The sequence below is a fragment of the Arthrobacter sp. NPDC057009 genome (genome assembly GCF_042673905.1).
In the GTDB taxonomy this organism is placed as follows: domain Bacteria; phylum Actinomycetota; class Actinomycetes; order Actinomycetales; family Micrococcaceae; genus Arthrobacter.
Genome location: NZ_JBHUSB010000011.1, coordinates 76,419 through 129,660 on the forward strand (window position 1 = coordinate 76,419; position 53,242 = coordinate 129,660).

Genomic DNA, 53,242 nt, shown 5'->3' on the forward strand with positions numbered 1-53,242 from the left:
GACACGAGAGGTCCGCGGGCCCGCCGGCACCCAGCAACACCGCATTAGAGCCCCACACCCAAGCAAAGCCCCCCGAGTTTTTGTACAGATACCGCGACTTTAAGCGCCCCAAAGCCCCTAATAAGTGGACAAAAACTCCACAGCCAAGCCCCATCCACAGCTCGGGCCACACACAGCAAGACTCAAATTGTTAGCCAGACACTGTTAGCCAGACGAAGACGTCTGCCATGAACCAAGAAAGTCTGCCATGAACATCACCAAGAAAAGCCGCCCAGCGGCAACCCGCCCGGAAGACCAGCGCCTCTCCATCGGCAGCACTTTCGCCTACGGGTTCCAGCACGTCCTCACCATGTACGGCGGCATCATCGCCCCGCCCCTCATCATCGGCGCCGCGGCCGGCATGTCATCGCAGGACATCGGCCTGCTCATCGCTGCCTGCCTCTTCGTAGGCGGCCTGGCCACGATCCTCCAGACCGTCGGTATCCGCTTCTTCGGCTCCCAGCTCCCGCTCGTCCAGGGCGTCTCCTTTGCCGGCGTCTCCACCATGGTGGCGATTGTCCACGGCGGTGGCGGCATTCAGGCTGTCTTCGGTTCCGTGATCGCGGCCTCCCTGATCGGCCTGCTGATCACACCCCTGTTCTCCAAGATCATCAAGTTCTTCCCGCCGGTCGTCACGGGCACGGTGATCACCACCATCGGCCTCACACTGATGCCCGTGGCCGCCAACTGGGCCATGGGCGGCAACAAGTCGGCCCCCAACTACGGCAGCATGGCCAACATCGGCCTTGCCGCCGCCACCATGGCCATCGTGCTGCTGCTCAGCAAGGTGGGCAACGCCGCCATTTCCCGGCTGTCCATCCTCCTGGCGATGGTGCTGGGAACCGGCATTGCGTTCGTCTTCGGGATGGCCGACTTCTCCAAGGTGGGCCAGGGTGAAATCGTAGCCTTCCCCACGCCGTTCGCCTTCGGTCCCCCGACGTTCGAGATCGCGGCCATCATCTCCATGCTGATCGTCATCCTGGTGACGCTCACCGAAACGTCGGCGGACATCATCGCCGTGGGCGAGATCGTGGGCACCAAGGTCGATTCCAAGCGGATCGGCGACGGCCTCCGGGCCGACATGCTCTCCAGCGCCATCTCCCCGCTCTTCAACTCCTTCACGCAGAGCGCCTTTGCCCAGAACGTGGGCCTCGTGGCCATCACCGGCGTCAAGAGCCGGTTCGTCGTGAGCGCCGGCGGCCTCATCCTGGTCATCCTCGGCCTCCTTCCGATCCTTGGCCGGGTGGTCGCGGCGGTGCCGACGCCTGTCCTGGGCGGTGCCGGCGTCGTACTCTTTGGAACCGTTGCCGCCAGCGGCATCAGGACCCTCTCCAAGGTGGAGTACCGCAACAACATGAACCTGATCATCGTCGCCGCGTCCATCGGCTTCGGCATGATCCCGATTGCCGCACCGGCCTTCTACGACCAGTTCCCGTCCTGGTTCAGCACCATCTTCCACTCCGGCATCAGCTCGGCGGCGGTCATGGCCATCCTGCTGAACCTGCTCTTCAACCACCTCAAGGCCGGCAACTCGGACAACCAGTCGGTCTTCGTGGCAGGCACGGAGCGGGTGGTCCAGGAACAGGACATCAAGTGCCTGATGGACGGCGACCGCTTCGAAGGCGGGAAGCTGATCGACTGCGACGGCAAGGAAGTCCCCATCCAGGCGTCCTCAACGTCTGAGCACTAGCGACCCATAGGCGCGAACGTACACTTGTGGCCCCATTTCTGCAGAGAATTGGGGCCACAAGTGTACGTTCGCGCTCGGGCGGGTCCGCGGGATGAAAGAACGACGGCGGGAGGCCAGCTTGGGGAAGGGCGTCAGTTTTGGTTGAGCTCGTCAGAGATGGCCTGGGCCGCCTGGCGGAGGAGCGGGACCGCGCGCTCGGCGAAGGAGTCGTCCACGCGGGAGACCGGCCCGGAGACGGAGATGGCGGTGGGCGTCGGAGCGTTGGGCACGGCCATGGCGAAGCAGCGCACGCCGAGCTCCTGCTCCTCCTCGTCGATCGAGTAGCCGCGTTCCCGGATCCGGTTCAGGTCCGCGATCAGGGAATCGAAGTCGCCGATGCTCTTGGCCGTGGGCGTGGGCATGCCGGTGCGGGTCACGATGCCGCGCACCACCTCGTCGTCCAGCTGCGCCAGGATCGCCTTGCCGACGCCGGTGTCGTGGGTGTGGGCGCGGCGGCCCACCTCGGTGAACATGCGCATGGAGTGCAGCGACGGCACCTGGGCCACGTAGATGACCATGTCCGAGTCCAGCACGGCCATGTTGGACGTCTCCCCCAGCCGGTCCACGAGGGACTTCAGCTGCGGCCGCGCCAGGGCACCGAGCTGCTTGTTGGCACCTTCGCCGAGCCGGATCAGCCGCGGGCCGAGGGCATAGCGGCGGTTGGGCAGCTGCCGGATGTAGCCCAGCGCCACAAGCGTGCGCAGCAGCCGGTGGATCGTCGGCAGGGGCAGGTCCGTGGAGGAGGAGAGCTCGCTGAGCGTCACGTCGCCGCCGGCGTCCGTGATCAGTTCCAAAAGTTCAAAGACGCGCTCAACGGACTGCACGCCTCCGGTGGCCTTCTCAGCCATGTAGCACTCTCCTGTTGCCTCGAATACGACAACTCTTATCCGCATCGTGAAAAAAGTTGCTTAGACAGCCAAAGATACAGCAAGGCCCCGGGCGCCGTCGATGGAAGTAACCAGGGGCTTGAATTTCCACAAAGAGAATAATAATATCCATAATACGAAAACATTCAGCAGACTGGCCCGCCCCAGCGGCAGGCCCAACCAGGAGGACATTCAATGGCGAACCCGAGCCCCGGAAACTCAATCACCCTGCGCGTGGAGGCGCCGTCGAGCTTCACGGCCACCAGCGAGCTCGCGGCCGCCGTCGGTGCCGCAGGAGCTGCCATCACCGCGCTGGACGTCACCGAGTCCCACCACGAGACGCTCGTAGTTGACGTCACCTGCAACACCACGGACCAGGACCACGCGGACCGCGTGAAGGATGCGCTCAACGCGCTCGACGGCGTCTCCGTGCGCAACGTTTCCGACCGCACCTTCCTGATGCACCTCGGCGGCAAACTCGAGGTGGTCCCGAAGGTCGCGCTGCGCAACCGCGACGATCTCTCCCGCGCTTACACCCCCGGCGTCGCCCGCGTCTGCCTCGCCATCGCCGAAAACCCCGACGCCGCCCGGAACCTCACCGTCAAGCGCAACACCATCGCCGTGGTCACCGACGGTTCCGCCGTCCTCGGCCTCGGCAACATCGGCCCCGCGGCTGCACTGCCGGTCATGGAGGGCAAGGCCGCGCTGTTCAAGCAGTTCGCCAACGTCGACGCCTGGCCGGTGTGCCTGGACACCCAGGACACCGAGGAAATCATTCGGATCGTCAAGGCCATGGCCCCGGTCTACGGCGGCGTGAACCTCGAGGACATCGCCGCCCCGCGCTGCTTCGAGATTGAGAACCGGCTCCGCGAGGAACTGGACATCCCGGTCTTCCACGACGACCAGCACGGCACCGCGATCGTCACACTGGCAGCCCTGGTCAACGCACTGCGCGTCGTCGGCAAGAAGCTCGCCGACGTCCGGATCGTGGTTTCCGGTGTCGGCGCCGCGGGTTCGGCAATCATCCAGCTCCTCAAGGCCCAGGGCGCGCAGCACATCATCGCCGCCGGCCGTTCCGGCGCCATCCACTCGGGCGAGAAGTACGACGACGAGCACCGCACCTGGATCGCGGCCAACACCAACGAAGAAGGCTTCTCCGGCACGCTGCACGAGGCCCTCAAGGGGGCCGACGTCTTCATCGGCGTCAGCGCCCCGCACGTGATCGGCGAGGAGCAGGTTGCCTCCATGGCCAAGGACGCGATCGTCTTCGCCATGGCCAACCCGACGCCGGAGATCGACCCGGCAGTCGCCTCCAAGCACGCCGCGGTGGTGGCCACCGGCCGCAGCGACTTCCCGAACCAGATCAACAACGTCCTGGCCTTCCCGGGCTTCTTCCGGGGCCTGCTGGACGCCGGGGCATCGGACATCACTCCGGAGATGCTGGTGGCCGCCGCCGAGGCAATCGCCAACCGGGTTGCTGACGACGAACTGAATGCGAGCTACATTATCCCCAGCGTCTTCGATCCCCACGTGGCCGCCGACGTTGCCAGTGCGGTAGCGCACGCCGCACACGCGGCCGCCGGTGTTCGGACCGCGCACGCAGCACCCACGGAAGCAGCGCCCGCGGACGCGGCTCTCGCCAACGCCTGAATCAGCCCTGGAAAGGACCCACAATGGCTATCACAGTCACAGACCCCCGGCCGATCGAGCGTGCTGAGGAGATTCTGACCCCGAAGGCCCTCGCGTTCGTGGAGGAGCTGCACAAGCGCTTCGCCGGCCGCCGCGGCGAGCTGCTCGAGGCCCGCAAGGCCAAGCGTGAGCAGGTGGCCCGGACCGGCAGCCTGGATTTCCTGCCGGAGACCAAGGACGTGCGCGACGGCGACTGGAAGGTCGCGCCGGCACCGGCGGCCCTGCAGGACCGCCGGGTTGAGATGACCGGGCCGGCCTCGCCGGCCAAGATGGCCATCAACGCCCTGAACTCCGGCGCCAAGGTGTGGCTCGCCGACCTCGAGGACGCCAGCACCCCCACCTGGGGCAACGTCATCGACGCCATCCTCAACCTCCGCGACGCCGCCACCGGGACGCTGAGCTACACCTCGCCCGAAGGCAAGGAATACCGGCTCCGCACCGACGCCCCGCTGGCCGTCGTGGTGGCACGCCCCCGCGGCTGGCACATGGAGGAGCGGCACCTGCTGCTCGACGGCGAACCCGCCGTCGGCGCGCTGGTGGACTTCGGCCTGCACTTCTTCCACATCGCCAAGCAGCTGGTCCTCAACGGCCACGGTCCGTACTACTACCTGCCGAAGATGGAGAGCCACCTCGAGGCCCGCCTGTGGAACGACGTGTTCGTCTTCGCCCAGGACTTCCTCGGCCTCGGCCAGGGCACCATCCGCGCCACGGTCCTGATCGAAACCATCCCGGCTGCGTTCGAGATGGACGAGATCCTCTATGAGCTGCGGGACCACGCCTCGGGCCTGAACGCCGGCCGCTGGGACTACCTGTTCAGCATCATCAAGTACTTCCGCGACGCCGGTTCCAGCTTCGTACTGCCGGACCGGGCCACCGTGGCCATGACGGCACCGTTCATGCGGGCCTACACCGAACTGCTGGTCAAGACCTGCCACCACCGCGGTGCGTTCGCGATGGGCGGCATGGCTGCCGTCATCCCCAACCGCCGCGAACCCGAGGTCACCGCGCAGGCCTTTGAAAAGGTCCGTGCGGACAAGACCCGCGAGGCGAACGACGGCTTCGACGGCTCGTGGGTGGCCCACCCGGACCTCGTGCCCGTCTGCCGGGAGGTGTTCGACTCCGTCCTCGGGGACAAGCCCAACCAGCTGGACAAGCAGCGTCCCGAGGTCTCGGTCACGGCCGGCCAGCTGCTGGACATCGCCTCCGCCGAAGGCCAGGTCACGGAAGCCGGCCTGCGCCTGAACCTCTACGTCGCGGTGGCCTACACCGCCGTCTGGATCTCCGGCAACGGCGCGGTGGCCATCCACAACCTGATGGAGGACGCCGCGACGGCGGAAATCTCCCGTTCGCAGGTCTGGCAGCAGATCCGCAACGAGGTGGTCCTCGCCGACACCGGCAACAAGGTCACCCGCGAACTGGTCACCCGGATCCTCGCCGAGGAAACCGAGAAGCTGCGCGGCGAGGTGGGCGAGGAAGCGTTCGCCCGCTACTACCAGCCCGCCAGCGCCCTGATCGGTGACATCTGCCTCTCCGAGGACTACACCGACTTCCTCACCACCCCCGCCTACGAACTGGTGGGCTGAGGCATGGCGGTACCCGAAACCTCGCTGACCACGGCGGATCTGGCCCGGATCGACGGGCAGCTGGCGGACACCGACCGGCTGCTCGAGCAGAACTACCCGGGCGACGACGGCTCCCGCCAGCCGGTGCACACGGTATACGTCCCCGCTGACCGGTTCACGCCGTCGCTCGCCGCCGACTGGGGAAACCAGGCGCTGGCGACGGCGGCCGCCCACGGCGGGCTGGCCCGGCTCGGTTCGCTGCTGGGCCAGGACGCCGACCTCGCCGAGGCAGTCGCCTCCCGGGTGGAGACGAAGCTGGGCACCGAGCCGATCGAGGACCTCCGGCTCGACTTCGAGGACGGGTTCGGGGACCGGGGCGACGACGCCGAGGACGCCGCCGCCGTTGCCGCGGCATCCGCGGTGGCCGCCGCAGTTTCGGCCGGCTCCGCGCCGCCGTTCATCGGCATCCGGTTCAAGTGCTTCGAGGCGCCCACCCGCGCCCGCGGGCTGCGCACCCTCGACCTGTTCGTCTCCGGCCTCGCCGCGGCGGGCGAACTGCCCGCGGGCCTGGTCCTGACCCTGCCCAAGGTCACCACCGTGGCGCAGGTCCAGGCCATGGACTACGCCGTCTCCCGGCTCGAGGAAATCCATTCGCTCCCCGCCGGCCGGCTCCGGTTCGAGGTGCAGGTGGAAACCCCGCAGCTCATCCTCGGCCCGGAGGGGACCTCCCCGGTGGCGCAGCTGCCGCACGCGGTCCCCGGCCGGATCAGCGGGCTGCACTACGGCACCTACGACTACTCCGCTTCCCTGCAGATTTCGGCGGAATACCAGTCGATGGAGCACCCCGTGGCGGATTTCGCCAAGGAGGTCATGCAGCTCGCTGTGGCCGGCACCGGCATCCGGCTCTCGGACGGGTCCACCAACATCATTCCCGTGGGCGACAACGTCGAAAATGCCTGGCAGCTGCACGGCCGCCTGGTGCGCCGTTCCCTGGAGCGGGGTTTCTACCAGGGCTGGGACCTGCACCCGGCCCAGCTGCCCAGTCGCTTCGCGGCCACGTATGCCTTCTACCGCCAGGGCCTTCCGGCCGCGGCCGGGCGGCTGCGGAACTACGTGGAGCAGACGGGAGGCGGCGTCATGGATGAGCCGGCCACCGCCCGCGCACTCGCAGCGTTCGTCCTGCGCGGCGTGCAGTGCGGAGCGGTCGGTGCCGAGGAAGTGCAGGCGCTTGCCGGCGTCGGACTCCCCCAGCTCACGTCGCTGGCCCACCCCCGCCTCACCACAACTTCAAAGTAAGGATCCAGACATGGGCAAGTACTACTACCCCGAAGGCGGCCTGCCGCCGCAGACCCACCTCACCACCGAGCGCGCCATCGTCACGGAGGCCTACACGGTCATCCCGAAGGGCGTGCTGACCGACATCGTGACGAGCAACCTCCCCGGCTTCTCCAACACCCGCTCCTGGATCATTGCGCGCCCGATCTCCGGCTTCGCCACCACGTTCTCCCAGCTGATCGTCGAGATCGGCCCGGGCGGCGGGGCACCCCGGGCCGAATTCGAGGAAGGCGTCGAGGGCGTCATCTTCGTCACCAAGGGCACGGTCAACCTGACCCTCGACGGCGAACTGCACCAGCTTGAAGAGGGCGGCTACGCCTACCTCGCCGCCGGGGCCCAGTGGGGGCTGGAGAACGTTTCGGAGGACATCGTGTCCTTCCACTGGATCCGCAAGGCCTATGAACGCCTTGAAGGGTACGAGGCCAAGTCCTTCGTCACCAACGAGAAGGACGTGGAACCGACTTCGATGCCGGACACCAACGACGTCTGGAAGACCACCCGCTTCACCGATTCCAGCGACCTGGCCCACGACATGCAGGTGAACATCGTGACGTTCCAGCCCGGCGGCGTGATCCCGTTCCCGGAGACCCACGTGATGGAGCACGGCCTGTACGTCCTGGAGGGCAAGGCCATGTACCTGCTCAACAACGACTGGGTGGAGGTGGAGGCCGGCGACTTCATGTGGCTCCGCGCCTTCTGCCCGCAGGCCTGCTACGCCGGCGGCCCGGGTGAATTCCGCTACCTGCTCTACAAGGACATGAACCGCCAGGTCCGCCTGACCTAGCCGCCTCTGCCACCGAGATCGCCGGAAGCCTGCCCGCACGCTGGAAGCTTCCGGCGATTTCGTGCGTTTCCGGCGACTTCGCCTATTCAGCCCTACCCCTTGCGCCACAACCGGGCGCGCGGAAGCATGAAGGCATGCTGACGATCGGAACGACTGTCCTTGGCGTCAACGACGTCGCCCGCGCCACCGCCTTCTGGTGCGACGCCCTCGGCTACGTCCCCCGGGAAGACGGCGACGAAACCTGGGTGGTGCTCATCCCGCAGAAGGGCGACGGCGCCCGGCTCGCCCTCATGCTCAGCGAAACCGCCGTGCAGCCCCACCCGCGCCTCCACCTGGACCTCTACGCCGATGACCAGGCAGCCGAGGTGGAACGCCTCGTTGAGCTCGGGGCATCCCGCGTGGACTGGGACTCCTATCCGGACGATCCGGACTTCATCGTGCTGGAAGACCCAGACGGCAACCGCTTCTGCGTGGTGGATGCGGCCGCCTGATGCCCCTTACTGACACTCGGCAGGAACCCTGACGCTCGGCTTGCACGCCCCGAAAGGACGCACGATGGAATTTTCGCCCCGTACCGCCATCGTCACCGGCAGCGATTCAGGGATCGGCCGGGCAACCGCGGTGGCGCTGGCCAGGGCCGGCCTTGACGTCGGCATCACCTGGCATTCGGACCAGGACGGTGCCGAGCGGACGGCCGAGGAGGTCCGGGCGGCTGGCCGGAACGCGGTGGTCCGGCAGCTCGACACCACCGACCTCCTAACCTGCGCGGATGTCATCGATAGCCTGGCCGAGGACCTGGGCGGCGTTGACGTGTTCGTCAACAACTCAGGCACAGGCGACGGCACCAATTTCCTCCAGCTGAACTATGAGACCTGGGCTAAAACGCTGGACACCAACCTCAACGGCGCCTTCCTTTGCATCCAGGCGGCGGCCCGCCGGATGGTCGACGCCGGGCGGGGCGGCCGCATAATCGCCGTGACCAGCGTCCACGAGAGGCAGCCCCGCGTGGGTTCGTCCGCCTACGACGCGTCCAAGCACGGACTGGGCGGGCTCATCAAGACCATTGCACTGGAGCTGGGAAGCCACGGCATCACCGCCAACTCCGTGGCCCCCGGAGAAATCGCGACGCCGATGACCGGCCAGACGGACGAGGATCCGCACCAGGTGGACCGGCCGGGTGTTCCGCTGGGCCGGCCGGGCGATGCGCGCGAGGTGGCCGCCGTCATCGCCTTCCTCGCGTCCCCGGCATCGAGCTACGTCACCGGGGCGTCGTGGGCCGTCGACGGCGGCATGCTCCAGATGGGGCCGCAGGCCGGCTCCCACATCACCGGCCACGAGTGGCGCGAGCAGTAGGAAGAGCCGGAACGGAAGGCGGCCGGCGGGAGAGTGCTCCCGCCGGCCGCTTTCCCGGACCTCGCTGCTGAAGCCCGGCGTCTGGTAGCCCGTCAGGGCTTGAGAACAACCTTGATGCAGCCGTCCTCCTTCTTCTGGAATTTTTCGTAGAGCTCCGGCGCCTCGGCCAGCCCCGCGGTGTGGGTGACCAGATCCATCACGCCCAGCGGGTCGGCGTCGTCCTCCACGATGGGAAGCAGTTCGTCAGTCCACCGGCGGACGTTGCACTGGCCCATGCGCAGCTGGATCTGCTTGTCGAACATGGTGAGCAGCGGCATGGGGCTGGCCGTGCCGCCGTAGACACCGCTCAGGGAAACCGTGCCGCCGCGCCGGACTGAATCGATGGCCGCGTGGACCACGGCCAGCCTGTCCACGCCGGCGGTTTCCATGGCTTTCTGGGCCACCTTGTCGGGGAGGAGTCCGAGTGCCTGGTGCGCGAATCCCGCCACCGGCGAGCCGTGTGCCTCCATGCCGACGGCGTCGACCACCGCATCCGGGCCCCTGCCGCCGGTCATCTCCCGCAGTTCGTCCGCGATGCCCTTGGAATAGTCCAAAACCTCGACGCCGTGGCGCGCCGCCATCTCGCGGCGTTCCGGCACGGGATCCACAGCGATGACGCGCTGGCCGAAATAGTTGCCGATCCGCGACGTGAACTGCCCCACCGGGCCGAGCCCGAAGACCGCCAGCGTCCCGCCGGCCGGGGCATCAGCGTACTTCACTGCCTGCCAGGCGGTGGGAAGGATGTCCGAGAGGAACAGGTAGCGCTCGTCCGGCAGCTCCTGTCCCACCTTGACGGGGCCATAGTCAGCAAACGGCACCCGCAGGTACTCCGCCTGCCCGCCGGGGACAGACCCGTACAGCTCCGAGTACCCGAAAATCGCACAGCCGGAGTTCTTTTCCCGGACCTGGCTGGTTTCACACTGTGACTGCAGGCCCTGGGAACACATGTAGCAGTGGCCGCAGGAAATGTTGAAGGGAACGACGACGCGGTCCCCCTTTTTGAGGTTGGTGACGGCGCTGCCCACCTCCTCCACGATGCCCATGGGCTCATGCCCCAGCACGTCGTCCTTGTGCATATAGGGGCCAAGCACCTCGTACAAGTGGAGGTCCGAGCCGCAGATCGCAGACGACGTGATCCGCACGATCGCATCCGTGGGCTCCTGGATGACGGGATCCGGTACTTCCTTCACGCTCACCGAGCGCTTGCCTTGCCAAGTCAGAGCCTTCAATGGAATGCCTTCCTGTCGCTGCACGTCGCGTCCATTCGACCGTAACGTGCCCTGGTCCGGATGTGAAGATCAGTATGCTTATCAATCCTAGCGGGCCGCAAAGGCGAAAAGTAAGCACACTTGCTTTTCTCTTGTCTCCGGCCCGGAACGCTCCTAGCGTAGGAACTGACCGTGCCCCTGAAGAAAGGCAACATCATGTCGCTGTACCAGCCCGAACCGGTGGAAATCTCCACGCGCATGCGCCCCGGCGAATGGACGGAGGCGAGCCTCGAGGAGCTGGTGACCACGTACCGCGCAAAGATCCTCGCCATGGGCGCGTCGGTGTCGGATGTGGTCACCGAAGTTGTCAGGAACGACGACGGCTCCGTCGCGGTGGCGGTGTCGTGGAACAAGGGGTCCTACGCCGATGAGCCCGAGGGTGGCGGGTTCACAAACACCGAGACCAGGGCTGACACGGCCGGCGCCTGACCGGCCCCCCGGGGAACGTTTTCCTGCAGGCGAACCCAGGCCGGGGAACCTAGCCGGCGAGCAGCTTTCCAATCGCGCTGCCGCCCAGGTTCTCCAGCAGTTCCCGGGGCCCCGCATACACCTCAGCCGCCCCCACTGCCAGCAACTCGGCTTCGCTGGTGCCCCCGCAGGTGAGCGCAATGGTGGGCATGCCGAGGGCGTTGGCGGCCATGACATCCCACACCGCATCCCCGACGTAGACAGCTTCCGACGCCTCAACCCCCACAGCTTTCAGCGCGGCCACAAGGATGTCCGGCTCGGGCTTGCTGTTTTCGGCGTCGTTGGCGCTGGTCGCAGCGTGAATGAAGGAATCCGCGGACAACGCCGTCCGGAGCGCCGTGAGGTCCTGCTGCCTGGCGGACGAGGCCAGCGCCACCGCCAGCCCGCTCTCGCTGCACTGCACAACCAGGTCGCGGGCCCCGTCGAGGGGCCGCAGCGACGGCCAGTATGTGCCGAAAACCCCCGAATGGGCGGACAGGACAGCCTCATCCACCTCATCCTTGTTCCGGGAGTCCGGCAGCAGCGTGTCCACCAGGCGCGCCCCGCCCATCCCCACGCAGCGGTGGATCCGGGCCATGGGCACGTCGTAGCCGGACTGGCGGAACGCGTGCCACCAGGCGAGGGTGTGGATGTAGGCGGAGTCGATCAGCGTCCCATCAACATCGAACAGGACACCCTTCCGGCGGCCGGCTCCTCCCACGCGCATCAGTGCTCGGCCAGCATCGGGGCGGGCACGCGCTGCGGCATCGCCTTGCCTTGCGGGGACACTTTGCCCGGCGGGGACACTTTGCCTTGCGGGGCAGCGTTGCCCTGCAGTGAGACCTTACGCTGCGACGGGGGAGCCAGCGGTGAGCTATGACCGGCGCTGACCGCAGACTTCAATGCCTGCCGGGAGGGCTTCATGTGGCGCTTTTGGGCCGGCCGCTTGACGGCATCCTTACAGAGGTCCCGGATCAGGCCGGTTCCGGCGATCTCCCGCGCCTGCGCAATTCCCGCAACCGCTGCACGCTTCGTCGGGAAGGTGACAGACACCGCCATCAGCGCCCCCGTCCCGTCCAGCAGCCGGATCCTGTATCCGCCGTCGGGAGCATCCACCAACTCGAAATATCCAGACATTTAGGCCTTCCTCCTTCTTCACCGTTCGGTGAGGTGTTAGTAAGTATACTTACCTAACGTCAAAGGTGAGAGACGTCACCCGGTACGGGCCTTTGCGGGGAGTGGTTTGTCGCTTCGGCGGGGCTTGCGCTGGTTCAGCTCCAGCGCGCTGGTGACCAGCGCGAAGTGGCTGAAGGCCTGCGGGGTGTTCCCCAGATGCCGCCCGCTCTGGACGCCCCATTCCTCGCTCAAGAGGCCGACGTCGTTGCGCAGGGACAGCAGCCGCTCGAAGAGTTCCGTGGCCTCCCTGCGCCTGCCGGCACCCAGCAGTGCTTCCACAAGCCAGAAGGAACAGGCGAGGAAGACGCCTTCACCCCCCGGCAGGCCGTCGTCGCTCACCTGCGGGCGGTACCGGAGCACGAAACCGTCCTCCGTCAGCTCACGCTGGATGGCCTCGATAGTGCCCATCACCCGGGGATGGTCGGGCGGCAGGAACCCGACCCGGGGAATGAGGAGCAGGCTGGCATCGAGTTCGGGCCGCCCGTAGCTCTGCGTAAAGGTGTTACGGGCGGGGTCGAAACCGTTCTCCATGACCTGGGCATGGATGGTGTCGCGGAGCGCCTCCCAGCGGTCAGCGGGGCCGGGAAGCCCTGAATCCCGGACCCCCTTGACCATCCGGTCCGCCGCGACCCATGCCATCACCTTGGAATGGGTGAAATGGCGCCGCGGGCCGCGCATTTCCCACAGTCCGTTGTCCGGCTGGTCCCAGGCGCCCTCGAGGTATTCCATCAGCGCCACCTGGACGTCCCAGGCCTCGTCGGTGTGCTTCAGCAGGGAGTTGCGGGTCAGGGCAAGGCAGTCCAGCACCTCGCCCCACACATCCAGCTGCAGCTGCCCCGCGGCCGCGTTGCCCACCCGGACCGGCGCTGATTTCTCGTAACCGGACAGCCAGGGCAGTTCCTGCTCGGGAAGCCTGCGTTCGCCGTGGATTCCGTACATGATCTGCAGGTCAGCCGGATCCCCTGCCACGGCCCGCAGCAGCCAGTCGCGCCATGCGGCCGCCTCTGAGGTGTAGCCGGCGGCCAGCAGCGCCTGCAGCGTCAGGGTGGCGTCCCGCAACCAGCAGAAGCGGTAGTCCCAGTTGCGCGGCCCGCCCAGCTGTTCGGGCAACGACGTGGTCACCGCTGCCACGATCCCTCCGGTGGGCGCGTAGGTTAATGCCTTGAGCGTGATCAGCGAGCGCTGCACGGCGTCCTTGTACGGTCCGGCCACCTTGCACTTATCGGTCCATTCGTGCCAGAACCGTTCGGTGGAGTCCAGGACTTCCTCGGCGTCCACGGACCGCGGCCGGCGGACATGGCTCGGCGCCCACGTCAGCACGAACGGCACCCGCTCGCCGGCCTTGACAGTGAAGTTGCTGACCGTGTGCATGCGTTCGCCGCGCAGCGGGGCGGTGGTCACCAAATAGGCGGAATCCGGTCCGGCGATGGCATGCAGGCCCTGGCTGTCCCTGCGCACCCAGGGGATGATGTGGCCGTAGTCGAAGCGCAGGGCCAGCTCGCACCGCATTCGGACGTGCCCGCGCAGGCCCACCACGATCCGCACGATGTCTGCCACCTCATCGCGCGGCGGCATGAAGTCGATGACCCGGACGGCGCCGTCGTCGGTTTCCCATTCGGTTTCCAGGATGAGCGTGTGCCGGCGGTAGCGGCGCCGGGCGCATTCTCCTCCCCCGGCAGGGGCCAGGAGCCAGCGGCCGGATTCGGGGGTGTCCAGGATCGCATTGAAGCACGCCGGCGAATCGAAGCGCGGCAGGCACAGCCAGTCAATCGAACCTTCCGTGCTGACCAGGGCGCCGGTGTGCAGGTCCCCGACCATCGCATAATCCTCGATGCGTACCATGCCCTTACAGTGCCACAGGCGGCCCCGCCGCACGAGGGGTAGCCGGGTGTAGCCTGAAGCTAGGCGGAGCGGCCGCCGGAGCCCTGTCCAAATAAGCTTGCCCAGCCCTTCCGGAATCGCCGGTTCGGCGGGCGGAAGTGGAGCATTGCGTGGATAGTCGCCTGAACGAGACTGACGTGGTGGGCCGCGTCCAGGAGATGCTGCTGGACACCCAGGATGTGCAGGACTTCCTCGAGGAGCTTGCACGGTTCTCCGCGGACAATATGTCGGGACCGCGAGGCCGGATCTATTGTGGCATCACCCTTCTGCGGCACCGCTCGGCGGCCACGGTAGCCAGCAGCGGCAAGCACGCCCAGGCATTGGACGAACTCCAGTACCGGTTTGGCGACGGTCCCTGCCTTCGCTCCTGCCGGGAAGGTGTCGTTGTCCACGTTCCGGACTTCGAGCTGGACACGGAATTTCCGGACTACAACGAAACCGTGCTGAAGAACGGCATACGTGCGGTTCTGGCGGTGCCTTTCGAGCTGCCCGGCGCCGACGCCCGGGCGGGACTGAACCTGTACTCAGAGAAGCCAAACGTCTTTGACGCCGCCGCCGTGGACCGGGCAGTCAACTATGTGCGGCAGGCCTCCAAGGGTCTCCGGCTCGCGGTTATGCTGGCACAGCGCAACGAGAACGCCGCCAACCTGAGACGGGCCATGGAATCACGGACCATCATTGACACGGCCGTGGGCATCATCATTGCGCAGAACCGCTGCACCCAGGAGGACGCCATCAACCTCATCAAGTCGGCGTCCAGCACGCGCAACCTGAAGCTGCGCGACGTCGCTGCGGCCATCGTGGAGTCCGCCGGCGGCGGCAACGTCACAACCCACTTCGAGTGAGTCCGCCACATGAGGACCCACATCGGCACGTCCGGCTGGAGCTATGACCACTGGGAAAATGTGCTGTACCCGCCCGGGCTTCCCACCCGCGACCGGCTGCAGCACTATGTAGCAAGGTTCAGCACCGTGGAGCTGAACGCCAGCTTCTACCGCTGGCCGCGGGACACCACCTTTGCCGGCTGGCGGACCAGGCTGCCGGCCGGTTTTGCGCTCTCCGTCAAAGCCCCGCGCGGGCTCACCCACGGCAAGAAGCTGTATGCCCCCGAAGTCTGGATCGAACGGATCTCGCGGTGCTGGCATGAGCTGGGCGACAAGCGGGCGGTGCTGCTGGTCCAGTTGCCTCCGGACATGGCGCGCGATGACGCCCGCCTGGACTATTTCCTTGCCGCCATGCCGGACTGGATCCGCGTGGCCGTGGAGTTCCGGCATCCGAGCTGGGAGCAGCCGGAGGTGTATGGCCTGCTTGAACGGCACCAGGCTGCATACACGGTCATGAGCGGCGCCAACCTGCCCTGCAACCTGGAGGCCACCGCACCGTTCGTCTACGTCAGGCTGCACGGGCCCGACCACCGGCACCTGTACGGCGGCTCCTACTCAGACGAGGACCTGGGCTGGTGGGCGGACCGGATCCGTGAGTGGCGCAGCTCCGGACGGGAAGTCTTCGCGTATTTCAACAACGACGGCGGCGGCAACGCCGTGCGGAATGCAGCCACGCTGCGCAGCATGCTGGAAGACTCCGGGTAACAGAGTGCGGCCGGGCAGCCCACGCGCCGCCGGCCTGTGGCAGAGTGAAGGCATGGACATGCGGTCACAGGAATCACCTCTGTCAGAAGCGAGGTTGTCAGGGACGCGGGTCTTCCGCCTGGCCCACTGGCTCTCGGACTCGATCAATACGTCGCGCCTGAAGCTGGCCCGGCGCTGGAAGTTCGAACCCAAGACCATCGCCTACCAGGGGTACGGCTCCACCGAGTGGGTCCGCGTCCTGGGCCGGGTAGTGCTGGCCAGCAAGCCCGTGCCCGGAAGCAGCGCAGACCACGCCGCCCGGAACGGCACCCAGAATGTGCGCGGCTGGCGCGCGTTCACCAGTGTTCCCATTCCCCGTTCAGAGGTGGAGATCGAGATCGCCGGGACCGTCACGAAGGTGAAGGCCGACCGTGGCGGACTTGTGGACATCGACATTCCGGTGTCCCTCTCCCCCGGCTGGCACACGGCCATACTCCGCTCCGCGGGCACCGAACCGGCGGAAGCCAGCATCTTTGTGATCTCCCCCGACACCAAGTTCGGCATCGTCTCCGACATCGACGACACGGTTATGGTGACGGCACTGCCCCGGCCCTTCCTGGCCCTCTGGAACACCTTTGTGCTGAGCGAGCGGGCCAGGATGGCCACCCCGGGCATGGCAGTGCTGCTGGACCGGCTGACCGTTGAACACCCCGACGCGCCCGTCATCTACCTCTCGACCGGCCCCTGGAACGCAGCGCCCACGCTCGCACGGTTCCTGACCCGGAACATGTATCCGGCCGGCCCGCTGCTGCTGACGGACTGGGGACTGACCCAGGACCGCTGGTTCCGCAGCGGACAGGAACACAAGCGCCGCAACCTGGAGCGGCTGGCGGCGGAGTTTCCGCACATGCGCTGGCTCCTGATCGGCGACAACGGCCAGCACGACGAGCAGATCTACTCACAGTTCACCCAGCACAACGCGGACAAGGTGGCGGCCATCGCTATCCGGCAGCTGTCAGTGAGTGAGGCAGTCTTCGCCGGCGGCCACTCCGAGGACGGGGACCACAGCGCCTCGACGGTGCCCTGGATCTACTCCCCTGACGGGGCGGGCATAGCCCGGCAGCTCAGGGAGCTCGAACTGCTTTAGGCGACCAAGCTGCTTAGGTGACAGGCCGCCTTAGGTGACAGGCCCGCCGTCGGGCATTCCGCCGTCGGACATCCCTATGTCTGTCAGCATGCCATCAGTTACGGCGCCCTCCGGCGCGGCCGCCGCAGCCGCGACGGCGGCATCCGCCGAGGCGGCCAGCTTCCGTTCCTCCTGGAGTTCCTGGAACCAGTAGAAGGAGGCTTTCGGCGTGCGCTCCTGCGTCTCGAAGTCCACGTGGACCAGGCCGAACGGCTGCTTGTAGCCGCCCGACCATTCGAAGTTGTCCATCAGGGACCAGACGTAATAGCCGCGCAGGTCGATCTTCTCCGCCTCGCCGCCGGGGGCCGTGGCGCGGAGGGCGGTGCCGAGGTGGTCGGACAGGTAGCGGAGCCGCCGCTCGTCGGGGATGAAGGTCCGGTTGGTGGACTTGTCGCGGACCTTGACGTCCTCGAAGCTCGCCCCGCCCTCCGTGATGATCACCGGCGGAAGGTTCGGGTACCGTTCAGCCATTTCCTTGAGCGCCACGGCCATGTACTCCGGCTTCACGGGCCAGCCGTAGGCGGTGGTTTCGGTGTCCGGCCACGGTTCAATATGCAGCGGCGCACCGGGCGTGGCGTCCTTGAGGTCATCCCCCATCGCCTCCGCCATGGCCGCCGGCACCGGGCTGTCGCCGCCGCCGGCAGCCACTCGGGTGGGCATGTAGTAGTTCATGCCGTAGAAATCCAGCGGCTGGGAGATGACGGCCATGTCCTCATCCGGGTGGTCGAAGGAGGAGAAGAACTTCCCGAGGCGGATCAGGTCCGGGTATTTCCCGGTAAGCACCGGGTCCGCGTAAAGCCGGTTCTGCGCCACATCCATGGCACCGGCACTGATCCAGTCGAGGGGGTTGCCGGAGTTGGGCACCACGGGCGAGTACACGTTGGTCATGCCGATTTCGCCCGGCACCTTGGCCGCGCGCAGGGCCTGCAGGGCAAGGCCATGGCCCAGCAGCTGGTGGTGCACGGTGGGCAGGCCGTTGGCGAAGTCGGCCTTCCCCGGGGAGTGCAGGCCCAGGGCGTAGCCGTTCGTGGTCACGGTGGCGGGCTCATTGATAGTCACCCAGCGGGCCACCCGGTCCCCGTACGCGGCCGCGGCGATGGCGGCGAACTCCCCCAGCCGGTAGGCGGTGTCCCGGTTAAGCCAGCCGCCGTCCTCATCGAGGGCCAGCGGCGTGTCCCAGTGGTAGAGCGTAACCATCGGGGAAATCCCGTTGGCCAGCAGCTCGTCCAGCAGCCGGTCGTAGAAGTCCAGGCCGGCCCGGTTCACCGGTCCCCGGCCGTCGGGCTGGATCCGCGGCCACGCCAGTGAGAACCGGTAGGAATCGATGCCGAGTTCCTTCATAAGGGCCACGTCCTGCGGCATGCGGTGGTAGTGGTCGCACGCCACGGCGGGGCTGTGGCCGTCCACGATCGTCCCGGGCTTGGCGGCAAAGACGTCCCAGCCGGCGGGTCCGCGGCCGTCCTCATCGAGCGCCCCCTCAATCTGGAACGCGGCCGTAGCCACCCCGAGGGTGAAACCGGTCGGGACCATGGCGGCCAATTCTTTGGCGGAAGGATGCATCGCTGGACCTCTGTGACGTTGTGAACGGCTGGTAACCGAAACTTCAGATTGCCGGAGTCTACCGCTCAGGGCGCCGCGCTGCCCGGATTAATCACAGAAATCACATTCCCGGCCGGGTCCTTGAACCACGCGATATCCGGCCCCATCCCGCGGGCGATTCCCTTCGCGTCCGTGGGCAGGTCGGCATCGTCGTAGATCTTGGTCCGGACGCCGGCCGCGTTGAGCTCGTCAACGGCCGCCTCGACGTCGTCCACCACGAGGTTCAGCACGGTGAAGGTGGCGGGCTCATGGTTGTCCTTGGGATAAACGAAAATCCTGTGGCCTTCCGGCATGAACAGCTCCAGCGTGCCCATCGCGCCGTCGGATACCGCCAGGCCCAGTGTCTGCCCGTAGAACTCCCTCGCCCGTGCCACGTCATCGACGCTGAAGCTGGAAAACGAACCCCTGGGCACAAACATGGCCTTCTCCTTCAGCAGCTCAGGTCCTTGCGCCGCCGTACTCCTGCACCTTCCGGGACTGCGGTATCTCCCAGAATGGCACAGGCCGGGCTCGCTGACGAGGGGCCGGGAAGGGGAGCCGGGCGTCGCGGCGCCTGCCCGCCGGGCACCATCCTCCGCCAGGTGTTGACCGCCGCTGGTAGGGTCTGCAACATGGATGAAAAATTGGGGAAGTTCATCGATGATTTCGCGCAGCTGGTTCAGATCGCGCAGTCCGGACAGCACCGGGTGAAGGCCGGAAGGCAGCTGGTGACAACGATCACGGACCATCTGGAGGTGCCGGCCGAATCGCTCGCGGTGGTGGTGGAGGAGGTGCCCGCGCACCGGTTCGTGGACGCGGACATCCTGATGGCCGAACTCGCCGCTGAGGATGATCAGTTCCGGCTTGTGGGCATCGGCGGCGGAGACCAGCGCCATCACCAGTCGCTGAGCGACATGCTGCAGCAGTCCCAGTTTTTCCCGCAGTTTCCGTTGTCCCAGCCCGACTACATCAACCTCGCTGTGGGCCCGGACGAGCAGCGGCAGGCCGTGGCGCTGGGCCTGTGGCTGTTCAGGCACGAAGGCCGCCCGGTTGCTGTCCTCCAGCGGGACGCGGCGCCGCGGTACGGGCGGCAAACGGCGTGCCTCGAGGTCCTGGCTTCCGACGCGAAGAACACCGCGGACTTCCTGGCTGAGTTCCGCCGGCGGATGCAGCGCGGCAGCGTGCTGAAAGGCCAGGTCATCTCCCTGGTCATGGGCGAGTACGGGCCCAGCACCGGCGGAGTCACCTTCCATGCCCGGCCGGGGCTCACCGCCTCCGACGTCATCCTTCCCCAGGGGCTGCTCCGGAAAGTGGCCGATCACGCCCTGGGCATCGCCGCGCACCGGGAGTCGCTGAACGAGTACGGCCAGCACCTCAAGCGCGGCATCCTGCTGTACGGCCGGCCGGGCACCGGCAAGACCCACACCGTGCGGTACCTGCTGAGCCAGAGTGCCGGCATCACGGCGATCCTGCTGTCCGGGGGGTCACTGGCCAGGATCTCCGAGGCTGCCGCCATGGCCCGGGCACTGCAGCCGTCGATCGTTGTGCTTGAGGACTGCGACCTGATTGCCGAGGACCGGAGCTTCGGGCACGGGCCGCAGCCGCTGCTGTTCGAGGTGCTCGACGCCATGGACGGCCTGGACCATGACGCCGACGTCGCGTTCATCCTCACCACCAACCGGGTGGACATGCTCGAGCGGGCCCTCGCCCAGCGGCCCGGCCGTGTGGATCTGGCCGTGGACATTCCGCTGCCGGCGCTGGACGAACGCATCGGGCTGGTGACCCTGTATGCACGCGGCATTCCGTTCAGCCCTGGTGCCGTCCGGGACGCGGCCGCCCGCACCGAGGGAACGACGGCCTCCTTCGCGCGTGAACTGGTCCGCCGGGCCGTTGTGCGTGCCGCCTTGGACGGTTCAGCTGTGTCGGACAGCTACCTGCTCGGGGCGGTGGAAGAACTGATGGCCGACGGCGAGACCCTCACCAGGAGCCTGCTGGGCAGCGGCCCCGCCGGCGGCGGGGACGGGCTGGGCGGCCCGGGCCTGCCCGGGGCCGGGTTTGGCGGGCACGGTTTTCCCGGACCGGGATTCCCCGGACCCGGTCCCTTCGGACCGGGGTCCACAGGCTTCGCCGGACCGGGTTAATCAATCCACCAGTGGCGGCGGGCCGAAGAGGAATTCGTTGGCGTGGGACACGGCCTTGCGGAAGGCATCGTTCCGCAGGGCCACCAGGTTGGCGGAGCCGCCCGCGCCCGGCTCCAGGAACTGGGTGAGGCCCGGGCGAAGCACCCAGATATCCCCCGACGGCGGCAGATAGAACACCCCGAAGGAGCGGTGCTGCTGGTCGTCGTCCGACCAGACGGGCACCACGGCCAGGGCGGCACCGGTGGCGGGGTTGATCCACTGCGCGCGGGGCATCGGCTCCTCGTGGGCCTCGGGATCCAGGAACGGCGCTGTTCCCTTGCCCCAGCGCTGTTCGAAGCGCTCATGGAAGGCCGGGATCAGGTGGGAGTCATAGCGGCGCCAATCGCTCATGGCTGTGGTTCTCCTCTGGCATACGGATCGGGTTCAGGCCCACGGCCCGCTCTCCCACCGGACTGGTGTGACGCGCAGCGGCGGCTCCCGGTGGCGGACCACGTGGACGGGAATGTCCTGTGCTTTGCTGGCGGATGGTTGGGCGCCGGCAGGTTCACGTGCAGCGGCGGCAAGGACCTCCCGGTCGTAGGCCGCACGGCGTTTCGGGTCCCGGAGCACGGCGAAGGCCTGCATGACGAGCTGCAGTTCGGCCGGCACCCCTTCACCGCTGGCAACATCCGGATGGTGGCGGCGCATTTGGGTGCGGTAGGCGCGGGCGATTTCCTGCTGCGACGCCGCCTTCGGAATCTGCAGCACCGCATAGTAGTCCGGTGAGGGGCTGGTCATGACTGAAGCCTGGCAGTTGGAAGGAATTTTTGTTGACGGGCGCGGCTGGGCGGCCTGGCGGAATCCGGCTGGAAACCGCAGGCCGCCCCTGCCTGCACGGCGGCCGGCTACGTTTCGATCTGGTGCAGCTGGCCCTTGCTTTCGATCTCGATCTTCCGTGGCTTTGCCTGCTCGGCAACCGGAATCCGTAGCGTCAGGACGCCAAGGTCGTAGCTGGCCTTGATGTTGTCTGCGTCCAGGGTGTCACCGAGAATGAGCTGGCGGCTGAAGACGCCGCGCGGCCGCTCGGACACCACCAGTTCGACGTTGGGCTGGGTGGCGTCACGGCGTTCGGCCCGGACAGTCAGGACGTTCCTTTCAACGTTCAGATCCACGGCGTCCGGTGAAACTCCGGGCAGGTCAAAGGCCACCACAAACTCCCCGTCTTCCTGCCACGCGTCCATCGGCATGGCTGCCGGACGGGCTGCTGTTCCGAAGACCTGCTGTGTGAGCCGGTCCAGCTCACGGAACGGGTCAGTACGGATTAGCATCATTTCCCACTCCCTTCAGCATGTAGGTTGGCTATCCACCGTGTTTATCTATGGTGGTGGATATAGATTTTTTATAGCACCAGTGCCAAACTGGTGCAAGAGGAAAATCAGGAAATCTGGATGGGGAACCATATGGGCAACCGGGACAGCGCCGGGCGCGGGCTTTACGCGATTTCCGTGGTGGCGGAGCTGGTGGGAACGGGCCAGCAGAACATCCGGCTCTATGAGCGCCGCGGACTGCTGACCCCGGAAAGGACGGAGGGCGGCACGCGCCAGTACAGCGAAGCCGACCTGGCGGTCCTCCGGCGCATCGCCGAGCTCCTGGACGAGGGGCTCAACCTCGCTGGCGTGGCGAAGGTGCTCGAACTGGAAATGGACAATGCCCGGCTGCGGCGGCAGCTCAAGCGCGCCCGCGCCCGCGGGACTGAAGCCGGCACCGGCAGTGGAGCTGGCACCGACGACGGCGACCGGCCAGCAGGGCCTGCCAGCCAGGACAGCGAAGCCTGAGGGCTATAGCCGCCCGCCGGCCAGCAGGAAGGAATCTTCGAGCAGTTCGGCGAGCTGGCCGCCGTCGACCCTGGAAAGCCGGACCAGGACCAGCAGGGGTGACCGCTCATGGTGCGGCGTCCAGAAGTAGGTGTCCGGATCCGTTCCGGCGAGAGCCTCGCGCTCTGCTGTCTTGACCGTAAGCACGCCCGGTTCCCAGATCCGGGCCATCAGGGTCCTGGCGAACCAGGCCGGCTGGTTCCAGCTGGCGCGCTCGGTCACGCCCGGCAGGGCAAGGCACAACCTGCGGACATCGGCTTCAGTGGCCATGCCTAGTCCTGGGTGTCCGCCTTCGACAGCTCCCCCGTAACCTCTTCCCCGGGTATCCGGGCGGTGCGCCAGGTGTCCACTGCGATCACCGCGCCGAGGACCACCAGCGAGAGGGCAACGGATGCCACGGAGTCGCTCACCCAGTGGTAGCCGAGGTACAGCCGGCTGATCGCGGACAGGACGATGCCGATAATGGCGCAGGCAAAGGCTATGACCGCGGCCTTGGGCTTCCGGTGGCGGGAAAAGACCAGGAACGTGGTGACCAGCAGGAAGTCCGAGGCGCCCAGCACGTGACCGGACGGAAAAGAAAAAGTGTGGTCGGCACCGAACAGCATCTGGTCCACGGGAGGGCGTTCCCGCCCCACGGTCCTGCCGACTAGCTGGGCCAGCCCCACGCCTGTCAGCATTGCCGACGCCAGCAGAATGGGCCGCCAGGCATGCTTGGCCAGGATGCCCCACGCCACCGTGACCACAAGGACGATGATGGGCAGCGCCACGGGGCCGAAGATGACGGCGAGGACAATCATGACGACGGTCAGGACCTCCGAGCGCGTGGTCAGGAGCCAGCGCTGCGCCGCATCGTCGGCGCTGGCCAGGCCGTCACGTTCCAGGACGCCGGACAGCGTCACAAAGAATACGGCGGCCCCCACCACAGCGAGCACGATCGCCGTCACGTAGAGCGCTTTTCTCGCGCCGGGTTCCATGTAGCGTTCTTCCACCACGAACTTGTCGTGGAAAACCCGCCACCGTCCCTGTTTGCTCACTGATTCATCTGCCACCTGAAAGACCGCCTGTGCGCTGAGGGAAAGTGTCTAGAACTGAAGGTTATCCCTGTTCGGCGCCGGGCGGCAGGAACCCGGACCCCTTACGGATGTCCTCCCCCGCTGTTACGGTAAAACTTCCAGCCCACGAGGTCTCAGGAGACGACATGAGCACTGAAGGAACCGGCCAGGAAGACCAGAACAGCGGAACGTCACCGCAGACGCAGGGGGACGGCGTTCCGGATTCCGGCACCGGCGTCGCGGTGGGTGCGGGTGAGCCGAACACGTTCGAACCGGAGGAGGGCAGGAATGGCGCCCCAGGCGGCACGCAGACCGGCACACCCACCGATGACCAGATCGCCACGGCGGAGGAGACTCCGGACGTCGAGGAAACTCCCGTCGACACCACTGAGCCCAGTTAGGCGCAAAACCGATAGACCCGTTCCGGTAGCCCTGTCCTGAATGACGGACGCGGTGGATAATTGGTCACACATTCAAGTGGCAACGGGGCTACGGAGGCTGCCGTGAGGATCATCGGACTGCTTGTGGTCATCTGGCTCATCATCGGCGTTTTTGCCGCATTCCAGCGCGGCTACTTCGGCGGTTCCCCGGACTCCTGCACGGAGGCCGGAACCGTGGCGATCACCATCGCCGCCGGACCGCTGAACTACATGGGCGCCAACCCCAAGCTGACCTGCGAAGTGCCCCAGCCTTCCAAGTAGCAAAGGCCCTCCTGCCGCTTCGCCTAACGGCGCATTGCCTGATTCACGCGCGCGTCCAGCTCGTCCAGGACGGCGTCCAGGACAGCGCGAACGTACACTTGGGGCCCCTGGAAAGCGCTTCCCAAGGGCCACAAGTGTACGTTCGCGCTCAGCCCGGGCTCGGCGCTCAGTCCTCCGTGGGCGTCGTCCGGTTGGAGTGGTAGGTCCGCCAGCTGTGTTCGGGCGCGTAGCCGAGGAGACGCTTGGCCTTGTCGATGGACAGCAGGGTTTCGTGCTCGCCCAGTTCCTTCGTCACCTTCACCCGGGGGAACACCTCCGCTGCAAGGCTGGCACTGGAGCGGCTCATGACCGTGTCGTCGTTGGCGATGATGAAGGCCTCGAAGCCCGGCGTGCGGTATTCGAGGGCACGCGCCACAGCCTGAGCGCCGTCGCGGGCATCGATGTAGCCCCAGAGATTCCACTTTCGCAGCGCGGCGTCCGAGTCGAAGGACGGGAACTCCTCGTAGTCCTCCGGGTCCATGACATTGGAGAAGCGGAGGCCGGTGATGCTCAGCTCCTGGTCCCAGCGCGTCATCTGGATGGCCATCTGCTCCTCAAGATGCTTCACCAGCGAGTAGGTGCTCTCCGGGCGCGCGGGATATTCCTCATCCACCGGGATATAGGGAGGATCGACGTCGAACGGCAGTCCCAGCACCGTCTCACTGGAGGCGTACACGATTTTCTTGATGCCGGCCCTGCGGGCCGCCTGGAACACGTTGTACGTGGACAGCATATTGTTTTCGAACGTGGCGGCGTCCGGCACCAGGCCGGGAGCCGGGATGGCACCCAGATGGACGACGGCGTCGAAGCCCTGGTGCCGGTCGTCCAGGCCGAGGATGACATCCACCACCTGCCCGTAGTTGCGCAGATCCACGGCGGCAAAATGTGGGCTCCGGCTGCCTGTGCGGTCCAGATTGAGGACCGAGTGCCCGTCCGCCACCAGCCTGCGGACCACGTTCTGCCCGAGCTTTCCGCTGCCTCCCGTTACGGCAATTCTCATTGCGGCATTTCCTCCCGTTGGTTTGCCGGCCCTCGCCCGGGCGGCAGTGTTCCATTGGTCCTGGCTGCTTCCGCTGCCGGGCACCTTCCCTCAGCCTAGGGCCCGGGCCGCAACAGCGGTCATATTGCGTGCACGAACTGGTGTATATTTTCTCGGTACGGTTTAGCAGAAGGCCGTTGGATTGTTGTTCGATCCGGCACCTTGCTCGCTGCCATGCGCCCCCGCCACGGGGTACCTGCACCGCGCCCGCCGGTTCGTCTTGACCCTAGCGAAACGGTACCGAAAGATCGTGGCCAGCGAGTCGACCGCAAAACCTGAAGCCTCCATTACCGAGCACCTTAACGAGCTGGTGCTCACCAGCTCCGACGTGGGTGAATTCCTCCACGAGCTTGCCCGGATTTCTGCGCGCAGTCTCTCTGAACCCGGGGACGAGGTTCTCTGCGGCGTGACCCTGCTGCGGCACCGGAAGGCGGCCACCGTGGCCAGCAGCAGCCCTGAGGCACAGGCCATGGACGAGATTCAGTATGACTTCGGCGACGGGCCCTGCATGACGGCGTCGCGCGACCAGGTCACCATCCACATCACGGACCTCGAGAACCACGACCGCTGGCCCAGCTACGCCGAGAAGGTCCTGGGACAGGGCGTCCGTTCCATCCTCGCCATTCCGTTCGTCCTCGAGGGCGAGACCCGGGCCGCCCTGAACCTCTACTCGCACCGGCCGGGCCGCTTTGAAGGCCGCGTCCTGGAACTCGCCCAGGACTTCGTCAACCAGACTTCGATGGCACTGAGGCTTGCCGTGCGCTTCGCCCACTACAGCGACGCGGCGGCAAACCTCAAGGCCACACTGGAAACCCGGACCGTCATCGACGTCGCCGTCGGCGTGATCATGGCGCAGAACAGGTGCAGCCAGGAAGAAGCCTTCGACCTGCTCAAGGCAGCGTCGAGTACCCGCAACATCAAGCTGCACAGCGTGGCAACGTCAATCGTCGACTCCCTTGGCCAGGGCCCGGCAAAGACCCACTACGAGGGCTGACCGGCAGCTAGGGTCCGCCAAAGCTCTGGCCTTCGGAATCCTCCCCCATGGTCCGTGACGGCCCGCCGGTTCCCGCCGCGCCGGTTCCGGTGCCGCGGGTTTCGGCGCCGCCTGCTTCAGCACCGCGGGACACCCGGACTTTCCGGCCTCCGGCAGCAGGCTCCTCGGGCAGCGGAATGCGCACCTCAAGAACGCCGTCGTTGTACGACGCCCGGATGTCGTCCTGGTTCACGGCGGCGGGAAGGTTTACGGTCCGCGAAAACGAGCCGTAGCGGAACTCCGAGCGGTAACCTTCCTTCTCCCTGTGCTCCGTTTTTTCCTCACGCCGCACGGTGATCTGCAGCTGGCTGCCCGCCAGGGTGATGTCGACATCATTGTCTGGATCAATGCCCGCCGCTTCGGCCTTTACCACCAGGGAGCCGGCCTCGCGGTATTCCTCCACCCGGAGCCAGGCGTCCATGTCCCCCTCCAGGAAACGGCGGAACGGTTCGGGGATGTCCACCCCGGCACGCCTGAAAATGTTGGTCATCGCTGTTACCTCCTGTCAGCTTCCGGCCCCATTGCAGGATGCGAAGGACCGGTACGGGTCCCAACACCAACAAAGCTACGCCCTTGCCGAACGCTTGTTAAGGCGGCGTTGGAAGCCAACCGCGGGTGGCGGACAGCTCCGGCAAGGGCAAAGCCGGCCGCAGGATTCCTGAGAGTTTCCTTATGAAAAGCCGGGACCTTCCCGGGGAATTCCTCCCAAAACAGGCAGGAAGAGGCCGTTTCGCATCATGGGTCCCCCAGTTTCCACCCGGAACGTGCCCATCGAGGGGTCCACGCGCCGAGCTTTTCACAGGAGCACTGCCGCACATTGGCACCATGCAAAGAAGCATGCCTTCAGCCAAAGCCGTTTTCCCGGCGGAAAACGCGAACCGTCACGGAGGTCCCGATGGACGCTAATGTCCCCACCCCTGGTGAACCCGAATGGCTGAAGACTGCCACCGGCCCGGGATGCGCCCAGGATGAGGCGGAAGCATTGGAGATCTTCTGCAGCGACTCGCTGAGGTCGATCGACAGGACAGTGATGCGCGCCCAGGTCATCGAACTCATCCTGGACATCCTCGCCACCACCGATGTCCAGTCGGAATCCCGGCACCGGCTGCTGCAGCACCTGGCCTCACATCCGGGGTCGCCTGAGCAGGCACTGCTGTGCCATCTGAGCGAGAATGCCTGCCTCCCGCCGGCAACGGGCCCCGGCAACCTTCCGGCCAAGGATTACCTCCCGGCGGGCGGAGACTACTTCACGGCCGGACCCAGTGACGGCGCAAACGAAGGCGGGAACCCAAAGGACGGACCAAGGGCGAAGTGGGTGCCGGCTCCGCTGCGGAACCTGCTGCGGATTGATTAGCAAGGACGACGGCGGCGGGTCAGGAGCGCTGTCAGCTCCTGTGGTGCTCGATCAGCCAGCCGGCCATCTGCTGCGCCCGCTTGGAAGCGAGGAAGTCGCCTTCCGTCGCGGAAATGATGGAACCCTTCATCAGAATGTGCCAGGAGCGGGCGAATTCATCAGTGTGTTCCAGCCCCGCCTCCTCGGCAAGCGCCTGGATGTGGCCGCGGATTCTGGCGAGGTAGCCGATGCTGGCCTCACCCAGCGGATGCCCGGGGCCCATCTCGAGCAGGACGTTGATGAACGTGCATGCCTCGAAGTCGTCCCGCTGGAACCAGTCGCCAAAGACATCGAAGATGGCCAGCAGCCGCCCTTCGGGGGTGGTTCCCCTGCGCCTGGCCTCGGAGACGATCAGGTCCACGGTCCATACCTGGTCGCGCAGTGCGAGGAATGCCAGGACCAGCGCGTCCTTGGACGGGAAGTGGCGGTAAAACGTGGACTTGGCCACTCCAGAGCGCTCGATCAGCTCATTGATGCCGACGTCGCGGACCCCGCGGTGGGAAAAAAGCTCGTAGGCGGTGGCGAGGATCCGGTCCACTGGTTCACTATGGCCGGTCCGCACCTCTTCAGGCAGCAAGGCATCCCCGGTTGCATCAGGAGCACTCATCAGAAATTCAGTGTACCTTGGCACTGGCAGAGACAGACCTGTCTGTCTTATTGTTTTAGGAACATGACACTTCGTCTTGGGGCAGTTGCGGCTCCCGGGCGTTGGTGTCACTGCAATGGGGCAGAAACTGGAGGGCACAGATGGACGACGACATTCGCGCCGTGGAAGAGGCCGTGGCGACGCTGGAATCCGCAGCAGTAGAGCACGATCCCGCGGCGGAAACCCTGCAGCACGCAGTCGCGGCGGCAGTAACCCACGGCAAGCCGATCCGCGAGGTCGCAGCCGCAGCGCACATGACGGCGCTGGAAGTCCTCGACGCGGCCGACGCTGCGACATATCCCCAGCAGTCGTTGCAGCCCTGGATGCTCGCTCCGTAGCCGCCTGGCCCCGTGAGCCGCATAGCTCGTAGCCCCGTAGCCCCCGAACATATTGCGGAAACCTGAGTGGATCCAAGGGTAAACCTGCGGCAAGTTTGATGGGGCCGCGCCACCCTTAGAGCGTCAGCCCCTGGAGGAGCGATCCTTCCGGGGACAGTATGCACAAGGGACCGCAGGGAAGCGGGGGCGTCATGAACCAGTCAGCAACTCTCGAGGAAGTCGTCGAAATCGGCGGCGTCATCACCGACAGCCGGCCCGTGGACTTTCACCGGCTGGGGCTCGCCGGGTGCATCGACAGGCTCACAGTCCCGTTGCGGCGCCAAGGCACCTGCGTCCGCTGGGAGACGCCCCGCCACGGGGTGGAGATCTCGTCCGGTTGCGCCTCCCTGCTCTACCAGTCCGCGCAGGAGGCGCTGAGCAACACGTTCAAGCATGCGCACGCCACGGACGTCACGGTCCGGCTTGCCGCAGTCTTCCACGGGATCCGCCTCATGGTCGCCGATAACGGCGCCGGCTTCGAATCGGCTCTGCCCGCGGCAGGAGAAGTCACCGGCCACGGACTCAGGACGATTTCACAGGCTGTCGAGGAGGCAGGCGGGACCGTGGATATCACCTCGGCTCCGGGCACCGGCACGGCCGTCACCATCACCATTCCGCTGGACTGAGGTCCCCACGGCTGAATCCCGGCGCATCGGAGCACAGTCCGCGCCCCCTCGCCTAGGATGCTGTGCATGACCCTTCCGAACGTTGAGCCTCCGGCTGTCCGGGCCTTCGAGTCCGTGGAAATCCAGCAGGCAGTGGCCGGACTGCGCAGCAGGCTGACGTCAGGCCGGCGGTTTCTGCTGGGCGTTGCCGGTTCCCCCGGGTCCGGCAAGTCCACCTTCTCGGCCTGCTTGGCAGACGCCCTCGGCACGGACTCCGCCCTCGTTGTCCCCATGGACGGCTTCCACCTGGGCAACGCCATCATTGACGGCACTCCGCTGCGGCAGCGCAAGGGCGCGCCGGACACGTTCGACGTCGGCGGCTACCTCTCGCTCCTGCAGCGGCTTGCGCGGCGGGACGAGGATGTGGTGTATGCGCCGGACTTCCGGCGGACAATCGATGAGCCCGTTGCCGCATCGCTTGCCATCCCGGCCACTGTCCCCGTCATCATCACCGAGGGCAACTACCTGCTCAATGCGGATCCCCGGTGGCAGCAGGTGCGGGCACAGCTGGACGAGGTGTGGTTCGTCGACACGCCGCATGACGTGCGCCTTGCCCGCCTCGTGGAACGGCACATGTTCTACGGCATGGACCGGGCGGCGGCCGAGGCGTGGGCCAACGGGCCGGACGCAGCCAATGCCCGCCTGATCGAAGCCACGCGTTCCCGTGCCAGCAGGATTATCCCCTGGTTTTAGCTACCTGTCCTCGGCATCCCACATGCCGGATTCGTCCGCGGCTTCTTCCGGCTTGGGGCCGCCCTCCGGCGCTCCGCTGCCCACGTAGCTGGCGGGCACTGTCCCACCCGGCTGCGTCATCTGTTCCTCGCGGATGTTGTGCGCCGTCCCGGCCTCGGGCTGGGGCTGCTCCCGCTCGACGGCGTCCGGGTCGCCAGGGCCCCGAAGGTCGCTGGGCTCGTCCGCGTTGCGCTTGCTGTCAGTCATGCCACTGCCTTTCACTGGGAAATGCCGGTCACGTCCCAGTCTAGGCACAGAGAACGGAACCGCTGCGACTAGGACCGCCGCAGTCACGCCCGTTCCCGCACCTGCTGCGGCGTCCAGCCCAGGGCGGGGGCAACGTGCCGGGCGATGGTCCCCAGGAGTTTGGCGTTGTACTCAACACCGAGCTGGTTGGGGACCGTGAGCAGGAGTGTGTCCGCGGCCTGTACGGCAGTATCAGCGGCGAGCTCCGCGGCGATGACGTCCGGCTCACCGACGTAGCTCTTGCCGAAGCGGGCCAGGGTGCCGTCCAAGGCGCCAACCTGGTCCCGGCCCTCGCGGAGGGCGCTCAGACCGAAGTACTGCCGGTCCTCGTCGTCAGCCAGCGGCAGGACGCTGCGGCTGACCGAGACCCGCGGTTCACGGCCGTGGCCGGCCGCTGCCCATGCCGCACGGAACATGGCGATCTGTTCGGCCTGCAGTTCATGGAACGGCACCCCGGTATCTTCGGTCAGCAGGGTTGAGCTCATGAGGTTCATCCCCTGCTCGGCAGCCCAGACCGCCGTCTTCCGGGTGCCGGCTCCCCACCAGATCCGTTCGGGCAGCCCCTCCGAGCGGGGCTGGACAGGCAGCAGCCCGGTGGCCCCGCCGGCGTAGCGCGGATCCGCCTGCACCACGCCGGCGCCGGCGATAGCCCGCCGGAACTCCTCGGCGTGGCGGCGCGCCATGTCGGCATCCGTTTCGCCCTCCCGCGGCACATAGCCGAAGGCGGCGGCGCCGTTGCGGGCAGGCTCAGGTGAACCGCGGCTGATGCCAAGCTGGAGCCGGCCGCCGCTGATGAGATCCGTGGCCGCTGCCTCCTCGGCCATATACAGCGGATTCTCGTAGCGCATGTCGATGACCCCGGTGCCGAGTTCAATGCGGCTGGTGCGCGCCGCGGCAGCCGCGAGCAGCGGGAACGGCGCGGCCTGCTGGCGCGCGAAGTGGTGCACGCGGAAGAACGCGCCGTCGATGCCCAGTTCCTCCGCGGCCACGGCCAGTTCGATCCCCTGCAGCAGCGCGTCGCGGGCGGTCCGGGTGCGGGAACCCTGCACCGGGCCCCAGTGGCCGAAGGACAGGAAGCCAATTCGTTTCATGCCCTGCTCAACACCCCCGCAGCCGCTGCCATTCCTGCAGGCTACGCACTGTGACAGGCCGCGCGCTCCTCTCCGTGATGCCGATAGGTTGGTAGCACAGCTTGAGGACGTCCGTTCTCACGAGACCGAAGGGAATGCTGACATGGCTTTCATCACCGTTGGACAGGAAAACAGCACCGACATCGAGCTCTACTACGAAGACCACGGAACCGGACAGGCTGTTGTCCTCATCCACGGCTATCCCCTGGACGGATCCTCCTGGGAGAAGCAGACGGCCGCCCTGCTGGACGCCGGCTACCGCGTCATCACCTACGACCGCCGCGGCTTCGGCAAGTCCAGCAAGCCCACCGTCGGATACGACTACGACACGTTCGCCGCCGACCTCAACACGGTCCTGACCACCCTGGACCTCAACGACGCGGTGCTGGTGGGCTTCTCGATGGGAACCGGCGAAGTGGCGCGGTATCTCTCCACGTTCGGGTCTGCCCCCGTGGCCAAGGCCGCTTTCCTCGGTTCCCTGGAACCCTACCTGCTGCAGACCGACGACAACCCGACGGGCGTGCCGCAGTCCGTCTTTGACGGCCTGGCCGAGGCCGTCAAAGCGGACCGCTACGCCTTCTTCACGGAGTTCTTCAAGAACTTCTACAACAGCGACACCTTCCTGGGCACGCCGCGGCTCAGCGAGGAGTCCGTCCGGGCCAGCTGGAACCTCGCCGCGAGCTCAGGCGCCTTTGCCTCTGTGGCCGCCCAGCCCACGTGGATCACCGACTTCCGCTCCGACATTCCGAAGATCGATGTCCCGGCGCTGATCGTGCACGGCACGGCTGACAACATCCTGCCCATTGACGCCACTGGCCGCGAGTTCAGCAAGGCCCTCCCGGAGGCTGACTACGTGGAGATCGACGGCGCCCCGCACGGCCTGCTCTGGACCCACGGAGCAGAGGTCAACGAGGCCCTGCTGGCCTTCCTGCGCAAGTAAACCGGAAACGGGAGGACGGCCGGCGGCGGGACGGTCCCGCCGCCGGCCGCTCACATGCCCGCCACTGTCTGTGAAACCCCGACCGCTGCCTGTGAAACAACCGCCATTGGTTGACAGTTCCGGTAAATAAGGGTTGACACCCACTTCTGGGGGTAAAATTTGAACAACGGACCCGGGCAGTTGCCTTCAACGCGGTTCCGGATTCAGGGCCACCCGGCCAGTCCGGGTGGACGATCATAAAAGCGGGCAGAAGTGGTTGATAGGTCTCCACGCGTCACGTGATCGGCCAGCGATGCCCGAACACACCTCGCGGGAGAAACAATGACAACCACCATGCCATCACGGCAGCGGCGCCCTTTGGCAGCCCGACTCGCACTGGTATCAGCAGCATCCCTGAGCCTGATAGGCGGTTCCCTGGCGGTCGCCGGACCGGCGTCGGCTGCAGCCTACGACAATAAGCCGGACAAAAAGATCGAGTGCTGGGTCAAGGCCAAGACCGTAGATGAGAAAGTGAACTACGGCAAGTACACAAAGAAGTCCGTGGACGTAAAGTTCGAGTTCAAAGTCTGGTGCGACAAGAAGACCGATGTGAAGTTTGACCACTGGATCTTCCAGAAGAAGCACGGCAAGTGGGTCCTGATCAAGGACCGCCACGGCAAGATTGAGAACGTCAAGGACAAGGTCACCAAGCACACCAAGGCTGAGGTCAAGGACACCGGCCGCAAGGGTGGCGAGGAAAAGGTGTACCACGTCGTCAAGATCAGCTTCAAGGACAAGGACGGCAAGAAGTCCCACACCGTAACCAAGAAAGACAGCGCCGATGGGACGGTCGATTTCGGCCGCAAGTACTGACACGGCCAGGCGTTTCGGGCCGACCCTTCATCTAACTAACTGAAACAGAGGACGACGGCGGCACTTGGGTGCCGGCGTCGTCCTCTGTTTTGCTGTGCCCAGGTCTTCCGGTCACTCAGAGCGAGCCGGTAGTGAACGTCCAGCTGGCTGATTTCAGCGGGTTGCCCGCCAGGTCGCGGACCGCCGTGGCGCCTCCGGTCACGCTCACCGTGTAGCTGGTCCGCGCGGCCAGGTTGGCCGAGGGGTTCAGGATCCACTGGTTCGTGGTGCCGTAGCGGGAAACAGTGGCGGTCACGCTGGCGCCGGTGGCGGTGTTCTTCAGCCTGACCGTGGCGGTGCCGGCGCCTTGGATGGCCTCACTGAAAGTCACGGCAATGTTGTTGGCGCGCCGCACCAGCGTGGCGCCGGGACGCGGTGTCATGGCGGTGATGGCAGGGGCAGGACCGGTGGTGAACGTCCAGCTGGCGGTGGCCAGCGGGGTGCCTGCAGTGTCGCGGATGGCCGCGGCTCCGCCTGTCAGGGTGACCGTGTACTTGGCATCGTTGGCGAGGTTGGCCGCGGGGTCCAGGGTGGCGGTCCGGGTGGTGGCGCTGTAGGTGACGGCCGCCGGAACGAGGGTGCCGCCCGGGCCGCGCAGCACGAAGCTGCTGCCGTTGATGCCCTGCACCGCCGTGCTGAAGGTGGCCGTGACGTTGCTTCCGGCGGAAACGGCAGTGGCGTTCGCGCCGGGCGTGCGGGCGCTGACCGTCGGGGCCGCGGCCGTGGTGAAGGACCAGCTGCCCGTCACGAAGGGGGTGCCTGCGGCGTCACGGATGGCCGAGGCTCCGCCGGTCAGTGTGGCGGTGTACTTCTGGGATGCGGCCAGGAGGCCCTCAGGGTTCAGCGTTGCCTTACGCGTGGCGGCGTCGTAGCTGACCACAGCCGGGACGGTTGTTCCGGCGGCGTTCCGAAGGACAAAGGTGGAGTCGTCCACGCCCTGGACGGTGGTGCCGAAGGTGGCGGTGACGTTGGCTGCAACGGCGGCGCCGGAGGCATTCGCCGCCGGGCTGAGTGCCGTCACGGCCGGCGCGGCAAGGGCCGCCGCGGCAGGGTCGGCGTACAGCAGGCGGTTGGGCGTTCCCGCGGTGGCGGCGGAAACCTTGCCGGCGGTGGCGGCGGACAGCAGCGTCGACGCCACGTCCGCCGGCGGCAGCCCCGGCGAGCGGGACAGCATCACGGCTGCCGCGCCCGCCACATGCGGAGAGGCCATCGAGGTGCCGCTCATCAGGGCTGTCGCGGTGGTCGAGGCCGGGGAGGCGGACCTGATACTGACACCCGGAGCGTACAGGTCGACGCAGCTTCCGTAGTTGGAGAACGTGGCCTGTTTGTCCGTGGAGTCGCTGGCGGCAACGGTCAGCGCGCCGGCAAGGCGGGCCGGGGAACTGTTGCAGGCATCGGTGGCCGAGTTGCCGGCGGCAACCACTGCGGTGACGCCGTCGTTGATGATGCCCTGCACCGCGGCGTCCACCATGGCGCTGGCGGTGCTGCCGAGGCTCAGGTTGGCCACGGCCGGGGTTCCGGCCTGGTGGTGGGAGGCGACCCACTCCAGCCCGGCAATCACACCGGAGTTGTAGCCCGAGCCGCTGCAGTCCAGCACGCGGACGGGGATGACGGTGGCCGCCTTGGCCACGCCGTAGGTCTTTCCCGCGACAGTGCCGGCAACGTGGGTGCCGTGGCCGTTGCAGTCGCCGGTGCCCAGCCCGTCGGAAATTGCGGTCCATCCGGAGGCAACGCGGCCGCCAAACTCCGCGTGCGCAGACAGCACGCCGGAGTCAATCACGTAGGCGCTCACGCCGGCGCCGGAGGACGCCGAGGTGTAGGTCCCGGACAGTGGCAGCGACCGCTGGTCAATGCGGTCCAGCCCCCACGTTGCGGACTGCTGGGTATCGCTGGCCGTCACCCGGGCATCGGGTTCGACGGCGGCCACACCCGCCGAACGCTTCAGTTCCGCCGCCTGCGCCGGCGTTGCCGTCACCACGGCACCGCGGATGGCTTTGGCGAAGGTGCGTCCGACTGCGATGTTCTTCGAGCGCAGGCTCCGCACGGCCGAGGAAACATCGGTCCCGGTGGAATAGCGCACGATGTAGCGGGCAGGAGTTTCCTCCCGGGCATCTGGGGCGGCAATGCCCGGCGAGACTCCCGTGAAGACGGCGGTGCAGCCCGTCAGCAGCAACGAGGCCAGGGCAGGACGGAGAACAGACGAAGCGCGAATTTTGGGGTTCCTTCGGAGAGCTGAGGGCGGCGGGTGAATCCACTGGAAGGCTGATTCCAGTGTATTTTCCGCGGCCCTGCGCCCGGCCCGAACTGCACGGAAGCTTGGATGAAGCTTCGCCTGCTGCGGTAAAACCGGCTTAATCCTGCGCTTTCAGATCCGGGCGTGCAGCCCCCTGCTGACGGGACGCCCGAACGACGCCGCGCCAAGGAATTCCACAGCCACAAACGGTTCGGACCCCACCACCCATTCATCGTGCCCCGGCGGAATCGCGTAGGTGTCGTTGGCCCGGATGGAGGAGCGGCCACCCTCAGGCGTTTCCACCTCCATGACCCCGGACACGCAGAAGCCGAGGTGGCTGTGCTGGCAGAAGGGTGTTTGTTCCGTGGGCTTGGTGCACTCGGACCAGCGCCAGCCGGGGGCCAGGATCAGCCGGGCAACGGAGAAGTCGTTGACGCTGACCAGGTCCACCTCGGCTTTGTCCGGGCACCTCTTCTTGTCCGGTTCATCGAAGGATTTGACGGCGAGGGCGGTGATGAAATTGGCGGTCATGGACGGCACCTGCAGATTTGGTTGAGACCTAAAAATTGAAGGCGTGCGGACTGCCACCGGAGGCGTGACCGGGCAACAACCGCATGAACTGGTGCGGCATACCCCCTCGCCGCACGCGCACGCAACAGATCCAATGTTGACGTAGTACAACGTTAGACCTCTGCAGGCCGAAGTCAATGGACCAGAACGCAATGGACCGGGGCGGCCGGCCTACTGGTAGTCGGCCAGCCACAGGTCCGGACCGAAGACCTCGTACTGGATGTCCTTCGCCTGCACGCCGGCGGCAATGAGCGCCGTCCGGACGGACTGCATGAAGGCCACCGGACCGCACAGGTAGTACTCGGCGTCGTCCGGCAGGTCCACTGCCCGGACATCCATGAACCCCTTATGCACCGGACCCAGGTCACCATTTATTGGCCTCTGGGCAGTGTGCAATGGCCCCTGAGCACCGGCGTCTTCCTGGTTCAGGAACCACGTGGCCATGGATGCGTCGGGCAGCTTCGCGAGGTCCGCTGTCACCTGGTCCCGGAGCGCGAATGACGCCAGCGACTCGCCCGCGTGGAGGAACAGTACCTTCCGCTGCGATCCCGACTTGGCCAGGTGGGACAGCATGCCGGCCATCGGCGTAACGCCGATTCCCGCGCTGGCCAGGACGAGAGGCCGGTCCGTGTACTCCAGGACAACGTCGCCGAAGGGGGCGGACAGCGTAATGTCGTCCCCTACGTGCACGTTGTCGTGCAGGAAGTTAGACACTTCGCCATCCGGCGCGCCTTCCGCCCTCACCCGCTTGACCGCGAAGTGCCTGTGCTGCCCGTCGTCTGCCCGGGTCAGGCTGTACTGGCGGGGCTGGTGTACGCCGTCGGGCATCTTCATCTTGACCGTCACGTACTGGCCCGGAAGGGACGGCTTGACCTCGCGCTCATCGGTGCGCTCCACGACGAAGGTGATGACGTCGTCAGTCTCCCGGATCTTTTCGGCCACCCGCCATGTGCGCCAGACCGTATCGGGAGTGAGCCGCACCGCGTTGTAAAGCCCGCGCTCCTTGTTGATGAGCATGTTGGCCATGAGCCAGTACACCTCATCCCAGGCCGCGGCCACTTCCGGTGTGACGGCATCACCCAGGACGTCCACAATCGCCCACATCAGGTTGTCGTGGACTATGTCGTACTGGTCGGGGCTCAGCCCCAGCGACACATGCTTGTGGGCGATGCGGGACAGCAGATGGTCGGGAAGGTGGGTGGGATCGTTGACGAGGAAGCCTGCGAAAGCCGCGACTGATCCGGCGAGCGCCTGCTGCTGCTTCCCGTCCGCCTGGTTGCCGCGGTTGAACAGCCCGTCGAGCAATCCGGGGTGCTCCTGGAACATGTGCTGATAAAAACGGGTCGCAATCTCGTGGATGTGCTCGCCCACGACGGGCAGCGTTGCCTTAACCACCGGGAATGAAGAATCTGACAGCATGGCTATTTCTCCCTTGAAAGCCCAAGCCGGATTGTGGATTCCCCGACGCTAGCACCAAGCCTGGCTGGGATGACAGAGCCGCTCCAGGGCCCGGCGGGCAAGACGCCGGGGCTACCGGCCGTAGAGCTTCACGAAATTCCGCAGGATCTTCATCGGTTCGGTGGCGGTGAAGGTCCGGGCCTGCGCCATCAGTTCTTCAGCGGATTCCGGCGGGAAGTACCCCGCGTGGCGGTAGATGTCGATCCTGGTCACCAGGCCCTCGGCGTCGAGTTCCGGATGAAACTGGGTGGCGTACAGGTTCTGCTTGATCCGGAACATGTGGACCGGGCAGGCGGCGGAGCTCGCCAGCAGCACGGCGTTTGGCGGCAGCACCGTGCACCCTTCCTTGTGGCCCGTGAATGCCGTGAACTGTGCGGGAAGGCCGGCCAGCAGCGGATCCCGCAGGCCCTCGGGGCTGAGGCTGATGGTCACGCCGCCCAACTGCTCGCCGTACGTCCGGTCGATCACCGCGCCCTGGTGCAGGCCAAGGGTGCCGACGCCGTAGCAGGCGCCCAGGAGGGGGAAGTCCTCCGCCACGATCCGGTCCAGCAGCCCGGACAGTTCACGCTCCACGCGGTGCTGGGCTTCGCTCTTCTTTTCGGGCGGGTCGCTTGAGGTGAACGGGCTGCCGCCCACGATGACGCCGGAGTAGTCGTCCAAGTCCAGCTCCGGCAGTGGTTCGCGCTCCATCCGGATCCGCTTCAGCTGGTGCGGCTCCAGCCCGCCAAAGCGCAGGTACGCCTCGTATTCGTCCTCCGCGGCGACGTCCTCGGCCCGCGAGGCGAGCAGCAGAAACGGCTTCACGGGCTTACTTCAGCAGGGCGACGTCGGACACGAGGGTGATGTGGTCCAGCATCGCTGCCGCGGCTGCCTCCGAATCCTGGGCCCGGATGGCATCGGCGATCTTGCGGTGGGATGCCAGGGACTGTTCAGGCCGCCCGGGCTGCCCCAGCGACTCCAGGCGCGTTTCCAGGATCATCTCCGCAATGAAGGTCATGAGCTGGGCCAACACGCCGGAGTGCGCCGCGGCGGTGATGGCCTGGTGAAAGAGCTCATCGCCGTGTGCCCCCTTTGCGCCCGAGGCCACCTCTTCCGCCATGGCGTCCAGCGCCTTGTCAATCGCCTGCATGTCCTCGTCGGTGCGCCGCTCGGCGGCAAGCTCGGCCAGCTTCACTTCGAGGGTGCTGCGGGCCTCCACAATCTCGGGGAGGCGGCTCCGGTGCTCCCGCAGTCCCTTGAGTACGGAGGGAACGTTGGGGCGGTAGACGAGGACCGCGCCGGTCCCGTGCTGCACGTCGATGACGCCGAGGACCTCGAGTGCCACCAGCGCCTGGGCAAGCGTTGCCCGCGAGACGCCCAGCCGTTCGGCCAGGTCCCGCTCGGCGGGGAGGGTGTCGCCGGGGCCCAGCTGCGCGGACTCGATGAAGTCCATCAGCTGCTCCACGAGCTGCTCGTAGAGGCGCGGGCGGGCGACTCGGGAAATCTGTTGGGCTGCAGTCTTCCTTGGCATGCGCATCCTTCCGGCGTTCTGGGTCCAGCTTAGCGGAGGAGTATTGACAAAGTCACCTAGTGTCTAGGAGGCTAGGCCAGTGAGCCTGTAAGCCACATCACATCAACTCTCATCCCGGAGGAACAACGATGTCCGCTCCTGTCCTGTCCATCATCATCCTGGCGGTGATGTTCCTGCTGGCCACGGTGCTGCCTCTCAACATGGGCGCCCTGGCTTTCGTGGGTGCCTTCCTGCTCGGCTCGGTGGTCCTGGGGATGTCCACCAGCGACATCCTCGCCAACTTTCCCGGCGGTCTGTTCCTGACCATCGTCGGTGTCACGTATCTCTTCGCGATTGCCCAGAACAACGGAACCATCGACCTGCTGGTGCGCGGCGCAGTCCGGATGGTGGGCAGCAAGGTAGCGCTCATCCCCTGGGTCATGTTCGCCATCACGGCGGTCATCACCGCCGTCGGCGCCCTATCTCCGGCCGCCGTCGCAATCATCGCGCCGATCGCCCTGAGCTTTGCCGCGAAGCACAAGATCAACCCGCTGATGATGGGCATGATGGTGATCCACGGGGCGCAGGCCGGCGGCTTCTCCCCGATTGCCGTCTACGGCGTCACGGTCAACGGCATCATCGGCAAAACGGACCTCGAAGCCAGCCCCATGATGATCTTCCTCGCCAGCTTTGTCTTCAACCTCGCCATCGCCGTGGTGCTCTTCATCGTGCTGGGCGGCAGCAAACTGCTCTCCACCAAGACCGGCCGGCTCGTGGAGCAGGCTGCCGAGTCCAGAATGGCCGTCAGCGTCGGAGCCCGCGCCGCCGGCGTCACCCTGCAGGGCTCCGGTTCCGACATCTCCCCCTCCGGCGTCGCCCGCAAGGGAACCTCTGGCTGCTCCCCGGCCTCACCTGCCACCACGGACGGGGCGGAGGCCGGCGGTGCACGCGCCACCGTTCCGCAGCTGGTCACCATCGCCGGACTGATCGCCCTCGCCGTCATCTCGCTCGGCTTCAAGGTGGACGTTGGGTTCGTCTCCATCACCATCGCCATGGTCCTGGCCCTCGTCTCCCCCGCCGCCCAGAAGGGCGCGGTCAACAAGATCAGCTGGTCCACCGTCCTGCTCATCTGCGGCATGCTCACCTTCGTGGGCGTCCTCGAGGAAGCCGGCACCATCAAGTTCGTGTCCGACGGCGTCGCCCAGCTCGGGATGCCGCTGCTGGCGGCCTTGCTGATCTGCTACATCGGCGCCGTGGTCTCGGCCTTCGCCTCCTCCACCGCCATCCTGGCCGCCCTCATCCCGCTGGCCGTCCCGTTCCTGTCCACCGGCGAAATCGGTGCCGTCGGCGTCATCGCCGCCCTGGCCGTCGCCGCCACGATCGTGGACGTCTCGCCGTTCTCCACCAACGGTGCCCTGGTCCTCGCCAATGCTCCGGAGGACGTGGACAAGGACAAGTTCTACAAGCAGATCCTGGCCTACAGCGGCGTCGTCGTCATCGCCGGCCCCGCCATCGCCTGGCTGGTCATGGTCCTCCCCGGCTGGATGTAAGCCGGCCGGAAGAGCACCAGCAGCCCCGCAAGCAAGAGAAGGAACACCCAGCATGAACCATGAATCCACCTCCCAGTCGGAAAGCCTGCCCCAGCCCGAAGGTACGTCCCAGCCCCAAGGCCCCCTCGCCGGTTACCTCGTGGTGGACCTGAGCCGCGCCCTGGCCGGACCGCATGCCGGCATGATGCTCGCGGACCTCGGCGCACGGGTCATCAAGGTTGAGAACCCCGGCACCGGCGACGATACCCGCGGCTGGGGGCCGCCCTTCGTTGGCCCCGAGGACGATCCCCAGGCGACATACTTCCTCTCCTGCAACCGCAACAAGGAATCCATCGCCCTGGACCTGAAGAGCGACGACGGGCGGACGGTTCTGCGCGAACTGCTGGAACGGGCCGACGTCGTGATTGAAAACTTCCGGCCCGGCGTGCTGGACCGGCTGGGATTCTCGGCCGCGCAGATGCATGCGCTGAACCCGTCGCTGGTGGTCCTGTCCATCACCGGCTTCGGCCACGACGGCCCGGAATCGCGCCGCAGCGGCTACGACCAGATCCTGCAGGGCGAGGCCGGGCTGATGTCCCTGACCGGTTCCGGCCCCGACGATCCGCAGCGGGTGGGGGTGCCCATCGCGGACCTGCTCTCGGGCATGTACGGGGCGTTCGGCACGCTGGCTGCGCTGCTGCAGCGCGAACGGACGGGACAGGGCCAGATTGTGCGGACCTCGCTGCTCGCAGCGCTGATCGGTGTGCATGCTTTCCAGGGAACCCGCGCCACCGTCGCGGGCGAGGTGCCGAAAGCCCAGGGCAACCACCACCCGTCCATCGCGCCGTACGGGCTGTTCCACTGCCGACAGGGACGTGTACAGATCAGCGTGGGCAGCGAGAAACTGTGGCGGACGTTTGCTGCCGCGTTCGGCATTGCTGCGGACCGCCCGGAGTTCGCCACCAACGCCGAGCGCGTCCGCAACCGGGAAAAGGTCATCGACGAGGTGGAGCGCGTCTTCGCCGACTACGAGGCTGAGCCGCTGCTCGCCAAACTGAACGAGGCGGGCGTCCCGGCGGGCAAGGTCCGCACCCTGGACGAGGTTTACGCATGGGAACAGGTCCATTCGCAGGGGCTGGTGATCGACGTCGACCACAAGATCCTCGGGAACGTCACCCTTCCGGGGCCGCCGCTGCGCTTCTTCAGCGCCGCGGACACCGCCGAGACCACGCTCAAGGCACATACTGCTCCGCCGCTGCTGGACCAGGACGGCGAGCAGATCAGGCAGTGGCTCGGGCTTGTCCCGGCCAATGCCGCCGCCGGCTCTGCAGGGGAAGGCCGCTGACCATGCCTGAAACCCAGAAGGTCCGGCACTTGGACGCCACCGAACTCATCGCCGCCGTGCTCGACCCCGGCTCCTACCGCAGCTGGGACTCGCCCGTGGCGGACCCCGACCCCAGCGCGGAATACCGGCAGGAACTGGCGGCGGCCCGGGAAAAGACCGGTGTGGACGAGTCCGTCCTCACCGGCGAAGGGCTCATCCGCGGCCGGCGCGTGGCCGTCATTGTCAGCGAATTCCGTTTCCTCGCCGGATCCATCGGCCTCGCCGCTGCGGAACGGATCGTGAACGCCGTCGAACGGGCCACCCGGGAGGGCCTGCCGCTGCTCGCCGGGCCAGCGTCGGGCGGCACCCGGATGCAGGAAGGCACCATCGCCTTCCTCTCCATGGTGAAAATCAGCGCGGCGGTGCGGGCCCACCGGCAGGCGGGCCTGCCCTACCTCGTGTATTTGCGCCACCCGACTACCGGCGGCGTCATGGCCTCCTGGGGCTCGCTTGGACACATCACCGTGGCCGAGCCCGGTGCCCTCCTCGGCTTCCTGGGGCCGCGCGTCTACGAGGCGCTGTACGGTGCACCGTTCCCGGAGAACGTCCAGGTGGCCGAGAACCTCTTCGACAAGGGGCTGGTGGACGCGGTTGTCCCGCCGTGGCAGCTGTCCGACGTCGTCGACCGCGCCTTGAGCATCCTGGTCGCCGGGCCGCACGCACGGGTCCGTCCGCCGCGGACGCTGTCCGTCAAACCGTCCGACGCCGGCGCCTGGGAATCGATCGGAATCTCCCGGAACCCCCGGCGTCCGGACCTGCGGCAGCTGCTGGCCTACGGGGCCCGGGATGTGCTGCCGCTCAACGGCACCGGCCAGGGTGAAAAGGACCCGGGGCTGCTGCTGGCACTTGCCCGGTTCGGGCAGAAGTCCTGCGTGGTGATCGGGCACACCCGGCCCCGCCCCTCCCAGCAGACGGCCATGGGCCCGGCGTCATTGCGCGAGGCCCGGCGCGGCATGCGGCTGGCCGAGGAACTCGGCCTGCCGCTGGTGACGGTGATCGACACCGGCGGCGCGGCGCTGTCCAAAGAGGCGGAGGAAGGCGGGCTCGCCGGTGAAATCGCGAGGTCGCTGCACGACCTCATCGGTTTGAACTCCCCCACGGTGTCCGTGCTCATGGGCCAGGGGACCGGAGGCGGTGCGCTGGCGCTGTTCCCGGCCGACCGCACCATCGCAGCACAGCATGCCTGGCTGTCCCCGCTGCCGCCCGAAGGCGCGAGCGCCATCGTGCACCGCAGCACGGAGTTCGCCCCGGCCATGTCCGAGGCGCAGGGAGTCAACGTGGCGTCGCTGTACGCCCACGGCATGGTGGAGCACATCGTGGACGAACGCGGTGACGCCGCCGTCGAGGGCAGGGCGTTCTGCCAGCGCCTGGGCCAGGCCATCGAGTATGAGCTGGCCGCGCTCTCGGCTGCCGGCGTGGCGGAGCTCCTTCCGCTGCGGCTCGAGAAGTACCGCACCCTCGGCGGCCTCGTCCCCCTCCCCCTCTAGGAGGTGCCTACCGGGAGAGCTTCTGGGCGTCGGGTTCCCGGTCGCCGATGTGGCCCGGCGCGTTGGCGGCCAGGACCCGCTGGACGAAGGCGCCGTATTCCTCCATGTAGTGGCGCAGGAAGGCTGCGGTTGATTCATTCTTGACCTCGCCGTCGCTGCCGAACACGTCGGGGTTGAACTTCACATAGGCCTCGGGCGCATTCAGCTGCGGGGCGTCGAGGAAGCTCAGCACAGCGCGCATGGAGGACTGCATCACCGCCGTGCCGATGCTTCCCGGCGAGGCGCCGATGATGCCGGTGGGCTTGCGGGCGAACGAGTTGGTGCCCCACGGACGGGAGCCCCAGTCGATGGCGTTCTTGAGGGCACCGGGAATGGATCGGTTGTATTCCGGGGAGATGAAGAGGATGCCGTCGGACGCTTCGATGGCCTCCTTCAGTGCACGGCCTTCCGGCGGGAAGTCGGCGTCGTAGTCGTAGCTGTACAGGGGAAGGTCCTTGATGGGGATCTCGGTAAACTCGAGGTCCTCGGGCGCGAGCCTGATGAGTGCCTTGGAGAGGGTCCGGTTGATGGAGCCGCTGGCCAGGCTCCCTACGAAATAGCCGATCTTGTGCTTTGCCATGGTTGTGTTCCTTCCCGGCAGCCGGCGCGAACCGGCTGGGCCGACGGTGCAGAGGCAGTGCTGCGGCTGGCAGCCGCGGAGGCATATCGGGTGCAACCCCAACAGTTCAACACAGAACCTTTCGCCCGGCCAGAGTGTGGAGCCGGTTCTTGACAGCGTGAGCGGTGCGGTAGCTAGATGAAGGTTAAGCGCAGCACACAGCCCAACAGAGGAGCGGCAGTCATGAGCGAAACCCCGGAGGCGCTGCAGCGCATCCACAGCGAAGCCCCCGCCGAAGGGGATGAAATGGCCGACCCCACGGACATCCGGATGCACTCGCAGGATCCGGCAGAGGGCGCGGACACCCCTGACTGACCCCCGCGGCCGCAACGCACCCGTCCCGGCACTTCCTGCCCTGGGGGCCGTCCCGTCATGCGCAGCATGACCGGACAACTTCGCCAATCGGATCTAACAGCGCCGTAACCCGCCGTTAATACGGGGGCGGGAGACTGGGACCATTGGATCCACACGACTGGCCTGGCACATCAGGGGCAGCCACTCGACGAGGAGTTCGCCAGCATGAATTATTCCGACGACGACGCACCAATGCCTGCAACCTCGCCGGTACGCGGCGGCGAACGCCCTGATCTTAGAAGCCTTCACGTCCGGGAAGATGTGGCACTGGCCGGCCGTTGCGGCAATGTGCACCTGGCTACCGGCCGGACCTGCATCCTGCCCGAACGCCATCAGGGCTCATGCGATTTTGTGGGCCCGGAGGACGCCAACGGGGTGGCACGCTAGGCACCTCCCATAAATGGTGCCCAGTCCTAAAATGATGACTATCCGGCATCTGGGAAAGGGTGTGAGACCGATGGCAGAGCATTACGCCTCCGGGGTCTGGCAGGTCAAGGAGGGCAAGGACGAGGAATTCGTGGAGCGCTGGAAGGAGTTCCTCCAATGGTCCCGGGAAAACTTCCCGGCCATGGTCGAGGCGAACCTGCTGCGGGACCGGGGCACGGCCGGGCACTACGTTTCCTTCTCGGAATGGACCGACGAGGCGTCCCGTGACGCGTGGAAGCAGTCACCCGATTTCAAGACCCGCATCGGTGCCTGCGTGGCCCTGTGTGAGAACATGCGCGGCGCCGACTATGACCTGGCGGCCAAAATCTAACTGGCTTCCGTCCAGAGTCATTCCGTATAGGCGGCACCTACGGCAGGTGCAATTGGCAGGGACACCCCCGCAATATCGGACGTCGGGGTTATGACCCAGCGTTCCCCGTCCTGTTCATAGCTGATAACCGTGGGCTCGGCGGCAGTACTTGCCTCGTCCACGGCCAGCAGCAGTCCCGCCTGCATCCGGCCGGCATGCGCGAACCGTGCCTTCGTGGTCCCTTCAAGGTCGCTGTTGTCAATGAGGATGTACGCCTTGCCTTCGGCCACCGCTTTGATCGAGTACCCGCGCTCCTCATGGACCGATCCGCGGGATGAGGCGATCTCCGTGACCCTGTCGGCCCGCACCAGGCTGTGGCTGATCGTGCGGATCCACACGTCACCCATTGCGACTCCTTTGCTGCTGCGGGCGGGAAATATGCCTCTACTTGCAAACGGTAGTCCGTGACAGCCCGGTTGTAAGCCCCCCAAACGGTTTTGACCGCCGTCGGCCCTAGCCCGCCAGCAGGTTTTCCCCAAGCTCCGGCAGGGTTTTCCCAAAGCTCTTCAGGGAAGAGTGGTCCGGACCAGGGATATCCCTGGACGGTCTCAGAGCATCGCCCGGCATCCAGTGTTCGGACGATGCTCGCGACCGCCGGATTCTAGGGGGAGAAATGTTTCAAACCTTTTGGCGGTTCCGCGGGGCGATAGTCCCGCATGCCTGGGCGCTGGGGATCGGCGCGCTGCTGGTGGTGTTCGTCGCCGCCATGGAGGTGGCCCTGCCGTGGCCTATGAAGGTCATAGTCGACGACGTGCTGCAGCCCTCGGGCAGCTCCCAGCTCCACGAGATGCCCGCCTTCCTCGGCCTGGCCGGCCTGAGCCAGCTCCAACTGCTTCTGCTCGCCGCGTCCGCGTTGCTCGCCATGACAGTACTTAACGCCGGAGCGGATTACCTCGGCACCCGGCTCCTCAACGGCGTGGGTGAGCGGGCCATGGCCACGATCCGGGCCGAAGTCTTCACCCATCTCCAGCGGCTGTCCCTGGCCTTCCACGACAAGCAGCGGCTGGGCGACCTGGTCACCCGGACCACCACCGACGTCGATTACGTGCGAGCCCTCATGGTGTCGATCCTGTCGGTGCTGCTGCCCAACATCTTCATCCTGGGATTCGTCATCACCATCTGCATGCTGATCGACCCCACCTTTGCCCTGATCGGCCTGGCGGTGTCTCCGCTGCTGTTCATGACGGTGCTGTTTTACCGGCGGCGCATCAAGGGCGCGTCGAAGGAGGCCCGCAGCAGGGACAGCGACATCGCGGCGGCGATGTCGGAGACGTTTGCCTCGGTGCGCGTGATGCAGACGTACACGAGGGAGGCGCACCACGAGGAGGACTTCCGCACCCGGAATGACGGACGCCGCGACGCCGGCCTGAGGGTCATCCGGCTGCAGTCCATGTTCTCGCCGCTGGTGGACATCATCGCAACCCTGGGCACGGTGCTGGTCATCTGGATCGGCGCGCAGCGCGTGCTGGACGGAACCCTGACGCTGGGCCTGCTGCTGGTCTTCCTCGCCTACCTCAAGGCCCTGTACTCCCCCATGAAGTCCCTGGCCAAGCTCACCACCGTCATCAGCCGCGGCCAGGCCAGCGCAGAACGCATCCAGGAGATCCTGGACACCGCGCCGGCCATCTCGGACCGGCCCGGCGCGAGGCCGGCGCCGCGGCTGGCCGGTGCGGTGGAACTGCGGCGGGTGAGCTTCGGCTACCAGGGCGACCGGCATGTGCTGCACGGGATTGACCTGAAGGCGGAGCCGGGCAGCGTCGTGGCGATCACCGGCCCGACGGGTGCCGGCAAGTCGTCCGTCGTCAGCCTGATACCGCGGCTGTACGATGCGGCCGAAGGGCAGGTCCTCCTTGACGGCATCGACGTGCGGGACCTGCAGCTTGCCACGGTGCGCAGGCAGGTATCCATGGTGCTGCAGGAGTCGATCCTGTTCCGCGGGACCATCTACGACAACATCGCCTACGGCTCCGAGGGCGTCAGCCGGGAACAGGTCCTGGCGGCAGCCGAGGCCGCCCACGTGGATGAGTTTGTCCGCAACCTGCCCCTGGGCTACGACACCCCGGTGGCCGAGCGCGGCGTCACGCTTTCGGGCGGACAGCGCCAGCGCATCGCCATCGCCCGGGCACTGGTGCGGGACACCCCCATCGTCATCCTCGACGAACCGACCTCCGGCCTGGACGCGATTTCCGAGCAGTACGTCATGCACGGACTGGAGCGGCTGATGGCAGGGCGCACGGTGATCGTCATCGCCCACCGGCTCTCCACGCTCAAACGGGCCGACCGGATTTATGTGCTGGACAAGGGCCGCATCGTGGAAAGCGGCAGGCACGCGGAACTCGCCGCCGCCGGAGGACTCTACAGCCGGCTGGACAGCCTGCAGCACGCCAAGGAAACCCCCGCGCTCACCCTGGTTCCGGCCCAGAGCCTGGTTCCTGCCGAGAGCGGCAGCCTTCAGACGGAGACCAGCGCATGAGCAGGACGAAGCCCCCGACCTACGGGGCACTGCCCTGGCGGATCGGCAAGAAGGGCACACTTGAAGTGCTCCTGATCCACCGGCCGGCCCACGGGGACTGGTCCATCCCCAAGGGCAAAGCGGACCCGGGGGAAACCGGCCGGGAGTGCGCCGAGCGCGAGGTGCGGGAGGAAACCGGCCTGCGCTGCCATCTGGGCACGGAGCTGCCCAGCATCCGCTATGAGGACCGCAGGGGCAGAATCAAGACCATCCGTTACTGGTCTGCCACGGCGGCATCGGGCCGCTTCACGCCGAGTGAAGAGGTCGACGCCGTCAGGTGGCTTTCGCTGCCGGCAGCCTTGCGCACGGTGACAGAACCGCGGGACAGGCCCGCGATTCTTGCCCTGGGCGCCCGGCTCCAGCTTGAACTGGGCGTCCGGCCTGCCCCGCGGCGGGAAAAAATGCTGCTGCTGGTGCGCGGGGCCGAAATGACGAAACGGGACGCCTGGGACCCGGAGGCGGGCGCCCGGCCGCTGGCACCGGCCGGTGAGCAGGCCGCCAGGTCACTCGCCTCACTGGGAGCCATGTTCGACATCGAACGCATCCTCGCCGCACCCTCACCCCGCTGCATCGAAACCGTCGCCGAACTCGCGCGGCGGGAATCCCTCGAAGTGGAGCGTTCAGAGCACCTGGCGGGCGGCAGCCTGGCGGGCACTCTGGACCTTGTGGCCAAGGCCCGCGGAACGGGGACTGTCCTGTGCACCCACGAGGACGTCATGGCAGATGTCCTGGCCCACCTCGTACATCGCGACCGGACGGTCCTGACCAAGCGGTTCCGCGTGCGAAAGGGGTCTGCCTGGGTGGTGACCGGCGACCGGACCCGCTACCGCTCCGCCTACTACCTGCCGCTGTCCCCGGCGGACCTCAGCACCGCCGTGGAGCTGAGCCCGGCTGACCTCCGCGGCGCGGTGGACCTCCCTGCTGCCGTGTAGCCGGCGTGCAGGAGTGTAGCCCATGTGCAGGCGTTGCGGCGGGCGTACGCTCAGACAGTGGACATTGTGGAGTTCCTGTCCGCGCGCATCGCCGAGGACGAGGCCGTGGCGCGCAAGCTGCTCGAGGACCGCACGACGTCGGAATCAGGCAAGTGGTACGAACGGCGCCTGCTGCTGGAATGCGAAGCCAAACGGCGGCTGATCGGCATCGTGGAGTCTGCCAGGCAGACTGCCCTTGCCACGCTCGTGCGTGATCCCTTCGGGGACGGGACCGAGTGGATTCCGCAGGCGCTGGAATGGACCACACTGTCCCTCAATGCGCTGGCGGTCCCCTACAGTGACCATCCGGACTTCAACCGGGACTGGCTCTGGTCCCCCTGACGGTATGGGCTGGGACGCGTATCTGCTGAGGCGCGGGTTCAGGTGCTGCCCAGGATGCGGCGGGCGTCGGCCTGGGCGTCCAGTTCCTGCTGGGTCACCACGGATCCGCTGATGTACCCCGCACGGGACCTCATGGCCCGGAGTTCAGCCACCGTGTACGGGATCCGGCGTCTGTGCGCCATGGCATGGCAGTTGGAGCACAACGGCACAAGGTCCCCCACAGGGTCCAGCTCGTAGCCGGGGCCCAGCTGGGCTGCCGGCACCAGGTGATGGACCTGGATGAAGCCTTCGCCTTCCGGGCCGTACGCGGCCTCGAAGGAAAACCCGCAGGCGGCGCAGGAGGTGCCATGGTGCGCCAAGCAAACGCGGCGGGCGTACGGGTTCCGCTCGTACCGGTTCACGCCCACCCGGATCATGGCGTCCTGGGGCAGTGTGCCGGGCACCGGAAGGACGGGATCGATCTCGTCGGCAGGCAGGCACTCGGCCCAGAGCTCCCGGATGGCGCGTGACTGCTCCTCGGGAACCGGCTGGCATCCGCCCGCTACAGGTGCGGCCGCCCAGTCGGTCAGCGGCGCGCGCGCTGCCAGAATGTCCACCGGGATCTGGTCTCCGAGCGGCAACAGCATGTCAAAGTCAACGTCAACGCAGGCTTCGCCCGGCAGCTGAGACAACGGCAGATCCGGCCCGGCGGCCAGATACGGAGCGGAGGCAACCACGCCATGGCCAATCAGCCCGCTGCCTGTCTTTCCGTGCAGCACGAGCCAGGCGTCCGTTCCCGGCGTGGGCCGGGCCCCGGTCCCGATAGGCCACGCGCGCCGGTGCACGCCGGCGGTGGCCAGTTCATCCACCACGCGCGAATAGCCCGGCCAGGTATCGCCTACGCCCGGGTTCCAGCCCAGCAGAACAGCCACCATTCCTTTATCGTGCCACCTGCACGGCTTCAGGAGGAGCGTTTGCGCCGGCGCCGCCACCACGGCGCCTTGGCTTCCGGAAGCGGGTCCGGTGCGGCCGCGGCCGCCGCTGCCCGCCGCTCGCGCCAGCGCTGCACTTCGACGTCGGCGTCACGGGTTTTCGTGACCACCGGCGGGCCGCCCTGCAGCTGGCGGCGGGCGTCGATGATGCGGGCATTGAAGTCCTCGACAATGTCGCGCACCTGTTTCTCCGTGAACTGGGCGTCCAGCCTGGCATCCAGTTCCGCATCCTCGGCGCGCAGCAGGATCGCCTTTGGCCCGAGGCCGCTGAGGTGTTCGCGCTGGATAAGGCCCTTGACCCACCAGTCCGGGTCGTAGGCTTCCCCCAGGCCGGGAATCGGTTTGCCGGAGTACTTCAGGTTGTCGAACTTTCCCTGCGCCATCGCGTCCCGAACCAGGTAATCGGCCCGGGCCGCGTCACTGACCTTCCGGCGTTTCTCCCGCAGTTCGGCCTCGGCAGCAGAGAGCTCCGCATCCTCCTCCGCTGTCCCGCCTGAGGAGCGGAGGGCGCGGAGTTCGGCCGCGCGCTCCACCTTCCGCCTGAAGTCGCCGCCTGCTGAACCCATCGCTTTTCACCGCCCTGCCGCCGGAGTTTGTCCCGTTTCCAGTATTCCCGGCACGTGCCGGACTCTTCAACGAAAGTCCGCTCCCAACGGATGGGAGGCAGGGCAAAAACGGACAACGACGACGGCGGGACCTCCCGCCGTCGTCCGCTGCATCAGGGCTGCTGAACGGTGCCTACATGCTGAACTGTGCCTACATGGGGTCGGGCCAGTTGCCGATATCCGCGCGGGCCGGCGTAGGGGCGGCGTCTTTGTCCTGCCGGGTGCCCCTGTCTTGCCGGGTGCCCCTGTCTTGCCGAGTGGCGTTGTCTTGCCGAGTGGCGTTGTCCTGCCGGATGCCCTTGTCCTGCCGCATTCCGGATGCGCCGGCCGCCGTGGCCCGACCGGAAGGGGGGTCGGGTACCGCCTTCACTGGTGCCGTATTCACAGCCGCCGTGACGACGGGTAGTTCAGACCTCGGAATCTTCATGGGGCCCTCGCAGGTGAGGCGGCAACTTAAGGCCGGAGCGGATACTCAACCAATGACGTGCCGAATCAGCCGGGGAGGACCGGCCGGTCCGGCAACAACCGTGGCGGCCGTCCCCAGCCCCGTGTGTGCCTGCATCTGACGGTGCCGGCACACTTTCCACCACCCGATACTTCCACCCTATGGGCTGCCGCGGGCAGTGGCATCCGTATGAGGTACTCGAATTTGGACGCCGCCCGCTACTTGGGCACTCGCCGCGGGCCGGCTGTCCCGGCTGGCAGACCCTAGGCCGGGTCCGCCAGCGCGGGCGGCCACACCACCCGGAACCGCTCAAAAACAATCTCGTCGGCTTCGGTCCAATCCATCCCGCGGCGGGCCCGGATCCGGGTCCAGTACTTCCGGTGCCCGGCCTGCCAGCTTGCCAGCGAGCGGTCGTCCTCGCCCTCGTCCCGGGCGAACGCCTCGTCTGCGCTGGCGAACGGGCCGAGACGCAGCTCGACGGTGCGCAGGATGACGCGCGGGATACCGGCCGCATCGCAGGCTATCCAGTGCGACCCGATGCGGGGCAGGCCGGCCCCGGCTGCAAGAAACTCGTCGGCAAGCTCGGAAGTGGCCCGTTTGGTTCCTTCCGTCACTGCCCGAAGCAGCTCGTCGGCCAGGGCCGCGGAATCCCCAAAGCGTTCGACCGTGTAGTCCGGACAGATGCGGACAGCTTCGGGGCAGGCTGCCGCATAGTCAGACCAGAAGAGCCCGGCTGCGGCAGTATCCACGGCGGGAAGAATGTCCTCACTCAAGTGAGCGCCTCCTTCAGCCAGCGGTCCAGAACGGGGGCCGGCGCCGCGCCTGCCTGGCGGGCCACGACCTTTCCATCCACGATCACCAGCAGCGTCGGGACGGCCTGGATGGCGAAGCGGGCGGAAAGCCGGGGAGCCTTGTCCACATCCACCTTCACGAGCTTGACCTCGCCTGCCCGCTCGTGGGCCAGCTGGTCCAGCACCGGGCTCACCATGCGGCAGGGCCCGCACCAGACCGCCCAGAAGTCCACCAGCACCGGGACGCGGGACTGTTCGGCAATGACTGCGAAGTCGTCGTCGCCCGCCTCCACCACCCAAGGCAGGTCGCGGCGGCATTTTCCGCACCGCGGCCGGCCCTCAGCCGCGGCCGGCACGCGGTTGGCCTGGCCGCAGTGCGGGCATTTGATGATCGCCTTGTCCATGTTGTCCTTCCTATCCTGTTTCCGGCGGCGGTGCCGGATCGTGCTGGCCGGGCGGGCGGAGGTCGATGATGGGAAGGTGCCCGTCGGTGCGGATGCTGTCTCCGCCGCCGTTGCGGTGGTGGTAGCCGGAGGAGAAGTGGCGGATCACGTGCACGGATTCCACGGCGTGAGCCGTTTGTAGCGTGCCGATGATGAAGTCGCGCTCCTCGTCGGTGCCGTCGGCGATCTTGTGCGTGATCTGGAAGGTGAAGAGCGAGAGGCCCACGCTCTTGTCGTACGTTCCGGCGCCCACCCAGTCGACGGCGAAACCGCCGGGGAGCATCCACCCGTCCGGGCATTTCCAGAACCGCACGTGGTGCCGCTTCCGCGGGTTGCCGTCGATTTCGCGCTGGAACGCCATGTCGTGCTTGTTGCCGAAGACGTACAGGTTACTGACCGGCGACTGCGGATAGCTTCGGCCCAGGAGCGTCGAGGTCAGGGTGCGCCAGGCGGTGGCCGGGGTCACAGGGTCGGCCTCGGTCCATCCTGCCGTGAGCATCGCGGTGCGCAGCTCCTCCGCCGGGCCAATGACCGCGAGATTGACCGGATCACCCAGCACGCCGTCGCCGGTGCGGGCGCGCCCGATGAAGTAGTTTGGCAGGTAGAGGCTGCTGAGGATCTTGTGGACGCGGGGCAGGAAGGCGTAGGCCGCAATCAGCCATACGGGAAGGAACACCCACACCTGTTCCGGCCCCTTTGCCAGCCGGGCGAGCAAAAAGAAATAGACGGCCCAGCCCACGGCGGCGGTGATGGCCACGTAGAGCAGCCGCTGGAGCACGGCGACGACGGTGGCCCAGCGGCTGCCCCAGCGTGCCTTCCGGCTGAC

59 protein-coding genes (1 of these 59 running past the window's edge) are annotated in these 53,242 nt (G+C 66.8%); 30 read left to right on the forward strand and 29 right to left on the reverse strand.

The features are described from left to right. The first annotated feature begins 247 nt into the window (after positions 1–247). On the forward strand, positions 248–1,729 hold the full coding sequence (locus tag ACFTR6_RS13115; protein ID WP_076800363.1) for a nucleobase:cation symporter-2 family protein: 1,482 nt from the start codon (positions 248–250) through the stop codon (positions 1,727–1,729). A 131-nt stretch (positions 1,730–1,860) separates the two neighbouring features. On the opposite strand, the gene ACFTR6_RS13120 is transcribed toward ACFTR6_RS13115, so the two are convergent. Beyond that, on the reverse strand, positions 1,861–2,616 hold the full coding sequence (locus tag ACFTR6_RS13120) for an IclR family transcriptional regulator (protein WP_076800361.1): 756 nt from the start codon (positions 2,614–2,616) through the stop codon (positions 1,861–1,863). Positions 2,617–2,829: 213 nt separating this feature from the next. Between ACFTR6_RS13120 and ACFTR6_RS13125 the strand changes: the two genes are divergently transcribed. From ACFTR6_RS13125 to ACFTR6_RS13150, 6 genes are all read left to right on the forward strand, one after another. After that, entirely contained in the window at positions 2,830–4,284 is a 1,455-nt protein-coding gene (locus tag ACFTR6_RS13125; RefSeq protein ID WP_377958239.1) for an NAD-dependent malic enzyme, read from the forward strand. A gap of 23 nt (positions 4,285–4,307) precedes the next feature. Beyond that, positions 4,308–5,906, forward strand: a complete 1,599-nt coding sequence (aceB, locus tag ACFTR6_RS13130) for a malate synthase A (protein WP_076800357.1) — start codon at positions 4,308–4,310, stop codon at positions 5,904–5,906. 3 nt (positions 5,907–5,909) lie between these two features. Then, positions 5,910–7,181, forward strand: coding sequence for a DUF6986 family protein (locus ACFTR6_RS13135; RefSeq protein ID WP_377958240.1), 1,272 nt, complete (start codon positions 5,910–5,912; stop codon positions 7,179–7,181). A gap of 10 nt (positions 7,182–7,191) precedes the next feature. Next, positions 7,192–8,004, forward strand: coding sequence for a bifunctional allantoicase/(S)-ureidoglycine aminohydrolase (locus ACFTR6_RS13140; RefSeq protein ID WP_076800353.1), 813 nt, complete (start codon positions 7,192–7,194; stop codon positions 8,002–8,004). 134 nt (positions 8,005–8,138) lie between these two features. Beyond that, on the forward strand, positions 8,139–8,495 hold the full coding sequence (locus tag ACFTR6_RS13145; RefSeq protein ID WP_076800351.1) for a VOC family protein: 357 nt from the start codon (positions 8,139–8,141) through the stop codon (positions 8,493–8,495). Between the two features lie 64 nt (positions 8,496–8,559). After that, on the forward strand, positions 8,560–9,357 hold the full coding sequence (locus ACFTR6_RS13150; RefSeq protein WP_377958241.1) for an SDR family oxidoreductase: 798 nt from the start codon (positions 8,560–8,562) through the stop codon (positions 9,355–9,357). Positions 9,358–9,449: 92 nt separating this feature from the next. On the opposite strand, the gene ACFTR6_RS13155 is transcribed toward ACFTR6_RS13150, so the two are convergent. After that, on the reverse strand, positions 9,450–10,625 hold the full coding sequence (locus ACFTR6_RS13155) for a zinc-dependent alcohol dehydrogenase (RefSeq protein ID WP_377958242.1): 1,176 nt from the start codon (positions 10,623–10,625) through the stop codon (positions 9,450–9,452). Positions 10,626–10,796: 171 nt separating this feature from the next. Between ACFTR6_RS13155 and ACFTR6_RS13160 the strand changes: the two genes are divergently transcribed. Further along, the gene (locus tag ACFTR6_RS13160; RefSeq protein ID WP_253250345.1) at positions 10,797–11,093 is read left to right on the forward strand and encodes a hypothetical protein; all 297 of its coding nucleotides are present in this window, start codon (positions 10,797–10,799) and stop codon (positions 11,091–11,093) included. Positions 11,094–11,142: 49 nt separating this feature from the next. Here ACFTR6_RS13160 and ACFTR6_RS13165 read toward each other — a convergent pair whose 3' ends face one another. The 3 genes from ACFTR6_RS13165 to ACFTR6_RS13175 form a co-directional block, all read right to left on the reverse strand. After that, on the reverse strand, positions 11,143–11,838 hold the full coding sequence (locus ACFTR6_RS13165) for an HAD family hydrolase (RefSeq protein WP_377958243.1): 696 nt from the start codon (positions 11,836–11,838) through the stop codon (positions 11,143–11,145). Beyond that, on the reverse strand, positions 11,838–12,248 hold the full coding sequence (locus ACFTR6_RS13170) for a YegP family protein (RefSeq protein ID WP_087872694.1): 411 nt from the start codon (positions 12,246–12,248) through the stop codon (positions 11,838–11,840). Before ACFTR6_RS13170 ends, ACFTR6_RS13165 begins: the two co-directional genes overlap by 1 nt. Positions 12,249–12,323: 75 nt before the next feature. Beyond that, positions 12,324–14,129, reverse strand: coding sequence for a glycoside hydrolase family 15 protein (locus ACFTR6_RS13175; protein ID WP_377958244.1), 1,806 nt, complete (start codon positions 14,127–14,129; stop codon positions 12,324–12,326). Between the two features lie 149 nt (positions 14,130–14,278). Between ACFTR6_RS13175 and ACFTR6_RS13180 the strand changes: the two genes are divergently transcribed. The 3 genes from ACFTR6_RS13180 to ACFTR6_RS13190 are packed head-to-tail and all read left to right on the forward strand — an operon-like array spanning position 14,279 to position 16,883. Further along, positions 14,279–15,013, forward strand: coding sequence for a GAF and ANTAR domain-containing protein (locus ACFTR6_RS13180; RefSeq protein WP_377958245.1), 735 nt, complete (start codon positions 14,279–14,281; stop codon positions 15,011–15,013). A 9-nt stretch (positions 15,014–15,022) separates the two neighbouring features. Continuing rightward, complete coding sequence (locus ACFTR6_RS13185) at positions 15,023–15,757, forward strand: DUF72 domain-containing protein (RefSeq protein WP_377958246.1); 735 nt, start codon at positions 15,023–15,025, stop codon at positions 15,755–15,757. Between the two features lie 52 nt (positions 15,758–15,809). Beyond that, complete coding sequence (locus tag ACFTR6_RS13190; RefSeq protein WP_087872692.1) at positions 15,810–16,883, forward strand: App1 family protein; 1,074 nt, start codon at positions 15,810–15,812, stop codon at positions 16,881–16,883. 30 nt (positions 16,884–16,913) lie between these two features. Here ACFTR6_RS13190 and ACFTR6_RS13195 read toward each other — a convergent pair whose 3' ends face one another. Then, positions 16,914–18,482, reverse strand: a complete 1,569-nt coding sequence (locus ACFTR6_RS13195; protein ID WP_377958247.1) for a GH1 family beta-glucosidase — start codon at positions 18,480–18,482, stop codon at positions 16,914–16,916. Between the two features lie 65 nt (positions 18,483–18,547). Next, positions 18,548–18,940: a VOC family protein gene (locus ACFTR6_RS13200; RefSeq protein ID WP_377958248.1), complete on the reverse strand. Its 393-nt coding sequence runs from the start codon at positions 18,938–18,940 to the stop codon at positions 18,548–18,550. Between the two features lie 192 nt (positions 18,941–19,132). On the opposite strand from ACFTR6_RS13200, the gene ACFTR6_RS13205 reads away from it, so the two are divergent. Further along, positions 19,133–20,641 (forward strand): AAA family ATPase, encoded by a 1,509-nt coding sequence (locus tag ACFTR6_RS13205; protein WP_377958249.1) that lies wholly within the window; start codon positions 19,133–19,135, stop codon positions 20,639–20,641. On the opposite strand, the gene ACFTR6_RS13210 is transcribed toward ACFTR6_RS13205, so the two are convergent. The 3 genes from ACFTR6_RS13210 to ACFTR6_RS13220 form a co-directional block, all read right to left on the reverse strand. Continuing rightward, the gene (locus tag ACFTR6_RS13210; RefSeq protein WP_076800329.1) at positions 20,642–21,031 is read right to left on the reverse strand and encodes a hypothetical protein; all 390 of its coding nucleotides are present in this window, start codon (positions 21,029–21,031) and stop codon (positions 20,642–20,644) included. It abuts the gene before it with no gap. A 33-nt stretch (positions 21,032–21,064) separates the two neighbouring features. Continuing rightward, entirely contained in the window at positions 21,065–21,418 is a 354-nt protein-coding gene (locus ACFTR6_RS13215; protein WP_377958250.1) for a J domain-containing protein, read from the reverse strand. 107 nt (positions 21,419–21,525) lie between these two features. Continuing rightward, positions 21,526–21,948: an Hsp20/alpha crystallin family protein gene (locus ACFTR6_RS13220; RefSeq protein ID WP_076803718.1), complete on the reverse strand. Its 423-nt coding sequence runs from the start codon at positions 21,946–21,948 to the stop codon at positions 21,526–21,528. Between the two features lie 120 nt (positions 21,949–22,068). On the opposite strand from ACFTR6_RS13220, the gene ACFTR6_RS13225 reads away from it, so the two are divergent. Beyond that, positions 22,069–22,455: a MerR family transcriptional regulator gene (locus tag ACFTR6_RS13225; protein ID WP_377958251.1), complete on the forward strand. Its 387-nt coding sequence runs from the start codon at positions 22,069–22,071 to the stop codon at positions 22,453–22,455. 3 nt (positions 22,456–22,458) lie between these two features. Here the strand turns inward: ACFTR6_RS13225 and ACFTR6_RS13230 are convergent, their stop codons facing one another. Both ACFTR6_RS13230 and ACFTR6_RS13235 read right to left on the reverse strand, forming a co-directional pair. After that, on the reverse strand, positions 22,459–22,764 hold the full coding sequence (locus ACFTR6_RS13230) for an MmcQ/YjbR family DNA-binding protein (protein ID WP_377958252.1): 306 nt from the start codon (positions 22,762–22,764) through the stop codon (positions 22,459–22,461). Positions 22,765–22,766: 2 nt separating this feature from the next. After that, on the reverse strand, positions 22,767–23,468 hold the full coding sequence (locus ACFTR6_RS13235) for a phosphatase PAP2 family protein (RefSeq protein WP_083706462.1): 702 nt from the start codon (positions 23,466–23,468) through the stop codon (positions 22,767–22,769). Between the two features lie 224 nt (positions 23,469–23,692). Between ACFTR6_RS13235 and ACFTR6_RS13240 the strand changes: the two genes are divergently transcribed. Both ACFTR6_RS13240 and ACFTR6_RS13245 read left to right on the forward strand, forming a co-directional pair. Next, a complete protein-coding gene (locus ACFTR6_RS13240; RefSeq protein WP_076800321.1) occupies positions 23,693–23,947 on the forward strand; it encodes a hypothetical protein in 255 nt (84 codons plus the stop codon). Positions 23,948–24,049: 102 nt separating this feature from the next. Next, positions 24,050–24,247: a hypothetical protein gene (locus tag ACFTR6_RS13245; protein ID WP_076800319.1), complete on the forward strand. Its 198-nt coding sequence runs from the start codon at positions 24,050–24,052 to the stop codon at positions 24,245–24,247. Positions 24,248–24,413: 166 nt separating this feature from the next. Here ACFTR6_RS13245 and ACFTR6_RS13250 read toward each other — a convergent pair whose 3' ends face one another. Continuing rightward, complete coding sequence (locus tag ACFTR6_RS13250; RefSeq protein ID WP_076800317.1) at positions 24,414–25,286, reverse strand: NAD(P)-dependent oxidoreductase; 873 nt, start codon at positions 25,284–25,286, stop codon at positions 24,414–24,416. Positions 25,287–25,575: 289 nt separating this feature from the next. On the opposite strand from ACFTR6_RS13250, the gene ACFTR6_RS13255 reads away from it, so the two are divergent. Beyond that, a complete protein-coding gene (locus tag ACFTR6_RS13255) occupies positions 25,576–26,319 on the forward strand; it encodes a GAF and ANTAR domain-containing protein (RefSeq protein ID WP_076800315.1) in 744 nt (247 codons plus the stop codon). Positions 26,320–26,326: 7 nt separating this feature from the next. Here the strand turns inward: ACFTR6_RS13255 and ACFTR6_RS13260 are convergent, their stop codons facing one another. Beyond that, positions 26,327–26,848: an Hsp20/alpha crystallin family protein gene (locus ACFTR6_RS13260; protein WP_076800313.1), complete on the reverse strand. Its 522-nt coding sequence runs from the start codon at positions 26,846–26,848 to the stop codon at positions 26,327–26,329. Between the two features lie 405 nt (positions 26,849–27,253). Between ACFTR6_RS13260 and ACFTR6_RS13265 the strand changes: the two genes are divergently transcribed. Next, complete coding sequence (locus ACFTR6_RS13265) at positions 27,254–27,712, forward strand: hypothetical protein (RefSeq protein ID WP_377958253.1); 459 nt, start codon at positions 27,254–27,256, stop codon at positions 27,710–27,712. Between the two features lie 31 nt (positions 27,713–27,743). Here ACFTR6_RS13265 and ACFTR6_RS13270 read toward each other — a convergent pair whose 3' ends face one another. Next, positions 27,744–28,358 carry a TetR/AcrR family transcriptional regulator gene (locus ACFTR6_RS13270; RefSeq protein ID WP_076800307.1) on the reverse strand — a complete coding sequence of 205 codons (615 nt, stop codon included), beginning with the start codon at positions 28,356–28,358 and terminating at the stop codon, positions 27,744–27,746. A gap of 140 nt (positions 28,359–28,498) precedes the next feature. Here ACFTR6_RS13270 and ACFTR6_RS13275 point away from each other — a divergent pair, with 140 nt between their 5' ends. From ACFTR6_RS13275 to ACFTR6_RS13285, 3 genes are all read left to right on the forward strand, one after another. Beyond that, a complete protein-coding gene (locus ACFTR6_RS13275) occupies positions 28,499–28,735 on the forward strand; it encodes a hypothetical protein (RefSeq protein WP_076800305.1) in 237 nt (78 codons plus the stop codon). 191 nt (positions 28,736–28,926) lie between these two features. Beyond that, positions 28,927–29,400 (forward strand): sensor histidine kinase, encoded by a 474-nt coding sequence (locus tag ACFTR6_RS13280; RefSeq protein ID WP_377958254.1) that lies wholly within the window; start codon positions 28,927–28,929, stop codon positions 29,398–29,400. A 66-nt stretch (positions 29,401–29,466) separates the two neighbouring features. Next, positions 29,467–30,132, forward strand: coding sequence for a nucleoside/nucleotide kinase family protein (locus ACFTR6_RS13285; protein WP_377958255.1), 666 nt, complete (start codon positions 29,467–29,469; stop codon positions 30,130–30,132). Here ACFTR6_RS13285 and ACFTR6_RS13290 read toward each other — a convergent pair whose 3' ends face one another. Both ACFTR6_RS13290 and ACFTR6_RS13295 read right to left on the reverse strand, forming a co-directional pair. Continuing rightward, positions 30,133–30,378: a hypothetical protein gene (locus tag ACFTR6_RS13290; protein ID WP_377958256.1), complete on the reverse strand. Its 246-nt coding sequence runs from the start codon at positions 30,376–30,378 to the stop codon at positions 30,133–30,135. 83 nt (positions 30,379–30,461) lie between these two features. Then, positions 30,462–31,508, reverse strand: a complete 1,047-nt coding sequence (locus tag ACFTR6_RS13295) for an LLM class flavin-dependent oxidoreductase (protein ID WP_076800299.1) — start codon at positions 31,506–31,508, stop codon at positions 30,462–30,464. Between the two features lie 142 nt (positions 31,509–31,650). Between ACFTR6_RS13295 and ACFTR6_RS13300 the strand changes: the two genes are divergently transcribed. Together ACFTR6_RS13300 and ACFTR6_RS13305 are read left to right on the forward strand one after the other, a co-directional pair. After that, complete coding sequence (locus ACFTR6_RS13300) at positions 31,651–32,487, forward strand: alpha/beta fold hydrolase (RefSeq protein WP_377958257.1); 837 nt, start codon at positions 31,651–31,653, stop codon at positions 32,485–32,487. Positions 32,488–32,808: 321 nt separating this feature from the next. Next, positions 32,809–33,339, forward strand: coding sequence for a hypothetical protein (locus tag ACFTR6_RS13305; RefSeq protein WP_140416437.1), 531 nt, complete (start codon positions 32,809–32,811; stop codon positions 33,337–33,339). Between the two features lie 115 nt (positions 33,340–33,454). On the opposite strand, the gene ACFTR6_RS13310 is transcribed toward ACFTR6_RS13305, so the two are convergent. The 5 genes from ACFTR6_RS13310 to ACFTR6_RS13330 all read right to left on the reverse strand — a co-directional run bounded on the left by ACFTR6_RS13310 (position 33,455) and on the right by ACFTR6_RS13330 (position 39,149). Further along, on the reverse strand, positions 33,455–35,551 hold the full coding sequence (locus tag ACFTR6_RS13310) for an Ig-like domain-containing protein (RefSeq protein ID WP_377958258.1): 2,097 nt from the start codon (positions 35,549–35,551) through the stop codon (positions 33,455–33,457). A gap of 192 nt (positions 35,552–35,743) precedes the next feature. Further along, complete coding sequence (locus tag ACFTR6_RS13315; protein ID WP_076800292.1) at positions 35,744–36,142, reverse strand: cupin domain-containing protein; 399 nt, start codon at positions 36,140–36,142, stop codon at positions 35,744–35,746. 210 nt (positions 36,143–36,352) lie between these two features. Then, the gene (locus ACFTR6_RS13320) at positions 36,353–37,600 is read right to left on the reverse strand and encodes a globin domain-containing protein (RefSeq protein ID WP_377958259.1); all 1,248 of its coding nucleotides are present in this window, start codon (positions 37,598–37,600) and stop codon (positions 36,353–36,355) included. 111 nt (positions 37,601–37,711) lie between these two features. Next, positions 37,712–38,443, reverse strand: a complete 732-nt coding sequence (locus tag ACFTR6_RS13325) for a glutamine amidotransferase (protein WP_377958260.1) — start codon at positions 38,441–38,443, stop codon at positions 37,712–37,714. A gap of 4 nt (positions 38,444–38,447) precedes the next feature. Beyond that, positions 38,448–39,149: a FadR/GntR family transcriptional regulator gene (locus ACFTR6_RS13330; RefSeq protein ID WP_377958261.1), complete on the reverse strand. Its 702-nt coding sequence runs from the start codon at positions 39,147–39,149 to the stop codon at positions 38,448–38,450. A gap of 128 nt (positions 39,150–39,277) precedes the next feature. Between ACFTR6_RS13330 and ACFTR6_RS13335 the strand changes: the two genes are divergently transcribed. The 3 genes from ACFTR6_RS13335 to ACFTR6_RS13345 are packed head-to-tail and all read left to right on the forward strand — an operon-like array spanning position 39,278 to position 43,528. Further along, on the forward strand, positions 39,278–40,678 hold the full coding sequence (locus tag ACFTR6_RS13335; protein WP_076800285.1) for an SLC13 family permease: 1,401 nt from the start codon (positions 39,278–39,280) through the stop codon (positions 40,676–40,678). A 52-nt stretch (positions 40,679–40,730) separates the two neighbouring features. Beyond that, positions 40,731–42,002, forward strand: coding sequence for a CaiB/BaiF CoA transferase family protein (locus ACFTR6_RS13340; RefSeq protein WP_377958262.1), 1,272 nt, complete (start codon positions 40,731–40,733; stop codon positions 42,000–42,002). 2 nt (positions 42,003–42,004) lie between these two features. Further along, entirely contained in the window at positions 42,005–43,528 is a 1,524-nt protein-coding gene (locus tag ACFTR6_RS13345) for a carboxyl transferase domain-containing protein (protein ID WP_377958263.1), read from the forward strand. A 7-nt stretch (positions 43,529–43,535) separates the two neighbouring features. Here ACFTR6_RS13345 and ACFTR6_RS13350 read toward each other — a convergent pair whose 3' ends face one another. Continuing rightward, the gene (locus tag ACFTR6_RS13350) at positions 43,536–44,147 is read right to left on the reverse strand and encodes an NADPH-dependent FMN reductase (protein WP_076800279.1); all 612 of its coding nucleotides are present in this window, start codon (positions 44,145–44,147) and stop codon (positions 43,536–43,538) included. 222 nt (positions 44,148–44,369) lie between these two features. Here ACFTR6_RS13350 and ACFTR6_RS13355 point away from each other — a divergent pair, with 222 nt between their 5' ends. Both ACFTR6_RS13355 and ACFTR6_RS13360 read left to right on the forward strand, forming a co-directional pair. After that, positions 44,370–44,501, forward strand: coding sequence for a hypothetical protein (locus ACFTR6_RS13355; protein WP_301178651.1), 132 nt, complete (start codon positions 44,370–44,372; stop codon positions 44,499–44,501). Between the two features lie 496 nt (positions 44,502–44,997). Next, a complete protein-coding gene (locus ACFTR6_RS13360) occupies positions 44,998–45,297 on the forward strand; it encodes an antibiotic biosynthesis monooxygenase family protein (RefSeq protein WP_076800276.1) in 300 nt (99 codons plus the stop codon). A gap of 17 nt (positions 45,298–45,314) precedes the next feature. Here ACFTR6_RS13360 and ACFTR6_RS13365 read toward each other — a convergent pair whose 3' ends face one another. Further along, the gene (locus ACFTR6_RS13365) at positions 45,315–45,683 is read right to left on the reverse strand and encodes a hypothetical protein (RefSeq protein ID WP_377958298.1); all 369 of its coding nucleotides are present in this window, start codon (positions 45,681–45,683) and stop codon (positions 45,315–45,317) included. Between the two features lie 266 nt (positions 45,684–45,949). Here ACFTR6_RS13365 and ACFTR6_RS13370 point away from each other — a divergent pair, with 266 nt between their 5' ends. Genes ACFTR6_RS13370 through ACFTR6_RS13380 form a run of 3 tightly spaced genes read left to right on the forward strand, consistent with a single transcriptional unit; the run spans position 45,950 to position 49,161 of the window. Then, positions 45,950–47,809: an ABC transporter ATP-binding protein gene (locus ACFTR6_RS13370; protein WP_377958264.1), complete on the forward strand. Its 1,860-nt coding sequence runs from the start codon at positions 45,950–45,952 to the stop codon at positions 47,807–47,809. After that, on the forward strand, positions 47,806–48,780 hold the full coding sequence (locus tag ACFTR6_RS13375) for an NUDIX domain-containing protein (RefSeq protein ID WP_377958265.1): 975 nt from the start codon (positions 47,806–47,808) through the stop codon (positions 48,778–48,780). Before ACFTR6_RS13370 ends, ACFTR6_RS13375 begins: the two co-directional genes overlap by 4 nt. Positions 48,781–48,837: 57 nt before the next feature. Then, on the forward strand, positions 48,838–49,161 hold the full coding sequence (locus ACFTR6_RS13380; protein ID WP_076800271.1) for a DUF6221 family protein: 324 nt from the start codon (positions 48,838–48,840) through the stop codon (positions 49,159–49,161). Between the two features lie 38 nt (positions 49,162–49,199). Here ACFTR6_RS13380 and ACFTR6_RS13385 read toward each other — a convergent pair whose 3' ends face one another. The 5 genes from ACFTR6_RS13385 to ACFTR6_RS13405 all read right to left on the reverse strand — a co-directional run. Continuing rightward, on the reverse strand, positions 49,200–50,075 hold the full coding sequence (locus ACFTR6_RS13385) for an HNH endonuclease (protein WP_087872676.1): 876 nt from the start codon (positions 50,073–50,075) through the stop codon (positions 49,200–49,202). A 26-nt stretch (positions 50,076–50,101) separates the two neighbouring features. Further along, positions 50,102–50,698, reverse strand: a complete 597-nt coding sequence (locus ACFTR6_RS13390) for a DUF1992 domain-containing protein (RefSeq protein ID WP_087872672.1) — start codon at positions 50,696–50,698, stop codon at positions 50,102–50,104. Between the two features lie 747 nt (positions 50,699–51,445). Next, positions 51,446–51,955: an ASCH domain-containing protein gene (locus tag ACFTR6_RS13395; protein WP_377958266.1), complete on the reverse strand. Its 510-nt coding sequence runs from the start codon at positions 51,953–51,955 to the stop codon at positions 51,446–51,448. Beyond that, positions 51,952–52,377: a thioredoxin gene (gene trxA, locus ACFTR6_RS13400; RefSeq protein WP_076800263.1), complete on the reverse strand. Its 426-nt coding sequence runs from the start codon at positions 52,375–52,377 to the stop codon at positions 51,952–51,954. Before trxA ends, ACFTR6_RS13395 begins: the two co-directional genes overlap by 4 nt. A gap of 10 nt (positions 52,378–52,387) precedes the next feature. Then, positions 52,388–53,242 carry the 3' portion of an LssY C-terminal domain-containing protein gene (locus ACFTR6_RS13405; RefSeq protein WP_253250338.1) on the reverse strand. Its footprint extends 54 nt past the window's final position, so only the last 855 of its 909 coding nucleotides appear in the window; its start codon lies off the right edge, out of view; the stop codon is at positions 52,388–52,390.

Excerpts from the sequence above, each read along its gene's own strand:
- ACFTR6_RS13115 (WP_076800363.1), top strand. The coding sequence starts at position 248 with ATGAACATCACCAAGAAAAGCCGCCCAGCGGCAACCCGCCCGGAAGAC.
- ACFTR6_RS13120 (WP_076800361.1), bottom strand. The coding sequence starts at position 2,616 with ATGGCTGAGAAGGCCACCGGAGGCGTGCAGTCCGTTGAGCGCGTCTTT.
- ACFTR6_RS13125 (WP_377958239.1), top strand. The coding sequence starts at position 2,830 with ATGGCGAACCCGAGCCCCGGAAACTCAATCACCCTGCGCGTGGAGGCG.
- aceB (WP_076800357.1), top strand. The coding sequence starts at position 4,308 with ATGGCTATCACAGTCACAGACCCCCGGCCGATCGAGCGTGCTGAGGAG.
- ACFTR6_RS13135 (WP_377958240.1), top strand. The coding sequence starts at position 5,910 with ATGGCGGTACCCGAAACCTCGCTGACCACGGCGGATCTGGCCCGGATC.
- ACFTR6_RS13140 (WP_076800353.1), top strand. The coding sequence starts at position 7,192 with ATGGGCAAGTACTACTACCCCGAAGGCGGCCTGCCGCCGCAGACCCAC.
- ACFTR6_RS13145 (WP_076800351.1), top strand. The coding sequence starts at position 8,139 with ATGCTGACGATCGGAACGACTGTCCTTGGCGTCAACGACGTCGCCCGC.
- ACFTR6_RS13150 (WP_377958241.1), top strand. The coding sequence starts at position 8,560 with ATGGAATTTTCGCCCCGTACCGCCATCGTCACCGGCAGCGATTCAGGG.
- ACFTR6_RS13165 (WP_377958243.1), bottom strand. The coding sequence starts at position 11,838 with ATGCGCGTGGGAGGAGCCGGCCGCCGGAAGGGTGTCCTGTTCGATGTT.
- ACFTR6_RS13170 (WP_087872694.1), bottom strand. The coding sequence starts at position 12,248 with ATGTCTGGATATTTCGAGTTGGTGGATGCTCCCGACGGCGGATACAGG.
- ACFTR6_RS13175 (WP_377958244.1), bottom strand. The coding sequence starts at position 14,129 with ATGGTACGCATCGAGGATTATGCGATGGTCGGGGACCTGCACACCGGC.
- ACFTR6_RS13185 (WP_377958246.1), top strand. The coding sequence starts at position 15,023 with ATGAGGACCCACATCGGCACGTCCGGCTGGAGCTATGACCACTGGGAA.
- ACFTR6_RS13190 (WP_087872692.1), top strand. The coding sequence starts at position 15,810 with ATGGACATGCGGTCACAGGAATCACCTCTGTCAGAAGCGAGGTTGTCA.
- ACFTR6_RS13195 (WP_377958247.1), bottom strand. The coding sequence starts at position 18,482 with ATGCATCCTTCCGCCAAAGAATTGGCCGCCATGGTCCCGACCGGTTTC.
- ACFTR6_RS13200 (WP_377958248.1), bottom strand. The coding sequence starts at position 18,940 with ATGTTTGTGCCCAGGGGTTCGTTTTCCAGCTTCAGCGTCGATGACGTG.
- ACFTR6_RS13205 (WP_377958249.1), top strand. The coding sequence starts at position 19,133 with ATGGATGAAAAATTGGGGAAGTTCATCGATGATTTCGCGCAGCTGGTT.
- ACFTR6_RS13210 (WP_076800329.1), bottom strand. The coding sequence starts at position 21,031 with ATGAGCGATTGGCGCCGCTATGACTCCCACCTGATCCCGGCCTTCCAT.
- ACFTR6_RS13215 (WP_377958250.1), bottom strand. The coding sequence starts at position 21,418 with ATGACCAGCCCCTCACCGGACTACTATGCGGTGCTGCAGATTCCGAAG.
- ACFTR6_RS13220 (WP_076803718.1), bottom strand. The coding sequence starts at position 21,948 with ATGCTAATCCGTACTGACCCGTTCCGTGAGCTGGACCGGCTCACACAG.
- ACFTR6_RS13225 (WP_377958251.1), top strand. The coding sequence starts at position 22,069 with ATGGGGAACCATATGGGCAACCGGGACAGCGCCGGGCGCGGGCTTTAC.
- ACFTR6_RS13230 (WP_377958252.1), bottom strand. The coding sequence starts at position 22,764 with ATGGCCACTGAAGCCGATGTCCGCAGGTTGTGCCTTGCCCTGCCGGGC.
- ACFTR6_RS13235 (WP_083706462.1), bottom strand. The coding sequence starts at position 23,468 with ATGGAACCCGGCGCGAGAAAAGCGCTCTACGTGACGGCGATCGTGCTC.
- ACFTR6_RS13240 (WP_076800321.1), top strand. The coding sequence starts at position 23,693 with ATGAGCACTGAAGGAACCGGCCAGGAAGACCAGAACAGCGGAACGTCA.
- ACFTR6_RS13250 (WP_076800317.1), bottom strand. The coding sequence starts at position 25,286 with ATGAGAATTGCCGTAACGGGAGGCAGCGGAAAGCTCGGGCAGAACGTG.
- ACFTR6_RS13260 (WP_076800313.1), bottom strand. The coding sequence starts at position 26,848 with ATGACCAACATTTTCAGGCGTGCCGGGGTGGACATCCCCGAACCGTTC.
- ACFTR6_RS13265 (WP_377958253.1), top strand. The coding sequence starts at position 27,254 with ATGGACGCTAATGTCCCCACCCCTGGTGAACCCGAATGGCTGAAGACT.
- ACFTR6_RS13270 (WP_076800307.1), bottom strand. The coding sequence starts at position 28,358 with ATGAGTGCTCCTGATGCAACCGGGGATGCCTTGCTGCCTGAAGAGGTG.
- ACFTR6_RS13275 (WP_076800305.1), top strand. The coding sequence starts at position 28,499 with ATGGACGACGACATTCGCGCCGTGGAAGAGGCCGTGGCGACGCTGGAA.
- ACFTR6_RS13280 (WP_377958254.1), top strand. The coding sequence starts at position 28,927 with ATGAACCAGTCAGCAACTCTCGAGGAAGTCGTCGAAATCGGCGGCGTC.
- ACFTR6_RS13285 (WP_377958255.1), top strand. The coding sequence starts at position 29,467 with ATGACCCTTCCGAACGTTGAGCCTCCGGCTGTCCGGGCCTTCGAGTCC.
- ACFTR6_RS13290 (WP_377958256.1), bottom strand. The coding sequence starts at position 30,378 with ATGACTGACAGCAAGCGCAACGCGGACGAGCCCAGCGACCTTCGGGGC.
- ACFTR6_RS13295 (WP_076800299.1), bottom strand. The coding sequence starts at position 31,508 with ATGAAACGAATTGGCTTCCTGTCCTTCGGCCACTGGGGCCCGGTGCAG.
- ACFTR6_RS13300 (WP_377958257.1), top strand. The coding sequence starts at position 31,651 with ATGGCTTTCATCACCGTTGGACAGGAAAACAGCACCGACATCGAGCTC.
- ACFTR6_RS13305 (WP_140416437.1), top strand. The coding sequence starts at position 32,809 with ATGACAACCACCATGCCATCACGGCAGCGGCGCCCTTTGGCAGCCCGA.
- ACFTR6_RS13315 (WP_076800292.1), bottom strand. The coding sequence starts at position 36,142 with ATGACCGCCAATTTCATCACCGCCCTCGCCGTCAAATCCTTCGATGAA.
- ACFTR6_RS13320 (WP_377958259.1), bottom strand. The coding sequence starts at position 37,600 with ATGCTGTCAGATTCTTCATTCCCGGTGGTTAAGGCAACGCTGCCCGTC.
- ACFTR6_RS13330 (WP_377958261.1), bottom strand. The coding sequence starts at position 39,149 with ATGCCAAGGAAGACTGCAGCCCAACAGATTTCCCGAGTCGCCCGCCCG.
- ACFTR6_RS13335 (WP_076800285.1), top strand. The coding sequence starts at position 39,278 with ATGTCCGCTCCTGTCCTGTCCATCATCATCCTGGCGGTGATGTTCCTG.
- ACFTR6_RS13340 (WP_377958262.1), top strand. The coding sequence starts at position 40,731 with ATGAACCATGAATCCACCTCCCAGTCGGAAAGCCTGCCCCAGCCCGAA.
- ACFTR6_RS13345 (WP_377958263.1), top strand. The coding sequence starts at position 42,005 with ATGCCTGAAACCCAGAAGGTCCGGCACTTGGACGCCACCGAACTCATC.
- ACFTR6_RS13350 (WP_076800279.1), bottom strand. The coding sequence starts at position 44,147 with ATGGCAAAGCACAAGATCGGCTATTTCGTAGGGAGCCTGGCCAGCGGC.
- ACFTR6_RS13355 (WP_301178651.1), top strand. The coding sequence starts at position 44,370 with ATGAGCGAAACCCCGGAGGCGCTGCAGCGCATCCACAGCGAAGCCCCC.
- ACFTR6_RS13360 (WP_076800276.1), top strand. The coding sequence starts at position 44,998 with ATGGCAGAGCATTACGCCTCCGGGGTCTGGCAGGTCAAGGAGGGCAAG.
- ACFTR6_RS13365 (WP_377958298.1), bottom strand. The coding sequence starts at position 45,683 with ATGGGTGACGTGTGGATCCGCACGATCAGCCACAGCCTGGTGCGGGCC.
- ACFTR6_RS13370 (WP_377958264.1), top strand. The coding sequence starts at position 45,950 with ATGTTTCAAACCTTTTGGCGGTTCCGCGGGGCGATAGTCCCGCATGCC.
- ACFTR6_RS13375 (WP_377958265.1), top strand. The coding sequence starts at position 47,806 with ATGAGCAGGACGAAGCCCCCGACCTACGGGGCACTGCCCTGGCGGATC.
- ACFTR6_RS13385 (WP_087872676.1), bottom strand. The coding sequence starts at position 50,075 with ATGGTGGCTGTTCTGCTGGGCTGGAACCCGGGCGTAGGCGATACCTGG.
- ACFTR6_RS13390 (WP_087872672.1), bottom strand. The coding sequence starts at position 50,698 with ATGGGTTCAGCAGGCGGCGACTTCAGGCGGAAGGTGGAGCGCGCGGCC.
- trxA (WP_076800263.1), bottom strand. The coding sequence starts at position 52,377 with ATGGACAAGGCGATCATCAAATGCCCGCACTGCGGCCAGGCCAACCGC.